Raw genomic sequence first — 57,671 nt, 5'->3', positions numbered from 1 at the left:
ATCGCAGAAGAAGCCCTAGCCCAAAGGAACCTGCGGGAAGGTCGTAGGGGAGCTGATGTAACAGAAGTTCAGGGTCGTTTGCGAGAACTTGGGTATTTCAATCGGCAACCAACTGGCTATTTTGGTTCAATTACTAAAAATGCTGTGATTCGGTTCCAACGAGACAAGGGGCTTCCTGCTGATGGGGAAGTCGGACCACGAACCAGAGCAACACTCTTTCCATCGCAAACCAGAGTAGCACCATCCCGTAGGAATCTTAATCAATCTGGACTCAGACGAGGGTCTCGTGGATCAGCTGTTACTAAACTTCAGCAACAGTTGGCAGATCTGGGGTATTTCAATGCCAACCCAACCGGCTACTTTGGTCTGGCCACAGAAAAATCAGTGATTCGATTTCAAAGATACTATGGTCTCAGGGCGGATGGGATTGTGGGATCACAAACTAGAACAGCACTATCTAATGCATTATTTACTCAACAAGAATCGTTTGGAGTCCTGCCTGATCAGATCCCTCTTTTTCCTCCTGCTGACTTTAGCTATCAAGAACCGATAGCATGTGGTACTCCGATTCGTAGCAATATACTACGACGAAAGAAACTACAACTAGGCGATCGCGGTCCAGAGGTTAGACGGCTTCAGGAAGCGTTGAGATTTGAAGGGTTGGAGCCCGGTCGGATTGATGATAGCTATGGCAGAAACACTGAGTCTGAGGTGCGTCGATTTCAGAGACGTAATAATCTACCTGATACCGGGGTAGCTGATTTAGAAACCCTGCAAGCATTGGGACTTATTGATCTAATTTCTGAAGCTGAAAAGAATCGCTATGTGGTTGTGATCCCCATTCCTAATGATAAAGTGCTAAATCAGATCGAGCGGACTCGTGGTATTATATTAGACGATGATATTATATCTGAGGACGATCGAGGCCGTTATTTTAATGCTGGAGCCTTTTCTAGCCGTGGTGAAGCGGAAAGTTGTTCCTATGAATTGCGATCGCAAGGATTTGATGCCCGGGTAGCCTATTTTTAAGTCAGCTCAAGTCCACTAACAAAGAAATAGATCGGGGTGCTCCCTCAGGTATTTAACCTCAGGTATTTATAAATTCAATAAATTTTCAATAACTAGAACTCTAGGACAAGGGATAGCTAGGGTGATAGCTAGGATAGGATTGGCAAGAAGCCCACACTTCCCTAATAGGTAAGTTAATAGGTAAGTGTGGGAATATGTCACCAAGGGATTAGCTCAAAGCTTCCAGATAATCCCGAACTCGGTTACGGCGCTTGGGTTGCCGCAACTTTTGTAAAGCCTTAGCTTCAATTTGGCGTACCCGCTCCCGAGATAAATCCAAAGCGCGACCAATCTCAGCTAGAGAGTAAGGTTGGTTATCTCCCAAGCCGAACCGCATCCGAATCACATCCCGTTCACGGTTGGTTAGATCCGCTAGGAGTTGCTGTAAATCCCGTTGTAAGGCTTCTCGCATCAACACTTCTTCTGGAGAGGTTTCCTCAGTTTCGAGTAAATCTCCCAGTTCGGTGTCTCGTTCCTTACCAACTTTAATTTCCAAAGAAACAGAGCGAGGTACTCGTAGTAATACTTCTCGTACCTGAGCCGGAGTCATCTCTAATTCCACAGCAATATCATCAATGGTTGCTGTGCGGCCACGTTCCTGGGAAATCTTCCGTTGGGCTTTTTTGATTTTATTGAGCTTTTCAGTAATGTGAACTGGCAGGCGAATAGTACGGCTTTGAGTAGCGATCGCTCTGGTGATTCCTTGACGGATCCACCAGTAAGCATAGGTGCTAAATCGGTAGCCTTTGGTCGGGTCAAATTTCTCAACCGCTCGCTCTAATCCCAGAGTTCCTTCCTGAATTAAGTCTAGAAGTTCCAAGCCACGGTTTTGATACTTTTTCGCTACTGACACTACCAGACGTAGGTTAGCTTTGATCATGTGTTCCTTAGCTTGGAGCCCTTCAGCTTGTACCTGCTCTAGCTCTTTGAATGTCAGTTCGGCTAACTCTGCCCAACGCAGTTTTCCAGCTGACATACTCGGCTTAAGTTGAGAAACGTCAATTCCTGCAGCCGTTGCCCACCGTTCCAAGGAAGGACGGTGACCTAACTGGGACGCTAGACGATCATGGGTTTCAATCAGGTGGACAAAGCGCTCCATGACTTTATCTTCGGATATAGCCGACTTATTGCGCAGCCGTAGTAGTTTCATGTAGCGCTGAACTTTTTGAGCTTCCGAGACTTCCTCATCTCGCCTCAGTAGACGAACCCGACCAATTTCCTGGAGATATAACCGAACTAGGTCGGTGGTGCGACGGGTGCTATTTTTAGTTAAGCTAGCCGCGTCTGCACCCTCAATCTCCACATCAACTAAGTCATCCACTGATCCTTCCCCATCGTCCCTTGGGCCATTAAGCTCAAAGCTATAGGCAGAAGTCTCGTGATCTAATTCTGTGTCGGCATAGAAAGGAGTGGCTGGCATAATGATCTCTCGATTACAACCAGTGACAACACGGAATTGTGTTTGTCACACTTAGTACTAGAATTCCCACCCATGATGACCGGAGAAACAGTTACTAAAATAAATTTTTTCCGGCAAGACTTACCGGTTATCCCTGGTAGCCCTTATTAGTATCCGTAGCTAACGGTTCACCCGATGTCTCCACCCAACCTTGCCCGTAAGGGCTGAAGGTTTATAGATGGCAAAAGGAACGGGATTTCCTGATTTAAGCTATTGATTTGAGCTATTTTAGAAGTAACTCTATAGGTAAATAGAGACCTTGGTCAAAAGCTGTATTAATCTACAGTGGGCATCATGGCGATTCCAGAAATATTCTCGCTAATTCAAGAAAAAATTTTATTTATGGGTATCAGGGACTAAGCAGTAGGCAAGCTACTTGCGGATATCCTCTGCTGGAATGGGTTTGAAGAAACAACGAACTTATGAATAAGTGCATACACATAGTTCAAAATTGCCAAATTATTGCCGAATTACCAGAGTTATGAAATATTATTGCCACCCAGCTATGTGGCCAGATTGGTAATGATATTACAAAACTTTATAAAACCTTACAAAAGATTACAATCTATTGATCCAGTCGCTTCAGCTCAAGCAGTGGCATGTCTCTAAAGATTCTATATTTTCAGGATGCCTAATAGACAACAGCAAAATGTCTCAATTTTTGTCTCAGTTTTTTGTCATAGACAACAGCAAAATGTCGCAGTTTTTTGTCTGAGTTTTCCTGTCTGAGTTTTAAAGCAGGCGAGCTTCCGGAGCAGGAGAGCTTTCGCAGTCAGGGAGCAAGGGTAATATCAAGTCAGGTTGAATACCCATAATTAGAGGGAGGGTGGGGAGATGGGGAGATGGGGAGATGGGGAGATGGGGAGATGGGGATATTTTTATTAAGGGTAATTATCCCGACATGATATAACAACTCAGTCAGGTTCCTTACTCTGGCTTAGTATCTCGTAGCATTAGAGCTTCAACAGCAGCTTGGGGGGTAATCTCCCCTTGGAGCAATCGATGGACTTGATAAGTAATGGGTACTGAAATTCTTTTGAGCTTAGCTCGTTCCATCACAACCTTTGTAGTGTTGACCCCTTCTGCTGTTCCCTCCAAGTTGGCGAGAATATCTGCAAGTTTCTGACCCTGAGCGAGCTGATAACCAACTTGATAATTGCGACTGAGGCTACTACTACAGGTTGCCAGTAAATCTCCTAGTCCCGACAAACCGTAAAATGTTTCTACCTTAGCACCCCAATCTTCACCAATACGGATCATTTCTGTAAGTCCACGGGTTAGTAAAGCTGCTTTGGCATTTGTTCCTAGTTGTAAACCATCACAGGTTCCAGATGCGATCGCCATCACATTTTTCAGGGTACCCCCTAGTTCTACACCGAGGGGGTCTCGATTGGTGTAAACTCTGAAATTTGGCGAAGAAAACGCCTGTTGTAGTATCTGAGTTGCTTTTACATCTGTGCTAGCTACTACTGTAGCGGCTGGGAGTCCTTGTTTAATTTCTTTGGAGAGATTAGGACCTGATAGCACGACTACAGGATTGTTGGGAAATTCAGCTTGCCAGATTTGGGAGGGAGTACGGGTGGTTTGCAAATCTAACCCCTTAGTCGCTGTGACCAATATCACCTCAGGAGATACTGATAACCCCTTTAGCTGTTGCGCTACAGAATTTACCCCCGACATGGAAACAGCAGAAAGGATAATACTGCTAGATTCTATGGCATCTGCTAATTTTGTCTGACTCCGACGGGACCACAAACAAACCTGATGACCGTTTTGAGAGGCTAGGCTATTGAGGGCTGTACCCCAAACACCAGCTCCGATTATAGTTATTTTGGTCATTTGTTATTTGTTATTGCAGTTCTCAATTAGGTGAGGTGCTTTCGCCCTGGGGAGTAGGGAGTAGGGAGTAGGGAGTAGGGGTAAGAACATTGAATTTACCTGATCAGTATAAGAAACGCTTTCTTGGTTAGTTGTTAGTTTCAATTGTTTTGCAACCATGAAAGCGTTCATCGGGGATACCGCTGCATTAATTCTCGAACTTGCTCGGCATGATAGGAACTGCGGGTGAGGGGAGAGGAAACAACTTGCAGGAAACCGAGGGATTCACCATACTCTTTCCAGGTATCAAATTGTTTAGGGGTTATGAATTCAGCAATTTTTAGGTGTTTTTGAGTGGGTTGAAGATACTGACCAATAGTTAAGATGTCGCAGTCTACTTGCCTTAAATCCGCCATGACTTGCCGGACTTCGGCATCAGTTTCTCCTAAACCTACCATTATACCAGATTTGCTGTAAACCGATGGAGCCAAGTTTCGCGTCCGCATCAGTAATTCGAGGGAACGCTGATAATCCCCTTGAGGCCGTACTTTCCGATAGAGTCGGGGTACTGTTTCTGTATTATGATTGAGGACTTCCGGTTTAGCTTGAAGAATTGTTTCGAGGGCATCCCAGTTCCCGCACAAGTCTGGGATTAAAACCTCAATAGTGGTATGAGGTGAGACCAGGCGAATGGCTTCAATGCACTGTACAAACTGGGAAGCTCCACCATCGGGTAAATCATCCCGGTTGACAGAGGTAATAACTACATGATTTAAACCCATGCGCTGCACGGCTTCTGCTAGCCGTGTGGGTTCAGTGGAGTCAAGGGCTTTGGGTTTTTTCTCAAAGTCAATATCGCAGTAGGGACAAGCACGGGTACAGGCTGGTCCCATAATTAAAAAGGTGGCAGTACCAGCATTGAAGCACTCTCCGATATTGGGACAAGAGGCTTCTTCACAGACAGTATTGAGATCCAAATCTCTTAAGGTTTCTTTAATATTGCCGACACGCTGCCATTGGGGCGCTTTGACTCGCAACCATTCTGGTTTAACTACCACTCTTGGTTATACTCCAACTATATATATATATAAATTTAAGTTACGTTACTTTAATCTTGATCCTAGCAAGCTAGGGGCCGATTGCCCCTAAGGCATGATAAAATAGACTAAATCTTAAATTATGACTTTATCGGGATGTAGCGCAGTTTGGTAGCGCACTTCGTTCGGGACGAAGGGGTCGCAGGTTCAAATCCTGTCATCCCGATTGTACTTGTGCAATAACTTTAAAAGTTAGCAGGTTAGAGGTTAGCAGGTTACAGGTTAGCAGGTTCTTCAACCTTGGCCTTTCGGCCACGCGATCGCGTTCAACCTTCAACCTCTTAAACCTTCAACCTCTTAAACCTTCAACCTCTTAAACCTTCAACCTCTTAAACCTTCAACCTCTTAAACCTCTGAATAAAGTTCCATCACCTTAGTGATAGGCATTCGCGATCGCACCCCCAAAGTTAAAGGGGAAGTATGTCCTTGATTTAAATGGTCAGTTGCGGCACAGCCAATCATTGCGCCATTATCGGTACAAAACTTCAGGGGAGGGAAAATAACTCGCAAATTATGCTCAGTTGCTGCAGCTTGCAACTGTTGTCTCAATCCACTATTGGCAGCCACCCCACCCCCAACCACAATCGTGTCGAGACCATAGTCGAGAGCACAAGCAATGGTACGCTTGGTAAGCGATCGCACTACGGTTTCCTGAAAGCTGGCAGCAATGTCGGTCACTGGAATTTCTGAGTGTTCCTGCTCGAATTTTTGCACCAACCTTAGCACCGCTGTCTTCAAGCCGCTAAAACTGGAGTCATAGGGATGATAACCACCAGTAGGAAGGGAAATCTTACCTTCTGGCAAGGGAAAGGCTTTGGGGTTGCCCTCTCGTGCTAACTTATCTATAGCTGGTCCTCCGGGATAGCCTAACTTTAATAATCGTGCTACCTTATCAAAGGCTTCACCGGCAGCATCATCACGGGTTGCACCCAGTATTTCATAGCTACCACAGGTTTTGACATAAATTAAGCTAGTGTGACCGCCAGACACCAAGAGACTCAAAAATGGTGGTTCTAGGTCTGGCTGACTGAGATAGGTGGCGTAAATATGACCTTCTAGATGATGGACACCTACAAAGGGCTTGTGGTGGACAATGGCCAGAGTTTTGGCAGCTGTGACCCCCACTAGTAGAGAGCCCACTAAGCCGGGAGCGCAGGTAGCAGCAATTCCATCAATTGCGCCCCAGTCCAGTTGAGCTGCTTCTAGGGCTTGCGCGATCGCATTATTGATGGTTTCTAGATGGCTACGGGATGCTACCTCTGGCACCACACCGCCATACTGCCGATGCATAGGAATTTGGGAAGTAACGATATTGCTACAACATTTACGATTTTTAACAATCGCCACAGCTGTTTCATCACAACTGGTTTCTATTGCTAAAACACAAGCCATTCACCAATGACCTTTATTGAAACACTACTTTTAGTTAATTAAACTTTACTAGATACACGGCTCAGAGTAAGATTGCCTGAGTGTACAAATAATTTGATCTTTTGGTTTGTACAAAAAACTTTTTGTTTCTTAACAAAAGGAGACACTTTCTATGCGACGATTGTTAGCTTTAATTTTTGCCGTCTGTGTGTGGTTTTGCGCCATCAGCCCAGCCTCTGCTTCTTTGGATCATCTCACCCCTTGTAGTGAGTCTGCTGCATTCCAAGCCCGGAAGGCTGAGTTCCTAAACACTACAGCTAACCCCAATTCCGGTGCGAACCGATTTGAGCGGTATTCTCAAGCACTTTGTGGTGATGAGGGATATCCTCACTTGATTGTGGATGGTCGTTTCTCCCATATGGGTGACTTCCTCATTCCTAGCTTACTCTTCCTCTATATCACTGGCTGGATTGGCTGGGCAGGTCGCAGCTATCTACAAGCGATTCAAAAGGGTAAGAACCCAGAAGACAAAGAAGTCATCATTGATGTCCCCTTGGCAGTTAGTAAGATGCTAATGGCTGCCTCATGGCCTTTGTTAGCATTCAAAGAAATCACCACTGGTGAAATGTTTGCTAAAGATGATGAGATTCCTGTCTCACCACGCTAGCAATCATACTTAGACTCGCTCGCGGGAACGCTTTTAGCACTGAAAAGTTAGCTAAAAACTACTGCCGTTCTCGCTAATCAAATTTTCGCGCTTTATAGACAGGGCATTATCTTGATGTGCCAAGATGTCTTGAAATAGTTATCGATTTTAGGAGAATGTTCCATGCAGGATTTAGTTAAGTATTTGTCCCTAGCACCAGTGTTATTGGCTCTTTGGATGACCGTTACGGCTGGAATTTTGATTGAATTTAACCGCTTTTTCCCTGATCTACTTTTCCATCCGTTGTAATTAGGAAGAATGGGTAAAAGATGGAAATAATTCATTCGGTATTGGTAGGTAAGCTAATTAAATATAAGTACCTACTTAGTTCGCTGAATTATTGAAATTTACCCTAAAAAACCTCTTGACAATTTAAAAAAAAATTCAGAGTGCAGAATCCAGAATCCAGAAGTAAGGTGGAATATTTCTGAACTATTTCTGAATTATTAAGTTGCTGAATCCTGAATTTAGCAACTAATAATTCTGCATTCTGAATTGATAATTCAGAATTCGGTTGACTTTTTGTAAAATTGTTTGAAATGGCAAATCTGGCACTGCTGAGTGTATCTGACAAAACTGGACTAATCGACTTTGCCCGTCAGCTAGTAGAAGAATTGGAATTTGATTTAATCAGCAGTGGCGGAACGGCTAAAGCCTTGCAATCAGAAGGTTTGCCGGTAACGAAAGTGTCTGATTACACTGGCTTTCCAGAAATTTTAGGTGGCAGGGTCAAAACCCTACATCCACGAATTCATGGCGGAATTTTGGGAAGGCGAGATTTGCCCGAAGATGTGGCAGAAATGGAGACAAACCAGATTCGTCCCATTGATTTGGTGGTGGTGAATCTCTATCCATTTGAAGAGACTGTTGCTAAACCGGACGTGAGTTTAGCAGAAGCAATTGAAACTATCGATATCGGTGGTCCAACACTGCTGAGGGCAGCTGCGAAAAACTATGCTCACCTGACAGTGCTGTGTAATCCCAGTCAGTATCAGGATTACTTAGAGGAGTTGCGCCAGAATGGAAATCAACCATCAATCGAATTCCGTCAGGCTTGCGCTATAGAGGTTTTTGGTCATACTGCTGCCTATGACCATGCGATCGCATCCTACCTGATCGGGTACGAAGATCCAGTGTCCCTACCAAAACGATTTACCTTATCTGGACAACAGCGCCAATCTCTACGCTATGGCGAGAATCCCCATCAACCGGCATCGTGGTATCAATCCGGAACAGTTGCCACTGGTTGGGCTGCAGCCACTAAACTTCAGGGTAAAGAACTCAGTTACAACAACCTAGTGGATTTAGAAGCTGCACGGCGGATCATTAATGAATTTACTGACACTCCAGCCGCAGCAATTCTCAAGCACACCAATCCTTGTGGGGTAGCCTTGGCAGAAACCCTATCGCAAGCCTATCAGAAGGCATTCAATGCTGACTCTATTTCTGCCTTCGGTGGAATCGTGGCATTAAATCAACCCATTGATGCTGCTACAGCTGTGGCGTTAAAGAAAACTTTCTTAGAATGTGTAGTCGCACCAGGGTGTGAACCAGAAGCTCAAGAAATTCTCAGTGCTAAGTCGAAGCTAAGGGTGTTGCTATTACCAGACTTACAGACCGGATCAAAGCAAACTGTGAAAGCTATTGCAGGGGGGTTTCTGGTACAAGCTGCGGATGATGCCATGGATAATCCTGAGAATTGGCAAGTGGTAAGCCAAAAGCAACCTACTCCTGACCAAATGGCAGAATTATTATTTGCTTGGAAGGTGTGTAAGCATGTTAAGTCTAATGCCATTGTCGTGACGCGCGATCGCACAACTTTAGGTGTGGGTGCCGGTCAAATGAATCGGGTAGGTGCAGTCAATATAGCTTTAGAACAGGCTGGGGAAAATAGCAAAAACGCTATCCTTGCTAGTGATGGATTCTTCCCCTTCGATGACTCAGTGCGGACAGCTGCTAAAGCGGGGATTGAGGCAATTGTGCAACCGGGTGGTAGTTTACGAGATCAAGACTCGATTCAGGCAGCAGATGAACTGGGATTAATCATGGTGATCACCGGTATGCGCCACTTTTTACATTAGTTATGAGTTTTAGTTATTTTCACATGAGTCATTAGTCATTAGTAAATCTGATCGAAAGCAGTTTCGATCAGATTTACTAATAGATAAAAGGGGGTTAGTAGGTCAGCCCTTAGGGTTTAACTGCAGGATTTTTGGTAAAGGCTAACTGACCATAGCGCTTCCGATATCGAGTAGAACACAAATCAACTTTAGGGGCGCACGGTGTGCGCCCTATTGCTTATGGTCGATTACATCAGACCTAGTTGTTGCAGAATTCCGTTACCAGTCAGCAACTCGGTAGCCAAGCCAATGGCGAAACCAAGCATTGCCAAACGGCCATTCCAGGTTTCAGCAAAGTTGGTGAAACCGAACTTAGATTCTTGCTCTTGAGTCATTTTTATAGATCTCCTAGGGTTTTGTTAGCTTCTGTAATATAAGTTAACCTATTTTGGGGATACTTGCAACATTTATTTATATTTTGCTAACCAAAATATGGTATATAATGATACGCTTTGCCTGAAGTACGGATAACTGGAGGCGATGGGGAGATAGGGTTGTTCGCGTAGCGTGGCTGAAAGGTCAAGGTTAACCGGTTGTTCGCTTGTGGCGTTCGGTGTAGGGTGGGTTGTTCCCGTAGCGTGGCCTTTTGGCCAAGGTTCTAAGCAGCAACCGGCAACACCTACTAAGCTGATGTGCATTTAAATTAGTTTTTCCCTGTTCCCTGTTCCCTTTGACCAATTTGGGTATCCCAATCTAAATGCTGAACAGCTTAGCAGATGACCTAGACTGACAAAACTCCTCAAACCCTTGATTTTACGTAGGTTGGGTTGAACATAGTGAAACCCAACCTACAAAGCAAGATTTGTCAGTCAACCAGGGGTTAAGGCTTTTGTAATAAGGCTCCACTCTCTAAGGTTTCGTCTCTTCGATGCCCTCTTTATTTGTATTTACCATTGTTTTTTTCTATGGTATAATAAGAGTATGTTGACAATTAACTACACATACAGGATTTACCCAAGTCAAAATCAAGAACAGATCATGAAAGAATGGCTTGAGACTTGTAGACGAGTCTATAACTATTCGCTAAGAGAGTTAAAAGACTGGATTGCAAGCCGTAAATGTCCTGTGGATAGGTGTTCTTTGCAAAGTGAGTACATTATTCCTGCCGATACACCGTTTCCTAGTTATCACCGTCAACAAAATAATCTACCATTAGCCAAGAAAACCAACCCATTTCTAGCTAAAGTGCATTCCCAGGTGTTACAGACAACCGTTAGAAGGTTGCATGATTCATGGGAAGCAATGCGTAAGCGCGGATTTGGTTTTCCAAGATTTAAGAAAAAGGGTCAATACAAGTCGTTTTTATTCCCGCAATTCAAGTCAAATCCAGTAGGAAACGAACATATCAAGCTTCCTAAAATTGGCCTAGTTCCTATTCGACTCCATCGAAAAATTCCTGTTGGATTCCAAGTCAAACAGGTTAGAGTTCTGGCTAAGGCTAGACAAACAGAATGGTATGTTGTGATATCAATTGCAATGGAAGTTGATATCCCAGATCATCCTGCCGTTGGCCGAGCAATAGGGATAGACCTTGGGTTAGAAAAGTTTCTGACAACTTCAGATGGTTTCACAGTTGAGCGTCCTAAGTTTTTCAAGCAACTGCAAGGTAAGCTGAAATTGCTACAACGTAGAGCAGCTAAAAAACAGAAGCGTTCTAACAACTGGGAAAAAGCACAACTGAAGGTGGCCAGATTGCATCACAAGATTGCCAACGCTCGTAAAGACTTCCATCTAAAAACAGCACATTTGCTCTGTGACCAGGCTGAGACAATCTTTGCTGAAGATCTAAACACAATAGGACTGAATCGAGGAATGCTAAGAAAAGACTGCATTGATGCATCTTTTGGTCAATTCTTAGATCTCCTCAAATGGGTAGCTTGGAAGCGTGGGTGTGCGCGACGTGAAAGCGTCAAGTTGAACCAAAGCCTGAAATGGCTTTCTGGAGAGTGCATCCTCCAGCCTGCCGAGATGAGGGGGGAAGAGTAATCGGAACCTGAGTGCAGATTCTCGATAAAGTCCTGTAGAAATACAGGAAGTAGCACCCAAGGTCGGAATCACACCGCCGCAAGTGCTAGCAGGAAGATACCCAATGGTTAACGAAAGTGAACATCTATAAAAGCTTCGTAACGCTTGAACAGTGAAACGTGATTGAAACACTGTAGCCAAAAGGGCACCGAGTTCGATAATAAGTGATTGGGGATTGTGTCCTTCTCAATCTGATGCAACGAAGAACTCCGGAGCAAAGGATGAACCTAAAGGGATATCGAAAACTTCACTTGATGAACACGGTAACCCCTGAAATTTCAACCGCCAATAAATGGCAAAGCGGATTGCAAAAGAAGCCCAGGGTTGACAGGGAGTAGGAGACCTGAAAAAGCAAATGATGTCACGACGAAAGTCAACGGGAAATCATAACCGGACATATAGATTCCTATGAATCATACCGAGAGGTAGCAGACGTCAGGTTGGTCTAATCAGAATGTTCCAAGAATTGAGGAATAGAGACTCACCCCGATGAAAAGTAGAACCAATACTGGTACTGGAGTCTGGGACTGGACTGAGATAGACTGGAAAGTCATCAATAAACAGGTTCTCAAACTTCAAAGAAGAATATTCAGGGCAACCAAAGAAGCTCAACTAAAAGGCAGCGGATGGGATAAGGTGAAAAATCTGATGAAACTAATTATAAATAGCAAGTCAGCATTAGCCTTAGCAATACAGACAGTTACGGTTAAAAACAAAGGAAGGAACACTCCAGGAATAGACGGTTATGTAGCCATCAAAACCAAAGAGAAAAACCGACTAATGAAAAACTGGAACTGGAATGAAGTAAGCCCCACCAAGAGAGTCTATATACCTAAATCAAATGGGAAGAAAAGACCCTTAGGAATACCAACCATAAAAGACCGAATAGGTCAAGCCATAATAAAAATGGCATATGAACCAGTATTCGAGGTAAGCTTTGAACCCAATAGTTACGGATTCAGACCTGGAAGAAGCTGTCACGACGCCATCCAAGAAGTGTTCACTGGCCTCAAAAAGGGTAGCTCACACCACTGGGTTCTTGATGCAGATATTAAAGGAGCATTTGACAATATATCTCATGGCTTCATCATGGATAAATTGGAAGGACTACCGAAAAGAAGTCTAATCAAGAAATGGCTAAAATGTGGATACGTGGATAACAGGATATTCCATCCAACCAACTCAGGAACACCCCAAGGCGGAATCATCAGCCCACAAAAGCGCAAATATAGCCCTCGATGGACTCCAAGAAGTCATATCCGAAAAATGTAAGATAGATTACACAACTCGAAGTAGAGGGAAAACCATAAATAAGAAAAAGGAGGTAGATAAATACAGATTTGCTAGATACGCAGATGACTTCGTAATCACCAGCCAAACAAAATAAAACCTGGAAGAAATAATCCCCAGAGTAGAAAAATGGCTAAGAAAAAGGGGGCTGGAACTCAACAGAGAAAAGACCAAAATCAGAAACATAATAGAAGAAGGTTTTTCCTTCCTGGGGTTCCAGATTCAACAAAGAAAGACAAAAACCCTGAGATTAGATAGCAAGAGGTACAAGAATAAAGCACGAAAAATGCTTAAAAATCTAAAACCAAATGCTATAAGAATCCCGACCCCAAACGCCAAAATCAGGGAGGAAATATGCTATTCATGTATAATAACACCTGACAAGGAAGAAGTTAAGAGATTCTTAAAGGAAATTCGTAGCATACTCAAGAATGAAGCTAGGGCACTAAATACAGAAGATGTAATCAAAAAGCTAAATCCGAAGATTAGAGGATGGCTAAACTATTACAGATTCGTATGCTCCAAGAAAACATTCAACAATGTAAGGTATAAAATTCTCAATTCCATATACAGGTATCTAAAGAGACAACATCCAAAGAAAGCCTGGAAGTGGATTAAGAGGAAATACTTCAAAACCATTGACAAAGATACCTTGAACTTCTTCACCATATCAAGTGGAAAAAGAAAGAAAGAGGAAATCCTAGTCAACGCAGCCAAAGATGTACCTATTATCAGATTTGAAAAGGTAAAAGGAAACTCATCCCCCTTTGACCCTGACCTAAAAGAATATTGGAAGAAAAGGAAGACTAAATGGGGGAAGTCCAAATTTACCAAAGGTAGCAAATACGAAAAGGTATATATTCACCAAAAAGGGATATGTCCTATTTGCAATCTACCTATCGAACTCGATGATAACTTCGAGGTACATCATACCATACCTATCAAGCGAGGCGGAAACAGTGAAACTAAGAATCTACAGATTCTACATAGTCACTGTCACAAAGCCAAACATAAGAAGCTTCACCAGGATACCTGATTAGGCTTGAGCCGGATGAGTATGAAAGTCTCAAGTCCGGTTCTTAGGGGAGGGAGAGATGGTAACATTTCTCACCTTACCCGACTACTTTAAACGAGTAGACCCCCGTGGAACTAGTCAGACTTGCCCTGAGTGTCAGGCCACAGTGAAGAAAGATTTGAGCGTTAGAGAGCATAAATGTCCTGAATGCGGCTACACAGCCCACAGAGATCATGCAGCTGCTCAGGTGATTAGATGGCGAGGATTGGAATTAGTACCCGTGGACAATTCGGGAAATGGAAACCGCCTGTCAAATAGTCGATCTGTCGGGGGAGAAATCCTAGATAAGTGGCTTTGGGCAGGAATACCCGTTTGTGAAGATGGGAAGCCTACACTATACGCGAAGCGTTAGTGTAGGAGGATGTCACGATCAATCCCAAATCACCCTTTGGTCCTGACCATGAATTTCCCACGTTTCCTGATCCTGCAACTGCTGATGACTACGGTAGTAGCCTGTGCTTCAACCAGCACCTCAACTCAAGCACCTGCTGCACCGATTTTACAAAAGTCCTCGTCTGAGGAATCTCCCCAAATTGCTCAGGCACCTACACAAACAAATGCTTTATTGACAAAAACCCTAATCGATACCAAACCTCTGACACCCCAACCGATTAAAATTACCCTGAAGGATTTACCCCAACCCTTTGCTACTACTAGCGCCTCTCGACCTCCAAATGTGGTAGCAGTGCCATCCAACCCAAGCCTAAAAGTACCAGCGGGTTTCCAAGTGAACGTATTTGCTGATGGATTAGACCGTCCCCGCTGGCTAGCACTTACTCCCACTGGGGATATCTTGGTCACAGAAACTCGGGCAAATCGTATTCGTTTATTGCGCGACAGCAATGGTGATGGAGTTGCTGATGTCAAAAAAACCTTTGCTAGTGCTAGTAATGGGTTAAATATTCCCTTTGGCATGGCCTTTGCTGATCAATACTTCTTCTTGGGCAACACTAATGCTGTACTCCGCTTTCCCTACACAAAAGGTCAAGAGCAACTTACTGGCAAAGGTCAAAAAATTGCTGACCTTCCTGGTGGTGGCTACAACCAGCATTGGACCCGCAATGTGGTAGTATCTCCCAACCTAAACAAAATCTACGTCTCGATTGGTTCACGGTCTAATGTCGATAGGGAACCCCTACCCCGAGCATCGGTACAGGTGATGAACCTGGACGGCTCAAACCAACAGACCTTTGCCTATGGCTTACGTAATCCTGTCGGCCTAGACTTTCACCCAATTACTGGTGAACTTTACACTACTGTCAATGAACGAGATCTGATCGGAGATGACCTAGTTCCTGATTACTTCACCCGTATTCGCCAAGGGGAATTCTATGGTTGGCCCTATGCCTATTTAGCCCCCCATCTGATCGATCCCCGTCAAACCACCAATGGTCAAAGCATTAAACCTGAACTGGTTGCCCAAACCCGAACTCCCGATGTTTTATTCCAATCGCACTCAGCAGCACTAGGATTACAATTTTATGATGGACAGACCTTTCCAGAAAAGTATCGTAACGGTGCCTTTGTAGCGTTTCGTGGCTCTTGGAATCGTAACCGAGGCACCGGTTACAAGGTTGTCTTTGTTCCCTTTAAAACTGATAGACGACCATTAGGCTACTATGAAGATTTTCTGACTGGTTTTCTAATCGATTCCTCAGGACCAACCACTTGGGGACGTCCAGTTGGGTTGCTGGTGCTAAAAGATGGCAGTCTGTTAGTTACAGAAGAAGCCAACAACCGCATTTACCGGATCCAATACCGCAATAGTAACCCGTGAAGTACCTTCGACTAAGCCGGAATATCTTATTGATTACAACTTGATTAGAACAAAAATTTTTTGCCTGGAAATTCATCCCCTACTAACCGGACTTAGTGTAGATTGGGGAATGTTTACCGAATCTTATTAAACCTGGCTTGGTACTAATAACTAATGACTAATGACAAGTCTTTGTAAAGATATTTAGGAAAACTTAATATCAAACAAAAAACAGTAATGTGCCATGCTAAGGTGTTGTTCGGGAAACCAACCTAATCCCTTTCACGTTTATGCAATCGCCAAATTCCCTACGTCGGACAAAGATTGTTGCCACAATTGGCCCTGCGAGCAATAGCCCAGATGTTCTCAAGGCACTAATTCAAGCTGGTGCCACCACTTTACGACTTAACTTTTCCCATGGCACCCACGAAGACCATCAGCGCAATATTCGCCTGATTCGCCAGACGGCCTTTGAACTCAATCAGCCTGTAGCGATCCTGCAAGACTTGCAAGGACCGAAAATTCGCTTGGGGCGGTTTGAAAACGGTTCCATTGTTGTCAACAATGGCGATCGCTTCACCTTAACCAGCAAATCCATGGTTGGTAAACAGGAAATCAGTTCAGTTACCTACGAACCCCTAGCGGACGAAGTGCCTGCGGGAGCCACCATCCTATTAGATGATGGCAAAGTTGAGATGCGGGTAGATGAGGTAGACCGAGAGCAACGAGCCTTGCACTGTACCGTTACCGTCGGTGGACCCCTCTCAAATAACAAGGGAGTTAACTTCCCTGGTGTCTACCTATCCATCAAAGCTCTAACCGATAAAGACCGACGAGATTTAATGTTTGGTTTGGATCAAGGTGTGGATTGGGTAGCACTCTCCTTTGTTCGTAATCCTCAGGACATATTAGAAATCAAAGAACTGATTAACAGTGCTGGCAAGCAGGTACCCGTCGTTGCCAAAATTGAAAAGCATGAAGCCATTGAGCAAATGGAGGCAATTATCTCCCTGTGCGATGGGGTGATGGTTGCTAGGGGTGACTTAGGGGTAGAACTGCCAGCAGAGGATGTACCAATCTTACAAAAGCGACTGATTGCCTCAGCCAATCGACGGGGAATCCCAGTCATCACTGCCACTCAAATGTTGGACAGTATGGTTCACTCACCCCGACCAACTCGTGCAGAGGTTTCTGACGTAGCTAATGCTATCCTTGATGGCACTGATGCAGTCATGCTCTCTAACGAAACAGCTGTTGGTAAATACCCAGTAGAAGCTGTAAAGACCATGGGCACGGTTGCGGTGCGCATTGAGCAAGAACAGATTATCGGTAATGCTCGTGACACCAGCCGTTCCATTCCCAATGCTATATCCCAGGCAGTTGGTCACATTGCGGAGCAGTTAGACGCAGCAGCCATCATGACTCTGACCAAAACTGGTGCTACAGCACGGAATGTTTCTAAATTCCGACCCCAGACTCCCATATTAGCAGTAACACCCCATGTAGATGTGGCTCGACAACTCCAGCTAGTTTGGGGGGTCAGACCTTTGTTAGTCCTGGATTTACCCTCAACTGGTCAGACCTTCCAAGCCGCAATCAGCGTGGCTCAGGAAAAACAGCTTCTAACAGAAAGAGATTTGGTGGTCATGACGGCGGGGACAATCCAAGGTGTGGCTGGGTCAACAGACTTAATTAAAGTAGAGTTAGTCAAAGCAGTTTTGGGTCAGGGAGTTGGTATTGGTCAGGGATCAGTAAGTGGTGTTGCTCGGGTGGCTGACACTGATGGTGATCTACCTAACTTCAACCACGGAGAAATCCTAGTCGCTCCTTCCACCAATGCCAAATTTGTGGAAGTTATTCGCAAGGCAGCAGGAATTATCACTGAGGAAGATAGTATAACTAGCCATGCAGCAGTGATTGGCTTACGCTTGGGTGTGCCAGTAATTGTGGGGGTAAAGAATGCGACCCAATTGATTCGGGATGGGGCAATTTTGACTCTGGACACACAGCGGGGTTTAGTTTATTCTGGTACCCTTGGGGCTAGCCCCACTGACGGGTTACTAATGACTTGAATAAATTATACCCATCACCTATACCCATCACCATTGTGTATTTTGTCTTGGCTATTGCCTGGTTTTTCTGTGTATGCTCAAGGGTCACTTAACTATCAAATGTGTTGTGGTACTATTCGGCTACTAAATTAACCTGGTAGAGTCAATAATTAGAAATTAGTAAGTGGTAAGATTAAGTCCGGTTAATCACTTATAAAATGGTTGATCCTATGCCCATGACTTGTTAATTGTTAATTGTTAATTGTTAATTGTTGATTGACCATTTTCAATTTTCAATTTTCAATTAACTAAAACCCCAGAATGATAAGTAGTCAACCGGACACGATATTACTCATGACCGTCACTGTCCTGCTTTAAGCTTGTAGAGTGATCAAAATTTATCATCAACACATCTTGGTTTTTACATCTTTAGTGCTTCAATTTCAGTGAGTAGGGATTGAGTTTCAAGATGCTTCTGTCTCAGTTTCCCTGCCAAGATACTTTTTTGCTGCTTTAGTTGTTGTTTTTCCATAGTCAGGCATTGATTTTCTGCCCTCTCCAATTCAAGTTGCTTTTCTAAGCATGCTTTATCCCATGCCAATTGTTTGTTTTGTCTTAGGAGTGATTTAACTTCCGTCTTGACTTGGTTTAGCTCCACAATTATTCCTTTGGTTTTCTGTACCATCAACTCCCAGGCTTGATAATCCCAATTTGAAGTTTCTACTCCCCCATCAAGCTCTTCAAGAAAAGCCTGCTTTTCCAGCTCCAGCTGTTCAACCCTCTCTTGGAGTGAGACATTTTTTTTATGCAACCTCCTTAAGGAGTTATTAACTACAATAAACTTATTGATTATCCCGATGATTTGCTGATGACTTTCTTTAAGTTCATAGTCCAGCCACTTGATTTTATCATTAGCCAAATTTAGATCTTGTTCAATGGCTTCATAGTTATTGAAAATAAAAAAAAACAATAAATTAATAAATTTTGGATTTGATGGCTATCTTTGATAGTATTGTTTTTGGTTGGATAATCATAAATTGCCAATAAAAACCAGCTGAATAACCAAAAAATAATACTTGAATTCATGAGACTTTCCTTGTTAAGTGATTACATCAATTTTAGGATCAACTTGACCTAGCACGACAACCGTGTAAATACATAATTGAGCTAACTGAGCTAACTCATTCCAAAACTGATCTTACGAGGAATTTCACCGAAGTCGTGTATTTTGAAAAGCTCATCTTGATCAAACAAAAATTTTTTACTGCTGCCCTTTTAGTAGGGATTGGTTAGTTAGCCCATCAACTAATATCAACTCTGCTTGAATACCCATAATTAAGGAGAGCGTTGGAAGGGTGGGGAGGGTGGGAACCCACCCCTAACCCCTCCCAGGAGGGGAAGATGGGGAGATGGGGAGATGGGAACCCACCCCTAACCCCTCCCAGGAGGGGAAGATGGGGAGATAGGGGAGATTTTTATTAAGGGTAATTATCCTGAAATGATATAGTACCAATTCTTCAAAGTAGGACTACAGATGCAGATGGTCAGATGGTCAGATAGTCAGATCCAATGAATGTGTAGTCGTGTGAGCACTAAGAATTGGTATAACTTAAGAATTGGTATAATTATGTATTCAGTATTCATACCGATACTGTCGGCGCGATGGCTGCGATCGCAACTCCGTCAAACCCAAAGGAAGGCTTGATAAATCAGCTTCCCGCTAATCACGGCTTTTTGTAAAGTTTTGTTTGATTAGCTTGACAAAAATACAAAAAAACTTCAAATTTACAAGATCGACCATCGTGAATTAACAGGGTTAGCTCGGATGCCAGAAACTCAAATTCCAAGGGACGATGTTGAAATTATGTCCATGAAGCTCTAAAGTTTGGCTGGGTCAAGTCTCGGAAGGCAACGGTCATGTGAGGAGAAAAGGAGCGGTTTTTTGAGGTTTGGTGTACAATTCCTAAGGATGTCTCTTGGGTTACCATCAAATGTTGTGGAAACTAAGCAGTTCTGGGGTCTTGAGCAAATTAATATAGATGACACGGGGGACAAAGGCACCAAAGCCGAGGATTAAGGGAAGTGGGGTCAGGCTCTGAAGCCTTATTACCTACCTACAAGATGAGACCTCTTTCGGATAAGATCAGAAAACCCATAAAATCAGTAAGTAGTACTTGAGAGGTTCTAGCTAAAAAGGCTGAGGAATATTTATATGAGCGACATTTTCGAGAAAGTTCAGGGAATCGTTTCAGAACAGTTGGACGTTGAGGCGAGCGAGGTTACCCCAGAAGCCAACTTTGCCAACGATCTGGGCGCTGACTCCCTAGACACAGTTGAACTGGTGATGGCGTTAGAAGAAGCTTTCGACATCGAAATCCCTGATGAAGCGGCGGAAAAGATCGACACTGTTCAAAAGGCTGTGGATTACATTGGGGAAAAAGCAGGAGCAGGAGCAGAAACTCCAGCTTAATCAGCCTGATTTATTACCGCAAGTTCTGCGTTCACGGTCGATAAGCCTAGTTTTAATGGCATGATGACAAACTTTGATAAAAAACGGGTCGTTGTTACAGGTCTCGGTGCAATTACGCCAATAGGCAACACGGTGGCTGAGTACTGGGGAGGGTTGTTAAACGGACGCAATGGTATTGGTTTAATTTCCTTATTTGATGCCTCCAAGCACGCTTGTCGTATTGCTGGTGAGGTTAAGGGCTTTGATCCCCATGACTACATGAAGAGTAAGGAAGCAAAGCGTATGGACCGCTTTGCTCAATTGGCGGTTTCTGCCAGTAAGCAAGCATTAGCTGATGCCCAGTTTGAGATCAATGACCTGAACGCAGAACAGGTCGGTGTAATGATTGGCACTGGTATCGGTGGTCTCAAGGTACTGGAAGACCAGGAAACAGTTCTTATTAAACGTGGACCTGACCGCTGTAGTCCTTTTATGATCCCGATGATGATTGCTAACATGGCAGCTGGTCAGACAGGAATTCATACGGGAGCGAAGGGACCCAATAGTTGCCCAGTTACTGCTTGTGCCGCAGGGTCTAATGCCGTAGGTGATGCGTTTCGCTTAATCCAGCGAGGCTATGCCCAAGCCATGATTTGTGGCGGTGCTGAAGCGGCGGTGACTCCCCTAGCAATGGCGGGTTTTGCATCAGCACGAGCTTTATCTACTCGTAACGATACTCCTGAGTCAGCTTGCTGTCCTTTTGATATCGCTCGCAATGGCTTCGTGATGGGAGAAGGTTCTGGGATTCTGATCCTAGAGGAACTAGAACACGCCCTCAGTCGTGGAGCAAAAATTTATGCCGAAATCGTTGGCTATGCCATGACCTGTGATGCCCATCACATCACATCCCCTGTACCAGGTGGCGAAGGAGCAGCCAGGGCTATAGCACTGACGATGAAGGATGCTGGTTTGACGGCCGAACAGGTTAGCTACATCAATGCCCACGGGACTAGTACAGTTGCCAATGATAAAACTGAAACAGCAGCGATTAAAAAAGCTTTAGGAGACCATGCCTATAAAGTAGCAATTAGCTCCACCAAATCCATGACAGGTCATTTGTTGGGAGGGTCTGGTGGCATTGAAGCAGTGGCTTCAGTGATGGCAATTGCCCATGACCAGATTCCACCAACGATAAATTTGAACAACCCAGACCCTGAATGTGATTTGGATTACGTACCCAATTATAGTCGCCAGCAGATGGTAGAAGTAGTGCTATCCAATTCCTTTGGGTTCGGCGGTCATAATGTAACCCTAGCCTTCAAAAAATACCGGGAAAGTGGGAATAAAGTTTGAACCGTTAACGGCTTACTCCGTAGGAGAACCAAAAGGGTAGCCTTGAGCTTATGGTGGGCATTGGGTGAAGGTAGGTCAAGGAAAAAACTACTAGTTCCAACTACTAGTTAATGATAGTTACTGAGTAACCCATATTCCCAGGCTTTATGGATTGTTTTCATCCTTGATGCTTCATCCTACCCTACAAGGGAAGCTATCCGGCGAACATCCTTCATGCTGAGCCAATCCCTATCTCTTGCTGATTGATCCCGGTAATGGGATTATGAGAAAGTACCTTTGGGTCAACCGAGAGCCACCCTTGTTTGAACTCAGACAAATTCTTGTTAGACCATAGTACACACATATCCATTAAACAGAAATTATGGCCGTTGCAACCCAGTCTCTCGAAGAACTTTGCATCAATTCCATCCGCTTCTTGGCGATTGATGCTGTAGAAAAGGCCAAGTCTGGTCATCCTGGGCTGCCCATGGGGGCGGCTCCTATGGCATTCGTGCTTTGGGACCGTTTTATGCGGTATAACCCCAAAAATCCCAATTGGTTCAACCGCGATCGCTTCGTCTTGTCGGCTGGTCATGGCTGTATGTTGCAATACGCCTTACTTTACCTAACTGGCTATGATGGTGTAACCATAGACGATCTTCAGCAGTTCCGCCAGTGGGAATCGGTCACACCTGGACACCCAGAAAACTTTGAAACCGATGGGGTTGAAGTAACTACTGGTCCATTGGGACAGGGAATTGCCAATGGTGTGGGTTTGGCAATGGCAGAAGCTCACTTAGCTGCTAGGTTCAACAAACCGGATGCTACGATTGTCGATCATTACACCTACGTCATCCTTGGTGATGGTTGCAACATGGAAGGGGTGTCTGGTGAAGCCTGTTCTTTAGCGGGTCACCTAGGACTTGGTAAACTCATCGCCCTCTACGATGACAACCATATTTCCATCGACGGCTCTACTGACTTAGCCTTTACTGAAGATGTGGGTAAGCGCTTTGAAGCCTATGGCTGGCACGTCAAACATGTAGAGAGTGGTAACACTGACCTCGAAGCTATCAATGATGCCATAGCAGCAGCCAAAGCCGTAACAGATAAGCCGTCTTTGATTAAGGTAACCACCACCATTGGCTATGGTTCTCCTAACAAAGCCAATTCACATGCTGTCCATGGTGCAGCTTTAGGTGGGGATGAAGTGGAGGCCACTCGCAAACACCTGGGATGGGAATATGAACCCTTTGTAGTTCCAGATGATGCTCTCAATCATTTCCGCAAAGCAGTGGAACGCGGTACGGAAGCGGAAGCTGCCTGGAATCAAACCCTAGAAGATTACAAAGCAAAGTATCCTGAACAAGCAGCAGAATTTGAGCAAATTACCAGTGGCCAACTCCCGGAAGGATGGGAAAAAGCCCTTCCCACCTACACGCCGGAAGACAAGGGAGTAGCAACCCGTAAACATTCTCAAGCCACTCTCAATGCACTTGCTCCCGTACTGCCTCAATTGATTGGTGGTTCCGCTGACCTCGCTCCCTCCAATCTCACTTTATTGAACATATCTGGGGATTTCCAGAAAGGGCAATATGAAAACCGGAACCTACGCTTTGGCGTCCGGGAACATGGTATGGGAGCGATTTGCAATGGCATTGCCCTTCACAACTCTGGCTTGATTCCCTATGGAGCCACCTTCCTGATTTTCACCGACTATATGCGGGCAGCAATTCGCCTGTCGGCTCTATCAGAAGCTGGGGTAATTTGGGTAATGACCCACGACTCGGTAGCCTTAGGTGAAGATGGTCCGACACACCAACCGGTTGAAACCATTGCTTCCCTAAGGACTATACCAAATCTGGTAGTCCTTCGACCTGCTGATGGCAACGAAACCTCTGGGGCTTATAAGGTAGCTATTGAGCGTCGTAATGCTCCAACTCTCCTCGCCTTTACCCGACAAGGTTTACCTAACCTAGCTGGTAGTTCCATTGAAGCCGCGACCAAAGGGGCTTACGTCCTCTCTGACAGCGATGGCACTCCTGACATTATCCTGATTGGTACTGGTAGCGAAGTGTCACTGTGTGTCCAAGGGGCTGAGCAGTTGCGAGAGGAAGGGAAGAAAGTCCGTGTTGTCTCCATGCCAAGCTGGGAACTTTTTGAAGCCCAGGATGAAGCCTATCGGGAATCCGTCTTGCCCAAAGCAGTTACCAAGCGCCTCGCGGTCGAAGCTGGTGTCAGCTTTGGTTGGTGCCGTTACTTGGGTAGCGAGGGTGATATGATTAGCATTGATCGCTTTGGTGTTTCTGCTCCCGGTGGCGTCGCTATGGCGAAGTTTGGTTACACGGTTGAGAATGTAGTCGCTAAAGCCAAAGCCTTGTTGGGATAATTAACCCAATATAATCCCTAATTCTACCTAACTCAGCTAGGGTAAACATTTCCCTGGTCATGGGAAGGCCAGAATAATGCTTGTTCTAGTGGCAGAGGGAAAAAGGGAGAGGAGAAACTCTCCCTTACCTCGACCACCACCAGGGCTGTTGGGTTTACCGTTCCCCCCCCAGATCAGCAATTCTAGGGCTTGATCAACTTGATCAAAAAAGTTGGCTTGGGTTACTCCCTCAGGCCTTAGCCAAGCAAGCAGGCTTTGACACTCCCCGGTCTTTAGACGCGGGGATTCTTAGTTCAACGAGCTGCCTTAAACCGCTATATCTTAATCATTGACGCCGCCAAAAATTAAGCAGTACCTGAACCAAAAACCCGTCAAGACTAAGAGTTCAGTTCAGTTTATAGCAGACCCAGCGGGCAATTCTCCCTAAGCGCTTGGCTACTTATTAGGAGTGCCTTAAGAAGTCCGTTTCCTCCCTTTTCGCCTGGTTTCGGTGTGCCGGAGACCAAACCTGATCAGAGGGTCGCCTTAATAAAAAAGTTTTAACCCTTTTATGCATAGCCTGTAACCCTTAAAGGCGACCCTCTGATTACGGTAACTTCTAACCCCACCGTACCGTGTTTTTTATCAAAATGTGCAATGCTCGGGTTCACACACCAACGGTTAATTGATGATTGGGTTTTTAAAGAGGACTTTCCCAGAGACGAAACCTTAGTAGAGGGTCGCCTTACTACAAAACCTTTTCCCTATGCTGCATAACCTGCCGACTATAAAGGCGACCCTCTACTTACGGTAACTTCAAGCCCTCCGGGCATTACTACTTTTAGGTCATGCAGTGACGGGTCTGGGACCCGGTTGCGTCAAGGCCAAAGGCCACGCGGGGCGCGTTCGGTTTTTCAGCCTGTACCCTATACTTTAATGGTACTATAGCGCTATACAACTGTCAACACTTTTAGGTTCGAGATTCTTTACGGGCGGCTTTAGCCGCTATTCGCTTTCATCCCGGAGACGAAACCTGATCAGAGGGTCGCCTTACTACAAAGTTTTAAACCTTTTCTGCATAGCCCACTCACCCATAAAGGCGACCCTCTGATTGGGGTAACTTCTGACCCGCTCGCTTTGTGACGGGGTTTTCAGCGTTTAGATGCTGATAAAATTTGTGGACTTGGTTTGTGTAGCCCAAGACTAAATGCCCCCTTAGGCCATTAGCCAAAAGGGGGAAAGCCTGACTTGACCTTTTTGGCAACGTCAGTCCTGATGACGGCAACCTTGTATATTGGAGTATCGCTAAGATATACTTAGATCTACTTGATCATTAGCCCGTAGACCATGACCTGTCAAAATCTCATAGCCAAACAGATAAACACAGACAGTGGTCAGAACTATTTGCGTCTATCTGTTTTTGGGACAACTCAAAATCTATTTAGACAATCTGGTACTCATTGCGCCAGGTTTCAAGACTCTTCCTACCCAAGCAGATGAATAGGCCATGGGTTATGCTCGAGGAGATTCACTTTGAGACCTTTGAGACCATCCCTTAACCTGGTTGACCTCGGATGCCGACTCAGTTGGCACACGAGTAGCCAAGGCATTTTTAATGGGATTAGCAAAGTACCTTGGAGAACTTTGAACACGCTGGGCTAGTGTTAACAGCACATAGATGGTGATTAAGTAGCCAGTAGCTAGCAGGGGGATCATTAACGACATATCAATGTATAACATAAGAGTGAACAAGAGACAGATAGATGCAACGTTCTATAGAAATCTGCTGCAAAGCCATCCTAAAACCCTATAGTTCTAGGATATGGTTGCGGATAAAAGGTATGGGATACAGGTGTTTAATTCAGTTGACCGTAACCACCCTCGCCTAGCTAACTCCTGATCTTAAGGTGAGAATCATCTCAACTCAGGCTCCCGATTAGGCAACTTTTGGTGGTTATGTCTGGTTGACAAGTTTACTCAGTATCTATACTGAGATATAGACGGGATAGAAAGGCTTGTCTTGCCTAAGCCAACTTCTGTGCTATGGTGGGATCACCGAATTTAACTCTCCCCTTACCACATTTGGAATTCAGTATGTTAAATCTTTCAAACCCTCAATTATCAGGATAGCACAAAAATCCTGGGTAGCCATGCCGAGATCGCTACAGACTTAACAAGTCTATACAATTCCTCAGATTTCCTTCCAGTTCTGCCATAAACTCAACAAAATTTTCCTATCGGGTACGGTTAGCTTAGAATTAAGAAAGAAATATGTAAACTTTCGTAACTAACTTCTGAGTCGGCTGATCCATGACCTCAGTGACCTCCCTTTTTGCTTCCGTAGAAGCAGATCTGTATCTATTGAGTGAAAACTTAAAAAACCTGATTGGTGCCAGTCACCCAATCTTATACGCTGCAGCTGAACACTTATTCGGAGCTGGGGGAAAGCGGTTACGACCAGCCATTGTATTGTTGGTCTCACGGGCAACGATAACCAACTGCAAGATTACCCCACGTCATCGACGTCTAGCAGAAATTACTGAGATGATTCACACCGCTTCTCTGGTCCATGATGACGTGATAGATGAGTCAGAGGTACGCCGCACCGTACCCACTGTTAATAGCTTGTTCAATAACCGAATCGCTGTGCTAGCTGGTGACTTTCTGTTTGGTCAATCGGCTTGGTATCTGGCTAATCTCGATAACTTAGAGGTAGTTAAGCTGCTCTCTGAAGTGATTAAAGATATGGCAGAGGGAGAAATCCAACAAGGACTGAGTCGATTTGACACCACGACAACTATAGAAGGCTACTTGGCAAAGACTTATAACAAAACAGCTTCACTGATGGCTAATAGTGCTAAAGCAGCAGGATGCCTAAGTGGTGTTTCAGATCAGGTAGCCGACAATTTATATCACTATGGACGTAATTTGGGGTTGGCGTTTCAGATTGTAGATGATATTCTAGACTTTACAGCTTCCACAGATGTGTTAGGTAAGCCCGCAGGGTCAGATTTAGTTAGTGGAAACCTCACAGCACCAGTTTTATTTGCCCTCGAAGAAAAACCCTACCTAGAGGTGCTCATAGAGCGAGAGTTTGCCCAGCCGGAGGATAAAGAACAAGCCTTGGCACTGGTCAGGGATAGTAAAGGAATTAAGCGATCGCGGGAAATGGCTGCCAAATATGCTAAGGCAGCAGTTAAGAATATATCAGTGTTGAAACCCTCAGAATCGAAGCAAGCTCTGATTGATCTGAGCGACTATGTCTTGAGTCGCTTATACTAGAACCTTGGGTATACTAGAACCTTGGGGATTGTACTCTAAGCATGGCTTGGCATAGGTAATCGGTAATGGATAATCGGTAATGGCTCAGGAGTAATGACAATTACCAATTATCTTTTTCCTGAATACTAATGCTGAAAATACTGATGCTGTGTAGGTACGCACTTTTAGTGCTGAAGTCCAGATAAACCTGATTTATGCAATCAGTAACAATCACTAAGATAGCGCACGATCGCACTGGTGTTCCCCCGATTACACTACCACTGGCTCCACCTTATAGGCAATACCGTCCCCCTGTGTAGCTTTTGCGAACGCGCCCCGCGTGGCCATTCGCGCAGCGTGGCCCAAAGGCCAAGGCCAATCCCATGGCATTACAGTTGCGAACGCGCCCCGCGTGGCCATTCGCGCAGCGTGGCCCAAAGGCCAAGGCCAATCCCATGATGGTTGATTGATAGTCAACTTAACCTTGACTTGATAACTCGGCACCATTACTGGATGCAAGATTGGCTTGTTTCACCTCATCTATCGCTTTTCGTCGTGCTTCGATAATTTGACCGATTTCACGGGCGAGACTTGGTGTGCTTTCTATCATCTGATTAACCAGATCTGAATAAAGCGCAATAGTTTGTAAATCTTCCACAACGGTAACGGATACGGAGCTTGGTTTGCCGCTAAACAGTGCCATTTCCCCAAAAAACTCACCACTTGACAGAGTCATCATCTCCTGTTGTTCACCATAACTATCTTTGACGGTGATTACAGCTTTCCCAGCAATAATAATGTACAAAGCATGACCAGGATCCCCTTGACGAATCACTGTTTCTCCCACACCGAAATGTTGTAGGACTGCTCCTTTCGAGAAATTCTCCAAGTTCTTTTGCTGTTTAGCTACAGGAACAAAGACAGGTATTGACTTCAGGCTCTCGGTAAACTTCGTCAAAGTGCTATCTGCCTGATTAGGTTCACTATCGAGTTTACGGAGTCTATAGATCGGAATGGTAGGTCCAAGATTGTTGCGTTGGGCTGCATACCAGATACGGGTCATCAACTGTTCACGGATTTTGGGGGCATCCTGATAGTCTTCGATACAAAACCTAACCTCATAGTTACCGCGATAGTCGTTATATTCCATGGTGCGGATCTCTGGGGAAGGATCACTCAATATCCCTTCTGTGGCCAGTGCTGTTTCTTTTAGTACTTGCTTAATTAGGTTGGGTGGATCATCACTGTCGAAGTCAATCCTAAAGGTTTCTACATGAATCCGTTTCGGTTTGCTGTAATTGAGGACTATTTCTCCCCCAAGTACCCGATGGGGAATAATAATCATGTCCCCTGTGCGGGTTAACAGGTGAACAGCTCGCCAATTCATATCAATGACCTGACCAACTTTGTCTCCCATCTGCAACCAATCACCGACTTCAAAGGGACGAGCGAACAGTAGGGTAATGCCAGAAAAGATGCTGCCCAGAGAGTCCTGAAGTGCCAAGCCGATAACAATAGAACCCACACCCAAGGCAGTAGCTAGACCAGCGAGGTCGGCTCCCCACACTCTCGATAGCACAATGGCACCACCAAGGGCTACCAAAAAAAATCTTGACAAATCTAGGAGTAGTTTTGGGATCCGTCCTCGCCATGTATTTTCCCCAGCGGCTTCAAACAAAACCGAATTGATTAGAGACAGAGAGGCGTCTATAACAAAGAACCACACCAGGGTCTCGACAAGCTTGACAAGATTGTTATCCAGGTCTAACTCAAGCACATTCTGGATAAATAGCAGGAATACTAAGACCGGTAGGACACGGTTACGAACTAGAAAGAGTGTAGCTGCTAGAGGCTGACCGCGTCTTTGTAAACGATGAGTAATTTCTGTGAGAATAATTACCAGGAACGGAAACCCTATCCCTAAGGCTATTGCCCAGATAAACCAATCGTTTTACCATATTACTTTGCTCATCAAAACAATCTCCTTGTCCCGTTCTTTTACGATCCCTTGAACAAGAGGGTTAACCCTCTGAAAAAGTTTTCATCCCCCACGGGATAATGCTCGCGTGGGGGTTCTTAATTTCGTGTATTATGGTAATCTGGAAATAATGTAATCAAGTATAGTTTTATCAATTACCAATTCCCCAGTACCAATTCCCGATTACCCTTGGATTTTTCACAATTGGGCAAAACTGGGCAAAGCCGATGTCTACACTGTTGAAGCTACTAATTCCTGTGCAGTTCTTAACAACCAAGCTTTCGGCTGATTTTTACCATTAGTTGTGATGTCCTCAGCCTGCTCAAAGTCGTAAATATCATGGAGACTGTTGTAGACATTTTGAGACACTAATATAGCTCCCCGTGGGCAGTAAAACATTAGCTTATTGGCAACATTTACTGTATCGCCCCAAACGTCGTATACCACTTTTTCTCGACCTACAATGCCAGCAACAATATCTCCGGAATGGATACCGATTTCAAGGTCTATATCAAATCCTCGCTCATGACTGAATCGGTGGGTCAATGCTAGTATTTCTAAGCCAAAATCTACTGCCCGTTTTTGATGGTCTAGATGTAAGATTGATAATCCACAGACTGCCATGTAATTGTCCCCAATGGTTTTAATCTTCTCTATTCCGTATTTGGCGGTGGCTTGATCGAACAGACTTACTATATCATTAAGAATGGCAATGATTTCATGGGTATCCATAGACCTAGAGAGCTTGCAGAATCCAGCAATGTCGCAGAACAAAACCGTAACATTGGAAACACTATCAGCAATGTTTGTCTCTCCCCGTTTGAGACGTTTGGCTACGGAGTCTGGAAATACACTTGTCAGTAACTTTTCATTTTCGCGATTTTTCTCCTCGACCAGTTTAGTTTGAGTGCGTAAGCTGCCAACCATTTGATTAAATGACTCAGCTAACTCCCCAAATTCGTCTTCCGAGTCTAGATTCACAACCGCATCAACTTGTCCATCCCTGACTTTTCGGGCGCTAGCAATTAAAGTTCTTACTGGTTGGACAAACACATGGGCGAGCCCCATAGCAACTAGGGTGATCAGCAGTATGAGCAAAGCAGCTGAAACCAAAACTCTCTTTTGAAAAGCGTAAACTGGGGCATAGGCTTCGGTAAGAGCCATCTGGGAGACGATCACCCACTCCAATCCGTCGATGTTTAAGGGAGCGTAGGAACTCAAAACTTCAATACCCCGATAATCATCCATAATCTGGGTGCCTTCTTGCCCAGCTAAGGCTGCTTTTACAGCTTCTGTCTTGACTGGCTGTTGAAGAATTGATGTACCGAACTGCTCGATTCGCTTCAGGATCTGTTCCTTTACACCATGTTCTCGCAAGTCTTTACTATATTTTGTCGGGTCTTGAATTAGGAAACGGGAAACTGATCGCATCAGATAATCTTCTCCGACTAGATAGATCTCTCCTGTATCCCCCAGACCATTACTCTTCCATTTACGGTAACCTGTCATGACATTGTTAATCTGATTAACCGGAAGCTGGAATGCCAAAACACCTATAAATTGGGAGCCGTCATAGATGGGAGCAGCAATAAATGCTACTGGGGCTCCAAAAGAAGGACGGTAGGAATCAAAATCAAAGATCTGCACATAATCCTTTCCCTTGGCTTTTCGGAGGTCGCCTAAGGCGAAAGCCAAGTTACTATCACTGTAAGGTCCAGTAGTGAGACTGGTGCCAAAGTCAGTTTCTTTAAAAACTGAGTAGACAATCTCACCGGTTTTAGGATCAATCAGCAACATATCCCGGTAACCAAACTTTTCAACAATATTGCGTAAAATCGGGTGGTAGCGGGCGTGAATACTACTGTACTCACTTTTGTCTTCTGGATCATCGAGGAGATGTTTCTCGCCAGCTGGGTTGGGGTTAGTAGCGATGTAATAGTACTGGAGGTAACGAGCCGCAGAGGTTTCTGGTAAGTAAGATTCTAATACAGGTTTGCCGTCACTAGTTTCCGCTAGTTTGGTCAAAAATTCCTTACGGTAGTATTTCTTGAGGGTGTCCTCTAAATTAGTTGGTGTATCATTTGGTGTCCTAGATTGCTGCAGTTGGTTGTAGGCTGTCTTAAATTCCTGCATCGCCTCGACCACCATTAAGTTTTCACTTAGGGTCTGGGTTTGATAACGAATATCTTCAAAGTATGATTCTATTTGATCTGCTTTGGAAGCTCGTAGACTGGTTAACTGGTTTGATACTGTTTTGCTCAGATGAGACTGACCACTCCGATAACCGATATAAGCAGTCACGAACAGCGAGCAAGTGCTCAGAGCCAGCAACATAAATATAAGTTTTGACCTGATACTGAAATTGTTGAGAAATCCCATGAACAGCCTTCCTAAACCCGAATTGTGAATGGTGATACGTGTTACCTTGTGTTATCGTCAATTGCCTCACTCCACACCTGAGAGGCTATGGAATTTGATCTACTTTCTTCCTGCTCAGGAGTAGGTAAAGACTTCGATAACAAAACCCTTAGAATGTACGCAGTTGGAATCTTGGGTTGATATTAAGCTATGAATCGATATTATCTATGGGGGGTTAAACCCCGTAAACTGGCGAGAATTGACCATAACTTGAATAGGACTTACGCAAAACTGGCCTCTAAACGCGCTTATGGTGTAGCGTTATTAACGCACCCTACAGGGATATAATGCTTTAGTTTATTTATACGTAATAACTTCAGTTGAAAAAAGTTCGCGGCAAGCACCAGCGAACTCTCGGTCAACTAAGTATTTTTACTCGGATTATATTAGAGAATTTGCGATCGCCTTTGGCGCGGCTTCGCCGATCGCACTCGATAGTTCTTTTGTGCTACAAAATGAAGTGCGGAAAGTGGGTTTATATCAGGATGAGCAATAGCTGACTATTGGACATGGACGATCAACTTGGTCAGCTCAATGCTTACTATGGAGTAATTTTCAAATGCAATTTTGGATCTTGTGCTGCCCAACCCCCAGGGGAATTCAAACGAACCTCAAAATGTAGATGGGGTTGGTTAATGTCAGGATTTCCTGTAGTACCCACTGTCCCTAATAACTGTCCAACATTAATCTGCTGACCTGGACTGACAGTAGTACGGTTTAAGTGAGCATAGCGGGTTTGGCGTCCTCCCTCATGATTAATCACCACCAAATTGCCATAAGTATCTTGTGATCCAGCATAGGCAACGATACCGCTATCACTGGCAAAAACCTGAGTACCTTCCTGTGCCAGTAAATCTACACCAGCGTGAAACTTCTTTTCATCCTCACCAGCATCTTGCCGCCAGCCGTAATCCAGTCCTATCCGTGCCACAGTTGGTAAGGGATAATTAGTCAATCCAGTGTAGTTATCTACAGTCTGAGTTTCCCCTGTTGTTGTGGGAATACTTCTGTTAAGGGAATTCAACCCTGGGATAAAGGCTTGCTTAGAGGGTTTTTGACAACCATTTAACTCAAATAAAACGGCAGCACGGACACCGTAGGCGTCTGCTAAGTCTTGCCAAGTGGCATTCAATGGCACATTCACCAAGATGCCATTGAATGGCGGAATCAGAATCTCTTGACCCACTGGCATTGACTGCCGGTTTAAGGCTGGATTGAATCGAAGTAGTGTAGCCTCCTCAAGGTTGTATTGGTTGGCAATACTCTCGACGGTTTCACCTGCAACCACTTGGTGGCGAGTTAAGCGGGAGAGCACTGGCGCTGGACAGATATCCTGTATTGTTGTGTTTTGAGTTACTGTGTTTTGTGACTGTTGTACTGTTTGTACTGTCAGGGTTGTTCGCGTAGCGTGGCCTTTTGGCCAAGGTTGCAGGTTGCCTGGTTGAAGTGTGGAATTTGTGAAATTTAACTGGCTTTGCGTTCGCTGAAAGCGGGACGAAGTCCATCGCCAACCATCATCTACAGATAAAGAACCAGGATAGGAATCAGTTGTTCCCAAGTTTGAAGTAGCAACAGTTGGGGTCACTAGCCAAAAAATTGTGGAAACAATTGGGAGCCAGCGCACTAGATTCATTGTTAATGATTGAGTCATAGATCAAGACTAGGGCAGAGGTAAACGGTTTCAACTTTTAGACTTCAACCAAACAACCTAGCTTTCGGGAATGGCTATGGTTTGAACTTTCCCGGAAGGACTTTCCTCAACCCTCTAAAAGATTAAACCTTCAACTATTAAACCTTCAACTATTAAACCTTCACAGCACTCTTAAAATGCTAGGAATACTATCAACTGCGTCTAGAGTCTGAATTTCATCTAGAGCCTGTCGGAAGTTCCCTTCACGCACATCATGAGTGACGACCACAATCTCTGCTAAGTTTCCTTGGAAACCAATTTGCACCACAGATTCTAAACTGACATGATGTTTGCCAAAACTGGTGCCTAAATGCCCAATTACACCAGGATGGTCTTGACTAAGGAACCGCGCATAAAAGCGGGTGACCAGGTCTGAAATAGGAGCAACAGTACAATAGTGCTGATGAGCACAACTAAGTAGAGGATGTAGTTGCTTGGCTTCCCGATCGCTTTTGAGGACAGCAGCAATGTTTAAGATATCCGACACTACCGCACTGGCTGTCGGACCAGAACCTGCACCAGGACCAGAGAAAATCACTTGTCCAATCGGTTCCCCTTCTACCACAATCCCGTTGTAAACATCATTAATACTGGCAAGGGGGTGAGTTTTGGCGACAAGGGTAGGATGTACCCTCAGCTGAATAGTTTCAGACTTTGGGTTATCCCCAGTTGCCATGGGGTCTCGCTTGGCTACAGCTAAGAGTTTAATTACAAACCCCAGTTTCTCAGCATAAACAATATCTGCTGCACTGACCTGACGAATCCCTTCACAGTGGACATCAGATAAATTAATCCGTCCTGCAAAAGCAATAGAAGCTAAAATCGCAATCTTGTCAGCGGCATCTAATCCATCCACATCAGCAGTGGGGTCAGCCTCAGCATATCCCAACCGTTGGGCATCAGCCAGAATATCGGCAAATTCTCCCCCTTCCCGTTGCATCCGGGTCAGGATGTAATTGGTAGTACCGTTAACAATGCCAGTAATACTATGAATACGGTTCACTCCCAATGCCTGTTTTAGGGGTTGAATTACTGGGATACCCCCCCCAACTGCTGCTTCTAACATGACGTAGACTCCTGCCTCTTCCGCCGCCGCAAAAATTTCATCTCCATAGCGGGAAATAACGGCTTTATTGGCAGTGACAATATGTTTACCTTGGGCAATCGCTTTGAGCATAAGCGATCGCGCTGGTTCTAATCCTCCCAGTAGCTCTACTACAATATCTATCTCTGGGTTGGTGACAATTTCTTCTAGGTCAGTTGTCATCAACTCCAGTGGTAGTTGCACTTCTCTGGGCTTATCAAGCGATCGCACTCCCACCTTGGCAATTTCTATCCCTTGCAGTAGTGGGTTACGTCCAGCTGTGTCGAGTAAAATCTTTGCTGTTCCTGTACCAACCGTCCCTAATCCTAATAAAGCAATCTTAAAAACCACAGTATTTATCCTGAATCTATTGCTTGCCAAACATGCGTTCGCTGAAAGCGGGACGCAGTCCATCGCTTAAAGCGTGCAGATCGCGAATCTTTTTATTTTCTAGCCTACTTTGCGGTTGAACGCGCACGCGTGGCCTTTTGGCCAAGGTTAATCCGTTGAAGGTTAAAGGTTGTTTCCTGCAACCTGCCAACCGGGTAACCTGACAACCGGCTAACCCAGGTATAATGGTTTCAGGGTATTTATTTATTTATTTTTATTCAAACTGGTGTTATTTATTTTTTTAGTGGATAAAGGTTTCATAATTTAGATGCATTTGCCCTACCTTTATAGGTCAACAAACTAGATTCAAATTCCTTTTGTTTGAGGATCACATCTTTGGTAAACTGTTGTGTATTAAAAATACATAACAGCTTAACTGCTTACCTCACCATTGCCATTGGCATCTTTGCCGATATCCCAGCAGATTAGGTTTTGTTGGGTGCATCTCAATGGATGAAATTAAGCAAAAATTCGCGCGAGAATTCCCACAATCCCCACAATCCCCACACTTCCCACACTTTCCACACTTCCCTTTTTTTTGGAAATATGAGATACACCCGGTTTTGTTGACCTCTTTAATCTCCTCTGTGCTTGAGGCTCAAGCTGATTTCTTGTCCCGTCTTACTTCCTAGAAGACGGGGATAGCCGCGTTCGGGTTATTATTTATTTTGGTTAACTCTTACTTTACTAAACACTTAATATAATAAATGACCTCAACTCCATCAATCAAAGATAATAATCGCGTCTCCCTGACCGATATAGACATGCCTCCGACGCTGTTACTCGGACCAGGGCCATCTAATGCCCATCCCTCCATATTAACAGCCTTGGGACTGCCCCCAGTTGGTCACCTGGATCCCCGTTTCATCGCACTGATGAACGAAGTGCAAACCTTACTCCGCTACGCTTGGCAAACTGATAACCCGATGACCATTCCCATGAGTGGGACAGGTAGTGCGGCCATGGAAGCTACTCTAGCCAATGCAGTAGAACCAGGTGATGTGGTTTTAGTTGGGGTTAAGGGTTACTTTGGACACCGACTCGTGGATATGGCTGGTCGTTATGGTGCTGATGTCCGTAAACTAATCAAGCCTTGGGGGCAAGTCTTTACCCTTGATGAACTCCGAGAAGGCTTGGAAACCCATCGTCCTGCTGTCTTGGCTTTGGTTCATGCTGAAACTTCAACCGGTGCCCGTCAGCCTCTGGAGGGTGTGGCTGAGTTGTGCCGAAATTTCAATTGCTTGCTGCTGGTTGACACAGTCACCAGTTTAGGTGGGGTGCCACTGTTTATTGATGAATGGGGCATTGATCTTGCCTATAGTTGCTCCCAAAAAGGGCTTAGCTGTCCACCAGGCATTTCCCCTTTCACCATGGGAGCTCGTGCCCTCGAAAAACTCCACCAGCGTCGTACCCAAGTTGCTAATTGGTATTTGGATATATCGATGTTGAGCAAATATTGGGGCGACGAGCGCACCTACCACCACACAGCTCCAATTAATATGAATTACGCCTTGCGCGAAGCTTTGCGATTGGTTGCTCAAGAGGGACTAACCGCTTGTTGGGAAAGGCATCAAGCTAATGCTGAATTGCTTTGGGAAGGTTTGGCTGATTTGGGTCTAGAATGTCACGTGGAGCAAGAATTTCGTTTGCCTACCTTGACCACGGTTCGGATACCAGAGGGGGTAGATGGCAAGGCAGTTACCCGCAAACTGCTGGATGATTACAACATGGAAATTGGTGGCGGCTTGGGTGAATTAGCAGGTAAAGTCTGGCGCATTGGTTTAATGGGTTATAACTCTCGGCGAGAGAATGTGGAGCAAGTGTTACATGCTTTAAAGGAGGTTTTAGGGGATTCTAAATAAAACTTAATGGCAAGGGATTGGTAAGGGATGTAATGGTGGTGGTGATCCTATTTGTGCAGAAATATGCTCTTTAGCTTATAACTGACTGCTGATAGCTGAATCATTACCCTTGCCAAGCCTAACAATGCCACAAAGGGTGAAATGTTAAAAATTTCATAAGAACCAGAGCGAGAGGATAAAACGTTGCTCGGATTATGGAGTTTAACGATTCATGAATTAAAAAATAGGTCAATAGTCAACAAAACTATACTTTTTGACTATTTACTCGTCAAATCATGCTGAAAAAGGATTCAGGATTTAATTCAGGATTTAAAATGCTATAATTTAAGATTAAATTTTTGATAGTGGCGAGTTCAAGCAACCCAAAATGATCTATGCTATACAGGTTATTCAGTAATAGTTAAAGGAGAATTGCTAATTGTCTCGTCGCTATTTATTTACGTCTGAATCGGTTACCGAAGGTCATCCTGACAAAGTCTGTGATCAGATTTCTGACACTATCCTAGATGCTATGCTCGCTCAAGATCACCAAAGCCGTGTTGCGGCTGAAGTGGTCGTTAACACCGGTTTGGTCTTGATTACTGGTGAAATTACCTCCCAAGCCCAGGTCAATTTGATTGATTTGGCGCGGAAGAAAATTGCTGAAATCGGTTACACTGATGCCGACAATGGTTTTTCTGCCAACAGTTGCTCTGTTTTAGTTGCTCTTGATGAGCAATCTCCTGATATTTCCCAAGGGGTGACTACTGCCCAGGAAAGCCGGCAGGAAATGAGTGACGATGAACTAGATGCCATTGGTGCAGGGGACCAAGGTCTGATGTTTGGCTTTGCCTGCAACGAAACTCCAGAACTGATGCCCATGCCCATCAGCCTGGCTCATCGGGTTTCTCGCCGTCTGGCAGCTGTACGTAAAACCGGTGATTTAGCTTACCTGCGTCCTGATGGCAAAACCCAGGTCAGTGTGGTTTATGAAGATGGCAAACCGGTTGGGATTGACACGATTCTGGTTTCTACCCAACATGATGCCACTATTGGTGATATTACCGATGAGGTAGCTGTCCAGGCAAAAATTAAAGATGACTTGTGGTCAGCAGTGGTGGAACCCTGTTTCCAAGATATCGAGATTAAGCCGGATCATAAAACACGCTTCCTGGTGAACCCAACAGGGAAATTTGTGGTTGGTGGTCCCCAAGGTGACGCCGGTTTAACTGGTCGCAAAATTATTGTAGACACCTATGGTGGTTACTCACGGCATGGTGGTGGTGCCTTCTCTGGCAAAGACCCCACTAAGGTAGACCGTTCCGCTGCCTATGCTTGTCGCTATGTAGCTAAGAACATTGTGGCAGCAGGTTTAGCAGAAAAATGCGAAGTCCAGCTGAGTTACGCGATTGGGGTGGCTAGACCCGTCAGTATCCTTGTAGAAACCTTTGGCACTGGTAAAGTGGACGAGGAGATTTTGCTGGAATTGGTCAACAAGCATTTTGAACTGCGTCCTGCTGGAATTATCCAAACTTTCAATCTGCGCCGATTACCCGCAGAACGGGGTGGTCGTTTCTATCAAGACACAGCAGCTTATGGTCATTTCGGGCGTAGCGATTTGATTTTGCCTTGGGAAGAAACTGATAAAGCAGAAATCCTTAAGGAAGCTGCTAGTAAATTTGGTGCTGTATCGATGGCATAAACTACGACTTGGTTAATTTACTTTTGAGGGTTAATTCAAGGTGTTAAGTGTTAGGCATTAGGCTTTAGGGATGAGTTAAAGCCTAATGCCTAGTGCTATTAAGCTATCAGCTATCAGCTGATAGCTGATAGCTGATAGCTTAATAGCGTCTTTACGGCTTTTGCTGATTATCTCCCTTCTTAGTTTCAGCAGCTTTACTGGGTTGAGACTGTTTTTTCAACTGAACAAAAAGTTTAAAGCGGGTACGATTGGGGTCGATTGTAGCAACCGTTAAGCCGATGGTATTAATTGCCTTTGCTAAGATTTCTTGCTGGCTTGATAGTTGGGCGAGATTGAGATTACTGCTGTTGAGGGTACGCTCAACATCAAGGAAAAATTGACCAGTGTTGGGATTAGGTTTGGTTGGTACGGTGTTTTGAAACAGAGGTGCTTGAAGTAGTGTCTTTTGGGGTTGAGGGACCAGTTCACTAGCAATGGGGGCTCCTAGGGTGAAGAAGACTACATTCCCTTCTAACCAGCCGTGGGTAGCATTCACCCCTCCTAAAGTAGCTGTCCAGGTCACCATTGGTTGACCGTTCACCTGAGTTTCTACCACCGGTAACTGATAACTATTAGTGATTAAGTCATCCAATTGCTGTAGGGTTGCTTGAGCACGAGAGCGATCGCTTACTTTTACCATCAATGCTATCCCAGCTCCTAAGGGAGCAGAGTAAGGGTTATCCTGAAGCGCCAGTTGTTCGGGAGACATTGGTATTAAGGCTAGGGCAAACTCCCCTTCCATCCAAGACAGTAAATCCTTTTCCCAATCCAACCCTAAGGTGGTTTTCAATCCAGCTTGGAAATTGTCTGGGGAAATGGGGATTAGAGAATTTAATGCTCCTTGTTCGGTATAGTATTGCCAAAATTGTCTGATGTTACCCCCAGATATAATGGCTAGGGTACTCGCTGGCATCCGTCTAGGCAAAAAAGAACCGCTATTTTGGTTACTGACCTTAACAGCGCTTCTGGGTTTGAGCCAGGAAATCCCTTCAAAACTTATCCCCTTTGGTGCTAGGGTTACTGTTGTGACTATGTCTTGCTTTAAGGGTTTAGCTGCTGTTGTTTCAGGCTGCTCCTGGGCATCAGAGGCTACTGCGGCTAAAAAAGCTGGTAGATTAATATACAACTGAGCAAAGGACTGATCAGTTTTAATCTGAGCGATCGCATCTTGGTAACCAGCTTTACTAGCTACCGAGATAGCTCCTTTGTAGGTGTCAATCACCTGATCAATAATTTTGGGGTTTTCACTCACCACTAGAAAACGCCCCAGCACTGCTACTGAGTACTTTTGGGAGTTACTCTTGTTCGTTTCGTAAACCTGAATACCTCTGTAGGTTCTCTCAACCCACTGTTTCCCTGATTGAGACTTGGCTTTTTTGAACAGCTCCATTGCTTGGGTTAGTTTGTCAATGGGTAGTACAATCAAACTGGGAAAAACTGATTGATCGTTTGATAAGACTGCTGGTGATAACTCTCTAGGGCTAAAGTATGCTAAGGTAACGTCTTGACCCAACCAAGGTTTGATATCTTCCTGATAGTTGTAGCCGTTAGCAGTTAGTAAATTTTCCTGCAACTGAGCAAGCTGTTTTTCCAAAACTTGTCGAGATTCAGTTGTGCCATAGTTTAGCAACTGCTGCCATTGTTTGGAATCTGTAGAAATTGATGCAGTAAAGAAGGCATTTTGCGGAACTAACTGGGTACTTACCTGAATATTTGGTTGGAAAATCTGCCGCCGCACTAGCAACCAGTAAGCGGTTACTCCACCGCCTACTACCAAGACGGCTGCTGCAAAAATTAGCAGTAGAGAAGATTTCTTTTTTTTTGTCATGGATTTGATTGCTAGGGACATCAATATAAGGGCTTATATCTCTGTGTGACCGTTGAATCTGATTAAAATTGGTTGTTCGTAAATTAATAATTAATAATTAATAATTATCAATTACCAATTATTAATTAACAGGTATGGTATCAACCAGATTAGAAGTGATTAACTGGACTTGATCTTAGCTGTAGATCGTATCTCGTTGCTGATAGGGACGCCCAAGGGATTGAATGGCTGCTTGTAATGTTTCTACTTCCATACAGGTACCCCCCATAGCTCCGGCCATGGTGGTGATATGCTCCTCCATTAATGTGCCACCAATATCATTACAACCCCATTTAAGGGCATCTGTCGCCCCAGCAAGACCGAGTTTTACCCAACTGGGTTGGTGATTTTGAATCCAGTTTCCTAGGAAAATCCGAGCTACAGCTGTGAGTAACAGAGCATCTTTCAAGACTGGTTGATCCCGTCCAACACGATGACGTAATGGTTTGGGAGCTTCCTGTCCGACAAAGGGCAGTAAGATAAATTCAGTGATTAAGCCAGGGTATCCCTGGTTACGGGCTGTTTGTTGAAGCGATCGCAATTTTTCCAAGTGTGCCATTTGTTGTTGGGGTGTCTCAATATGACCCGAGAGCATGGTACTGGTTGTGGGCATTCCCAGTCGATGAGCTGTTGACACAATCTCTAGCCAAGTGGCGGTATTGGTCTTTTCTGGACAGAGAATACGTCGGACATCATCATCTAAAATCTCGGCTGCTGTTCCTGGCATTGAACCAACACCAGCCTCTTGTAGTTGAGCAATTACCTGAGCATAGCTAAGTCCATCTTGCTCAGCAATAAATTGCACTTCCTGGGGAGAGAAAGCATGGAGATGCAGCTGAGGAAAGTCTTGCTTAATGGTTTTTACCAACCCTAGGTAATAGGGCAAGGTTGACCCATTCATCTTTGCCTTGGGGTTGAGTCCGCCCTGCATGCAAATTTCTGTAGCATTCCGCCGCACCGCATCCGCTGCCTTTTCATGAATTTGCTGCCAATCGAGCCAATAAGCACCCTCGTCAGAGGCATCCCGCCGAAAAGCACAGAAACTACAGTGCTGGGTACAGATATTTGTAAAGTTGATATTACGGTTGATAACATAGGTAACGGTATCCCCGACTTGTCTATAGCGCAACCGATCCGCAGTTTCTTGAATTGACGCTACGGCCTGAGGTTCAGTTTGCTTCAAAAGCACAACCCCTTCATCGGGTGATATATCAATACCCCCTAAGGCACGGTTGAGAATAGTATCAACACTAGTGGTAATCACAGGCATATTCAGTAAACCTACACTCAGTAAATCTACAATGATCGCAGTGATCGCAGTTGAACATCTCCATGGTGTAGCCGGAAGGTGAAAATAACTTAGGGGCTAAAACCCCCTGATTCGATATATTTTGTCTGTCATCTATATGAAGCTCCACCACCTGGCAAGCCGTTCGCGTAGCGTCGGGCTTCGCCCGAGGTGGTGGTGTCCTATGCTAACTTAGGATTACCGCTAACCCACAAGTCACACAGGCAGACCCAGCTTCTAGGTGGTCGTCCAGATCTTTTGCTGGAACGACCCTCGTTGTCATTTCTGCAAACGAGCTTAAACACACCTCTAGCACCGATATTGTAAGCGCCATTTAAATCTGCATTAAAGCGTTTACCTGAGGTGAAGGTTGCTAAAGAGTATTTTTTTGAATTCCTCTTGACCACGCCGGAACCATCATAGGCCAACTTTGAAGTATAAGCTGCCACAACTTCTACAACTCTTCCGCCTAATTCCGCCCATTTCATTTCGGTGAAATCTCGGATTTTAGATTTGAGCCATCCATGGAATTTTTGCCGCAGGTTCGATCGCTTTTTGCCACCCTTTGGCCTCCAGCCTTTAAGATTCTCAAACACTATAGCTGAAGAATTGAACTTTTTGGCAATCTCGACAATCCGCTTTGAAACAATATGGCCGATCTGATGATTGATTCTTCGGCATTTATCGTAGGTTTTAGAGCAGAAACCTTTATGGAGTTTCCCGCCTTTACCCATGGTCAATGATGCCCGTGTAGATACGGACTTTAGTCTTTTATCTCGGCGGTCTATGTCTCTTCCAGGATGAACGAATTCAGCATGGATTACAGTTCCGCTGTGAGTTACGACTGCTATTGTGGCTGTTGTGTTGATTCCTAGATCGACTGCTGTAACATTTGCCTCTGGTTTTCTTTTTTCTGGCTTACAGGTAAATGGAACTGACAGGTAATACCCCCGATTGTTTATTACTATAGAAGGAGACATCATCTTGTTAGATGCTACCAAGTGACGCTCTCTTAAACCGGTGATATGAACATCAGTCCAGATCCAATCAGAGCCATTAAAGACCTTAACTTCTACTGTATTGAAACCATGTAGTTTATAGCACTGCCCTTTGTAGAGGGATGGATAACAACCGGTACTTGCATTCAGTCTTGGAGGCTTGGCGTCCTTTCTTTTTCTACTTCCTGATTGCCAATCCCGATAACGAGTAACAAAACTACTAACCTGACCAGCGGAAAATGCGATTGCAGCCCGACGTAAGTAACTAGGGAATTTATAGAAGGTTTTATTGAATTGGGGATATTTGATATTAGGACGCTTAGCAGTCTTGTGCATCAATTTCTCAACGGCAGGGGTCAATTGATCTGCCGTTAAATCCCCAAGTTCCCCCCAGTGAGTATAGATGATGCCAACCAAGTACCGACAAGCACGACGGTAGACCTCGACCGTCTCACTAAGCAGTACACGCTGCTCGGTGGTCGGGTTGAGTCTCCATTTATCGGTGCGGATAACTTTGGCTGGCGTTTTCATCTGTTTCTTTGCTACTCTATTTTTAGTAAATACGGCTATTCTAGATAGGTCAAGCACAAGGCAAAAGAAAACTCAAAAAAGGATGAGAGGAATCCCGGTTTATTATGATGAACTAAAAAAAAACACACCATAATGCTGACCGATACGGCATGGAATAGATTGCGAGCTTCTGCCAAAGAAACAAATATCAGCGTTGGAGAACTAATAGAGCGCTGGGCTAGAGATAACTGATTACTCCTTAACCCCCACCTGGCAAGCCGTTCGCGTAGCGTGGCCATAGGCCAGGTGGGGGAATGCGTCGTATCATTGTTCAATTCCATTGGCAAGTGTGCTCCTTTGCTGATTGAGGTTACTATTTTTGAAAACTTTCCTGAGAAGTCTCTGGTTTCAGCCCCTGTTGCTATTATTTTGGATTACTATTGGCAGTGTTTTACGCTTCACTAACCTCACCCTGAAGTCCCCCTGGACCGATGAATTTGCCACAATCGTGTTCAGCTTGGGCAATAGTTATCAAACCTTACCCCTAGACCAAGCCATTTCCCTATCTACCCTGTTACAACCACTGGCATTTAATCCAGAATCGGGAGCATCAGCAGTTATTCATCATTTATTTACTGAGGATCACCACCCTCCCCTATATTTTGTCCTGGCGAACTGGTGGATGAGGCTATTTTCCTTCGGTGTACAGGCGTTCGATGGAACATCGTTACAGCATAGCGACTTAGTAATTTGGGGGATGCGATCGCTTCCCGCCCTGTTCGGTATAGTATCAATTCCAGTAATCTATGGACTGAGCTGGGTAGGGTTTCGTTCCCGGTTAGTGGCTCAACTAGCAGCAGCAATTATGGCTGTGTCTCCCTACGGTGTCTTTCTAGCCCAGGAAGCCCGTCATTACACCTTAGCTATTTTGTGGGTAATGGCATCCCTGTGCTGCTTAGTTATTGCTGTACAACATCTTCAACGCCAGACTGTTCTACCGATTTGGATATCCCTGTCTTGGGTAGTGGTTAATTGTTTAGGTATAGCAACCCACTATTTTTTTCTCCTGACCCTGTGTGCTGAGGCCATGGTTTTATTAGGACTTTGGGGATTAGCCAAAATTTCTCCTTCTCGACCCTATCCAATCCGGCGCATTGGTGCAGTTGCTGTAGGTAGTGCTATGGGAGGATTAGTTTGGTTACCGGTGTGGCTATCGAGTTACGATGCTCAGATGACTGAATGGATTATCAGTAGCACTGAAGGGAGTTGGGCTTGGAGCAAGCCAATTTTTCAAGCTTTCGCTGCTTGGATCACCATGTTATCGCTATTGCCGGTAGAGTCATCTTCCCTGATCGTGGTCATTGCTTCGGGTTTGGTGATGTTAGTGTTTCTAATCTGGTTGCTCCCGATTCTCTATCGCTATCTAAAAATACAACTAAATCACCCTCAGACTGGTTTGGTCACAGGGGTTTTAGGGAGTTTCTTGATTAGTGCGATCGCATTATTTTTTGGTATTACTTACTGCCTTGGTACTGACCTCACCCGTGGTGCTCGGTATAGTTTCGTTTACTTCCCTGCTGTGATTGTCTTAGTAGCAGCCGCCCTAGCCGTGAGTAACCCTCGCGCCTCAACCACAAATTCCACTGACAATAGTAGCCCTAGTAGACCAAAAACCATAGCGCTAGTTTTGATAATGGGGTTTTTGAGTAGTATTACCGTAGTCAGCAATCTAGGCTATCAAAAATACTATCGTCCAGATTTATTGGTACCCATAATTGAACAACAGTCATCAGTACCGATACTAATTGCTACTACTCACAACACCTTGGTACAGACTGGTGAAATGATGGGGCTGGCTTGGGAATTCCAACAGAAGGCTGATCAAAAACTATCCTCAGTTAATCCCCAATTTATATTGGCACATCAAGACCAAATTCAGTGCCAGCAGAGCAATTGTCCGGCTGCTCTCACTCTTAAACAAACTGTCGCTGATTTGTCAAGTACCATAGATTTATGGTTGGTGAATTTTAACGCAACAGTTGAAGAGTTACCTAATTGTTCTGCTGAGAATTCTGTTAATAATTTAATAACCGTGGATGGTTACCAAGCTCAGGTTTATCACTGTCTTAGTCCTAAGGATTCAGCTGTCAGCTATCAGCCGTTAGCCGTCAGCCGTCAGCCGTGAGCTAAAAGCTCACGCTACGCGAACAGCTTATTTTATTCAATAGCTGATAGCTGATAGCTGATAGCTGATAGCTGATAGCTTACACAAAATATGCGATAGTATCTTTTGTAACAAACTTTAATTAAACCCACCCCCATGAGTATCGCCCCCCTAAGCTGGCAAGAACTAGAAGCTCTGACGGATTTTAAAATAGATACCGTTAATGGAGCTACTAACGCTCAATCTTGTTTGCGCCTATTTGGTTTTAGTGAATCTGATATTCGGGTTACCCTATACCGGGATAACCACGCTTGGTGCCCTTACTGCCAGAAAATTTGGCTATGGTTGGAAGAAAAACAAATTCCTTATCGTATCCAAAAAATTACCATGTTTTGTTATGGTAAGAAAGAACGTTGGTACAAGCAGAAAGTGCCATCCGGAATGCTACCAGCCCTAGAGCTAGATGGTAACTTTATCACCGAAAGTGATGACATTTTAATCGGATTAGAGCGGGTTTTTAAACCCTTAGAGCAAAGCATGAAAGACCCGGCTGTCATAAAGCTAAGGCAGTTGGAGAGACTTCTGTTTAGAGCTTGGTGTACTTGGCTGTGCTATCCTACACGTTCATCTAAAGAAGAGCAACATCACCAAGACCAATTTATTCAAGTGGTGGAGATGGTGGAAAATGCCCTAAGCTCCACTCCAGGTCCTTACTTTCTGGATCAGTTCGGTACTGTTGATGTGATTTTCATGCCTTATGTCGAACGCATGAATGCCAGTCTTTATTACTACAAAGGCTATTCTATAAGGGAAGAAAATCCTCGATTGGCAGCTTGGTTTGAAGCCATGGAAACCCGACCTACCTATCGTGGCACACAGAGCGACTTCCACACCCATGTCCATGATTTGCCTCCCCAGATGGGGGGTTGCTGGCCAAACGATAAACCCCAGACGTTAGTCAATCAGGCACGGGTGGACAATGGTCCTTGGGAAGGGCTACCGGATGTAACTTACCCAGAACCGGAGACTTCCCGTACTGAAGCTCTCCAACGAGTGCTTAAACACCGCACTAATATCATTCGAGTTAACCCCGCCGACGAGACCTTGTTTGATCCAGCCCTCCGTTGTGCCTTGACACACATGATTACCGGGGAAACCTTTATGCCACCGTTGGGTTCAGATCCTGCTCTGCGATATTTGCGCGACAGAATTAGTGTTCCTCGGGATATGTCTATATATGCTGCTAAGAGGCTCAGAGAGTCTCTGGAAAAAACTGCCTCTTTAGTAGGAAATGCTCAAGGTTCTCCTATTCCCATCCGTCACCGACGTGACCAAGATCCAGCTAATTTTGCCAAGGCGATCTAGAGTTGCGATTAGCCCGAAGGGCTACGCTACGCGAACGCACCAACTTTATCCAGCACATTAATCGTAGGGTGGGCAGTGCCTAGCAATCCTATGACCAGCTTGGTGAATCTGCCTGATCCACTGCCCACCGTAGATCTCAGGAGTTAGAAGCTTGGAGTCATAATAAATTATAGCCATTGGCCAAGGGCTATCAATAAGACCTAATTAAATTAATAAATTAACAATGACTAACAACGGCTCGAACAGATTAGATCGAATTGAAGTAACATTAGAACAGATGCTAGCTGTTCAACGTGAACTACAAGAAACACAATTAAAGTTTCAAGAAACACAATTAAAGTTTCAAGAGAACCAACAACGACAAGAGACAATATTAGAACAGATGCTAGCTGTTCAAGCTGAACTACAAGCTGGTCAACTTGAACTACAAGCTGGTCAACTTGAACTACAAGAAAGACAATTAAGGTCTCAAGACAACCAACAACGACAAGAAAGGATATTAGAACAATTGATTGGATATAGCATCACCCAAGAATCTGATAAATTAGATTTAGAGGAAAGAATGAATGCCTTAGAGCAACGAGTTAGAGGATTAGAAAATCGGTGAATTCCCTCTTAGCTCAATTAATGCTTGGTTTTAGGCAAAGGGCAAATCCTAAAGTGGGCAGTGCCTAGCAAACCGATGGCTAGCTTGGTGAATCTGCCTGATCCACTGCCCACCCTACATCAAGCTCAATACAAATACAGGGTTGTATAGCAATGAAAACTAAATCTATGAATGGGGATAAGTCCCAACGGGCGAGCAAAAAGAAGCATCTACTAGCAGCAGATAGTAAAAAGAAAGATAATAAAAAATTAAATAAGGAAAAATTAAATAAGAAAAAACTCAAGAAACAAAAGAAGGCCAATCTCCCCAATTCAGAACGAAGAGTGTTCTACCACATTTCTGAGGCAGAAGGCAGCTCTAAACTTCCCAGGAAAATTTATGAAAAGGAGCTTGCCCGTCTGCAATTGGAACTGGTGAAAATGCAATACTGGACTAAGCATACTGGGACCCGGATTGTGATTGTGTTTGAAGGACGTGATGCAGCGGGTAAGGGAGGGACTATTAAACGGATTACCGAACCCCTAAATCCACGTGGCTGCCGAATTGTGGCATTGGGTACACCCAGTGATCGGGAAAAGACCCAATGGTATTTCCAGCGCTATGTAGCTCATCTGCCCGCAGCCGGTGAAATTGTCTGTTTTGACCGCAGTTGGTACAATCGAGCTGGGGTGGAGCATGTGATGGGTTTTTGTACCGATGCACAGTATCAGGAATTCATGCAAACCTGCCCAGAATTTGAGCAGATGTTGGTCAGATCCGGCATAATTTTGCTGAAGTATTGGTTTTCAGTAAGCGATGAGGAGCAAGAGCGACGGTTCCAATCTCGCACCACCGATCCCGCTCGTCGCTGGAAGCTCAGCCCGATGGATCTAGAATCTCGCGATCGCTGGGTGGAATATTCTCAAGCAAAAGACAACATGTTGGCTCACACCAATATTCCAGAAGCCCCCTGGTTCACGGTGGAAGCTGATGACAAAAAGCGTGCTCGGCTTAATTGCATCAGTCATATTCTCAGCAAGATTCCCTACGTTGATATGACACCGGAACCTCTAGAATTACCCCCACGCAAGAAGGCTCCCAATAATTATGTGCGCCCACCTCTGTATGAGCAATTCTTTGTGCCCCAGTTGTATTGAAATTTGGGAACGTCCTAAAATTCAGGACTTAGGGGTTTATTCCTGTATATTATTTCATTATCCTTTGGCTGATCAAAGAACTGATAACCATTCCGATAAGCTGCTCTAGGGTCAAGTAAATACTGAATCTTTTGTGATGTTTCTTCAATAGCATGTATAATCCTGCCAAGGATATCAGTTTGCTTAGCTTTAACTAGCAACAAACACTGATTAGGATAAAAAACAACAATCAGCAAAGTATCTCTAGATTCAATGAATATTTTTTCGTTGTTTACCAGACTAGGTAAGCGGTTAATAGATTTGTGAAACTCGATTATTTTATCTGCTATTTTTAGAGTTTCAGTTTTATTTAATTCACCTATATATTCAGTAATAGGTAACTGTTTATAGAGGATAACTGCACCTACAATGTCATCATTATCAGCTACTAACTCCCTAACAATTAGATCGTAATATTGTGGTTGTTTTGACATCATCTTGATTCTGGTCATGGGATTATTTTTGATTAAACTACTCTAGAACAGGGAACAGGTAATATCATGTCCGGTTGAGTACTTATACTAAGCGCCTTCTGCCTTCTGCCTTCTGCCTTACTTTAGCCAAAGTGTAAGTATTCAACTGGACATGATATTAATTATGTCTTTGCTGATCTCTCAGCGATGATTGCTTGACATCTGCCTTAAGCAAAAAGCCACTGTAGGCAGTCATACGGTGTTCGTGGAAATCTAGACCTTCAATTTCTGCTTTTTCTGTAACTCTCAGACTTGAGGAAAGTATGCTTTTAACAAATAACCAAGCCAGCCAGCTCATGACAACCGTTGACAGACCTACTGCAACAATGCCGAGTAGTTGAATAAAAAGCTGCCGGATACTATCTATCCCGCCACCACAGAATAGTCCGGCTACTGGACCGTTACCAATACTATACAAATCACCAGGTCCTTCACTGAAAAGAGCTAAAGCCAGTGTTCCCCAGACTCCACTGACAAGATGGACAGAAATAGCACCTACTGGATCATCAATTTTCATCCTGTCCCAGAAGTCCACTGAAAAGACCACAATTATTCCTGCCAGCAGACCTATAGCAATAGCTTTACCAATCGTAACGAATGCACAGGATGCAGTAATAGCTACTAAACCCGACAGTACTCCGTTAATAATCATAGTGGGGTCAGGCTTACTGTCAGGATCCCTTGGGTCAAACCAGGTAGTTATAGCTGCGGCAATACCCCCTGCACAAGCTGCTATATTCGTCGTGAGGACAATATGGCTAATGGAGTTGGGATCTAAATTCGTTGTTCCGGGATTAAAAATGCTTGAGCCGGGATTAAAACCAAACCAGCCCAGCCATAAAATCGAGCAACCTAGAATCGCCAGGCTGAGATTGTGTCCGGGCAGCCCATAGGAGACGCCATCTATATATTTGCCCTTGCGTGGTCCGAGAAGGTAAGCACCTACTAAGGCAGAGCCACCGCCTACGCAGTGAACTACGGTTGAACCAGCAAAGTCCCAAAATTTCAGCCATTCTAGCCAGCCTCCTCCTAGCCAGCCTCCTCCCCAAATCCAGTGACCCGTGATTGGGTAAATTATGCCCACAAGTAGAACGCTGAACAGACAAAACGCCGAAAATTTGATGCGCTCGGCCACTGCTCCAGAGACAATAGTGGCAGCAGTTCCAGCAAAAACCAGTTGAAAAAAGAACTTGGCGTTGAGGGGTATACCAATATCTTTTAGTGAATAGAAGACACCGTTGTAGGCTTCTCCTATGGCTGGACTATTATCTAATCCTGAAAGGAAAAAGCCATTGAAACCTAAAACAGGGTTTCCATCACCAAACATCACAGCAAAGCCAACTGCCCAGTAAGCTACTGTAGACAGGGCAAACACAATCAGGTTTTTAGTCAAAATGTTGGCGGCGTTCTTTTGGCGGCAAAGACCAACTTCCAACATCCCAAAGCCCGCGTTCATGAAGAATACTAAACAACCAGTGAATATCACCCAGATAGTATCCACGGCAATTTGGAGAGATTCAAGGGTAGTCTTAAAAGGTGGATTCTGGGCTACTGCTACCTCGGCACACAACAGGATGATTATTGCGATCGCGGGCAAGCAAACTTTCCAGCTTTGCAGCCTCCAACCGCTGGTACACCTTGACCTTTTGCGGTTTTGTTTAGACATTAGTAATCAAAGGTTTAGTGCTTAGAATAAAAATCAATACTTGTAAGCATTCAGCCGTCAGCTTTCAGCCGTCAGCTTTCAGCTTTCAGCGTAGACCCCTGAATTAATTAATTTTTTTTGGCCTTAGGCTACTAGTGAAAACTCTTTTAGCGTAGATAAAATTTTGGCGTAGATAACACCCTAATCTTAAATCAGCCTAAGTCATGAGTGACCATTGACTTGGCTTATCCTTACACTAGTTCCCTTGATTCTATGAGTAACTGAATCTATTTGTTACCTGGGCACTTGACAGTGTTGTTCCAGGAAGCAGTTAAGCTCTATCTTACTCTTATAGTAGAGGATATTGTCAATGTTGTATGCTAACCTTAGCCTTTTTCTTTTTTTATTCGTCGAAATATATTCCTGTTTTTTTACTATCGTAAAATTTAATTATTCAGCAGTCAGCAGTCAGCAGTCAGCGGTCAGCCGTGAGCTAAAAGCTCACGCTACTTGAGGTGCCGTCAGCCGTCAGCTAGCGTGCCCATCGCCCATAAGCTGATAACTGTTCGCGTAGCGTGCCCGTAGTGCATAAGCTGAATGCTTACTGAGATGTAGCCAGCGAGGATTGATGATCGTGATTTTTTTTTGCATCATGGAAGTAACTCCTTTTTAGGAGGGAGGAAAGCCGCGCTGGTCGTGGTTAACAGTTGTAACCAGCGCGGCTATTAGTATCGGTCGTCACTTTCTATAGTATACATAACTCCTCGAAAAAATGCAAGGGGTATTTTTTTTTTTACATTTATTTACAAATAAAAGTTTTAGGGATTTGTCTACTCACTTATGTTGAATTTGTACAGTATTTTTCATTGGCTTATATTTTGATATACCACGGAATATGGAACAGGTAACAGGGAACAGTGAATATATAAAAAATCGGTTTAGATGATAGAATAGCTAAGCTTTTTTACCTTGAAATTTGATACTACTCAGTTATCACAAAAAACTCAAACCCTATCTCCCTGCGACTGCATCAAGACACAGGTAAATATTAATAAACTTGGTGGAATATCTGAGTTGAGGCCAAGGGCAAAATGCCCCCCGTTATTAAGGGTTCAGTTGAATACCCATAATCAAGACGATTGATCGGGAGATGCCTTTGCCCTGGAAGTGGAGCAACTGACTAAGATTCAGGACTTTCCGGTTTGTTCCTGTATCTTTTTTCATTATTATTTTGCCTAACACTGGGCTGATCACCATTGCCAGAAGCTGGATTAGGGTCAACTAAAGACTGAATCTTTTCTGAGGTATTTTTAATAGTCTTTCTAAGGCTCCCAAGTCTATTAGTTTTTTTAGCTTTAACTAGCAATAAATAATCCTTAGCGTTAAAAACAACAATTAGATCAAAATCTTGATATTCAAACCAAATTCGGTTGGGTCGTTTAATACTAGCAACATTGATTATTGCCTCTGCTATTTCGATAATTTCATCTTCAGATAATTCGCCTATATAATCAGTTTCTGGTAGCCCTTCGTCGGAGATAATAACTGCACCTATAATGTCATCATGAGCATCTACTAACTCCCTAATGATTTTGTCGTAATTTTGTTTATCGTTTAGAATTTATATTATTTCTTGATTATTGATATTTTGAAGGCGATTTGATAAAAAAACGTCTTTGATTTGTTCAAGTTTTTTTGGAGAATTAACTCTAATTTTTCGATATTTATTAAATTCTTCCCTAAATGTTTCTTCAATAAAATCCTTGACTTCCTGGTTACTCTCAGAACCACCAAAATGCCTTTTAGATAATTTATCACAAACGGACGTATACGTGAGTCCCATAATTACTATATAGGTAGCAGCTACTCCTCCCGCAGCTGCCTCTGCTGCCAGAAAACTAGGAGGAAACAAGCCGACCAAAAAAGTTGCTGAGATGTTTAAAGTCCCAACTGCTGCAATAGTAAGTACTGTCGTGCCTGTTTGACCAGTAATTGGGTCTATTATTTTGATAATCTTATCGGAATTATATAATTTCGCTATTTCTTTTAGAAGATTAACTTGAGAGGAAATCATGGCTATGACCGCTGAAAGCGGAATAGGAACAAGCCCAGATACAAAGCAAGTTGTAGCAGCAGCAGCAATGTATTTCCAGGCTACCTTCTTTTTGTCTCCAATCTTGACTATTTGGTTGGCAATAATGGCATCTGAATATATAGTTGGTAATAACTCAATGGTTTTATCTACCAGTTCTTTAAGTCCAAAAGATTCAATTTTTTTATTATTACTATTTAAAGGTTTAGCAGCTACCTCAAGAATGTGATAAGCTTTCTCAAAATTACATTTCTTAATCACATTTGTAAGCTTATTAATATCTTCATTGCTGACAATATCGCACTGAGACAAGACTATGATCACAGGAATTTTTAATCGATTTATTTCGTTAATGATATCCGCATCGAAGTCTTCAAATCTTTTTGAAGCCGCATTTATAACATACCAAATCAAGTGTATTTGTGATGGTAATCCTTCAGATTGTTTGGTATTTAGAAAATTAAACAGATTTTCTTTAAATTCCTGTTCTTTATTCGCTTCATAACCGGCTGAATCGTATAAATTCATGGGTTTACGTGTATCGACAGAACTATGTTCTGGAGTGTAAAAATTGAAGGATTTAGTTACAGGCCATCCCGCATTTGTTTCGGCTTTTTCTATACCAAATACCTTATTGATAAGAGTACTTTTTCCCGTACCAGTCTTACCAATTATGGCTATATTGGGAGCTTTCATTTCTTCAAGGATGTTCTTCAGCTCATCGTTAATTTTTTCAACGGTTTTATTGAGATTATCGTCCATAATCGCCATGATTACTCTCCTAACTCTTTAGTTTGCTAATTCTTTAGTTTGTTAATTCTTTCTTGGGGGATCCTTGAGCGCTGATTCCTTGACATCTGCCTTAAACAAAAAGCCACTGTAGGCGCTCATACGGTGTTCGTGGAAATCTAGACCCTCACGTTCTGCTTTTTCTGTAACCCTCAGACTTGAGGAAAGTATGCTTTTAACGAATAACCAAGCCAGCAAGCTCAGGACAACCGTTGACAGACCTACTGCAACAATGCCAAGTAGTTGAATAGAAAGCTGCCGGATACTATCTATCCCGCCACCACGGAATAGTCCTGCTACTGGACCATCACTATACAAAGCACCAGCTCCTTCACTTCCTTCACTGAAAAGGCCTAAAGCCAGGGTTCCCCAGACTCCACCGACAAGATGGACAGAAATAGCACCTACTGGATCATCAATTTCCATCCTGTCCCAAAATTCCACTGAGAAGACCACAATTATTCCTGCCAGCAGACCTATAGCGATAGCGCTATCAATGGTAACGAATCGACAGGATGCGGTAATGGCTACCAAACCCGACAGTACTCCGTTAATAATCATAGTGGGGTCAGGCTTACTGTTAAGATCCCATGGGTTCAACCAGGTAGCTATAGCTGCGGCAATACCCCCTGCACATGCTGCTGTATTCGTCGTCAGGACAATATGGCTAATTGCCTTGGGATCTAATTCCATCGTTGAGCCCGGGTTAAAACCAAACCAGCCTAGCCATAAAATAAAGCAACCTAGAATCGCGAGGCTGAGATTGTGTCCGGACAGCCCATAGGACACGCCATCTATATATTTACCCTTGCGTGGTCCGAGAAGGTAAACACCCACTAAGGCAGAGCCACCGCCTACGGAGTGAACTACGGTTGAACCAGCAAAGTCCCAAAATTTCAGCCATTCTAGCCAGCCTCCTCCTAGCCAGCCTCCTCCCCAAATCCAGTGACCCGTGATGGGGTAAATGATTGCCACCAGGAGAAGGCTGAACAGACAAAACGCCGCAAATTTGATGCGTTCAGCCACTGCTCCAGAGACAATAGTGGCAGCAGTTCCAGCCAAAACCAGTTGAAAAAAGAACTTGGCGTTGAGGGGTATACCAATATCTTTTAGTGAATCGAAGACATCGTTACTTTTAAGGTAAAAGCCACTCAAACCTATAAAAGGGTTCCCATTGCCAAACATGAAAGCAAAGCCAACTGCCCAGTAAGCGGCTGTAGACAGGGCAAACACAATCAGGTTTTTAGTCAAAATGTTGGCGGCGTTCTTTTGGCGGCAAAGACCAGCCTCCAACATCCCAAAGCCCGCGTTCATAAAGAACACTAAACAACCAGTGAATATCACCCAGATAGTATCCAGGGCGATTTCGAGAAATTTAACCTGGTTTTGGAGAGATTTAAGCTGGTTTTGGAGAGATGTAAGCTCAGAAGGTGGATTCTGGGCTACTGCTACCTCGGCACACAACAAAATGATGATTGCGATCGCGGGCAAGCAAACTTTCCAGCTTTGCAGCCTCCAACCGCTGCTGCACCTTGACCTTTTGCGCTTTTGTCGAGACATTAGTAATAATTAGAATAAGAATAAATACTTTCCCACTAGCAGCTGTGGCAATCCACAGTGGTATGGGAATCATGGCCAAGGAATTGATTCCAAGACCTGTCGATGGATACCTACAATCTCGGTTATCTGTGCTCATTAGGAATTAGCACAAAAAACCTAGCAGGTTCATAAATTAATTAAATTTTTTGGCCTTGGGCTAAGAGTTAATAGGCCTTTCGGCATCAGGGTAAGCGCAAGAATCAATAAGTTGTGGCTCATTGATAAAAAGACGGCACAATTATCAATAACTTAACTCTATTGCGAGTACAGTTCTACGAGATGATAGGGGTTTTGAGCCACGAGCAACCGATATCCAGCCAATGCACATTATGAGCCATTTTTTCTTGCGCTTACCCTGCTTTCGACGTAGATTAAGCCCTGAGCTTAAATGAGTCTAACCCCTATGTGAAATTGACCTGGCTTATCGTTACACTAACTCCCTTGAGCCTATCAGGAAGTGGAGCTATTCGCTCTCTTGCCACTTAGCCGTATTTTTCCAGGAATTAGTTAACCATTATTTTACTCTTATACTAGACCATCTTGTCAAGATTGTGTGCTAACCTTAGCCTTTGTATTTTTTTTGTATTCGAATAAATAAAATTTACAAATAGCTCGTGAACTATAAGGCTGATTTAGAATAACCCCAAAAAATCATTGTATTTCTTTTATAATAGTGCTTGTTGTCTATTTTAGATTCCCTTGTTTCCTCAATCCTCTGTTTACATCTCAAATGGAAAAGCTATATCTCAGGGGAATTTAATATTTTTTTGTATAAAATGTACTTGACAAATATTCAGGTAAGTTATATATTAGTTTGGTCACTGTTGAGGCTACCTCCCAGCAGCCCAACGGGTTAACCTGAAGATCAGCAAAAGTTTTTATTTCGCGATCGCTGATCATGTCAAAGGGCTTATGGCTTGCTTGTGCTGACATCTCAGCAGCTAGAGCCCCGTGTGGAAAGAACCCAGCGTCACAAGGGTCTCGATTGAACCAATTTGGGCAGCTTAAAACAGACTCTCGCCGCCTACAAAGCTCGAAAGTGTCAGGGTGCATCTCATTAAAGCTGTTTGACCCGGTGGGTGGAATGGGCATCTTGCCCGTTATCCCTCTTCTGTCACTCTCCGAAATCTTTTGTCTTTTCTAAATTCTAGAACTTTTGTAGTTCAAGGGATTACCAGATTTTTTTCTAGCAACAAATACAGTATCCAATTTTTTCTAATAGAATAGCTTGTATTGATTGACTGATAATACTTCTGAAGATTGGTGTCCCGGAGACTGACAAAAGAGGGATAGCTAGTCTAACCCGTCCCAATTTTATTAAAGCTCTTCCTCAATTAGCTCCTTTAATCATCAAGTTTGGGGGTATTGAAGCCCTAAGAGAAACGGTGGCAGCGGTTGATGATGTTAGTCGATGGTGGAGGTAGGGAAAAGGGAGTAGGGAGTAGGGAGTAGGGAGTAGGGAAGAGTTAATCAAGGATAGAGGAATTATGATTAGCTTTACTGGGTGTGAAGTGAACCAGTGTTAGGATTCAGTTGATGCCTGTGCCATGGGGAAGAATTGCGCTAAGCTAATGTTAGCTTAATCATGGGCAAGTTTCGTTTTGCTAACTCACCTAGACTATAGGTAAGCTCAATCAATAATAATCAACACTCTCATCCAAACAATACTATCCATGGAAAACGTCAATCAAATCACTTTAAGTTTACCCACAGATTTGCTGAAAACTACAGAAGAACTAATTCAGACAGGACTAGTAAAGAATCTTGAGGAATTAGTTGTATTAGCCTTGCATCATGAAATTGTAAAAATTAAACAGTTACAGCAAAACAATCAACAGCTACAAGAAAATAGCAATAGTGTAGATGATCCCATTTGGGGACTTGGAGACAATCCAGTTGTGGGTGGAGTCAGTTTAGAATGAAGAATGAAGAATGAAGAATGAAGAATGAAGAATGAAGAATTTAGAATTCGGTAGCAAGTATTGGGACAGTCTGTCCCGTAAAGCCAAATGACTGAGGATGAATTCAAACTTGAAATTGCGCTGATGCTGTATAATCAAGAAAAAATCAGCAGTGGCAAAGTCGGTTTTTGTAATCTTTAATTAAACGGTTATTTTTGAATAATTTAATAAAGGTAACTCTTGACCTCTAGCTTGGTAATCTTCTACCAAAAGCTCTAACACTTCTTTAGCATTTTTGAGAGCCTCTTCGTAGCTGCTGCCATGGGTATGAGCATAAGGACCAAATTCTGGTAAACTAGCAATGTAGGTTTGGTCTTGCTCTGACCATTGAATTAAGATACTATAGTGGTTTTTCATCTGTATTTATTTCTGTAAATTATCTAAGTCTCTACTCCCCTCTGATTCCCGATTCCCGATTCCCGATTCCCGATTCCCGATTCCCGATTCCCTAATTAAAAACCACTATAATTAATTAACCGTTTCAATTCATAATCCCGACTAAAATTTCCAGCAACTCGGTTAGCTCTTCTGGGACGATGTAGCGCTTGGGGTCTTGTTGTATAGAACGTTCTTGGCGATTAAAAGTACCGAAACGCCAGTCTTCTCCGGTGGTAACAATGCCGTACAAAATTCTCTGGTCAGACTGGAGCCACTGATCAAGGGCAACCAACTCCACCGCCAGTTGAGTGAAGCCCCTTACCAGATCAGATTGTTTGGCTTCGATCACAATCACGTTATGGTTGGCAATGT

General features: G+C 44.0%; 47 protein-coding genes, 1 tRNA gene and 2 pseudogenes (1 of these 50 running past the window's edge). 23 read left to right on the top strand and 27 right to left on the bottom strand.

All coding sequences use genetic code 11. From position 1 onward, the window contains the following. Positions 1-1,029, top strand: partial view of a peptidoglycan-binding protein gene (locus tag F6K51_RS00250; protein WP_293017276.1) — the 3' portion only. It extends 174 nt beyond the left edge of the window; the window shows 1,029 of its 1,203 coding nt (coding positions 175-1,203); its start codon lies beyond the left edge, outside the window; it ends in the stop codon at positions 1,027-1,029. A 208-nt stretch (positions 1,030-1,237) separates the two neighbouring features. Here F6K51_RS00250 and sigC read toward each other — a convergent pair whose 3' ends face one another. The 4 genes from sigC to lipA form a co-directional block, all read right to left on the bottom strand. Next, a complete protein-coding gene (sigC, locus tag F6K51_RS00245) occupies positions 1,238-2,488 on the bottom strand; it encodes an RNA polymerase sigma factor SigC (protein ID WP_293017275.1) in 1,251 nt (416 codons plus the stop codon). 966 nt (positions 2,489-3,454) lie between these two features. Continuing rightward, positions 3,455-4,366 (bottom strand): NAD(P)H-dependent glycerol-3-phosphate dehydrogenase, encoded by a 912-nt coding sequence (locus tag F6K51_RS00240; protein ID WP_293017274.1) that lies wholly within the window; start codon positions 4,364-4,366, stop codon positions 3,455-3,457. Positions 4,367-4,369: 3 nt separating this feature from the next. Further along, entirely contained in the window at positions 4,370-4,525 is a 156-nt protein-coding gene (locus F6K51_RS00235) for a hypothetical protein (RefSeq protein ID WP_158069695.1), read from the bottom strand. Between the two features lie 8 nt (positions 4,526-4,533). Continuing rightward, a complete protein-coding gene (lipA, locus tag F6K51_RS00230; protein ID WP_293017273.1) occupies positions 4,534-5,403 on the bottom strand; it encodes a lipoyl synthase in 870 nt (289 codons plus the stop codon). Positions 5,404-5,534: 131 nt separating this feature from the next. On the opposite strand from lipA, the gene F6K51_RS00225 reads away from it, so the two are divergent. After that, positions 5,535-5,608: transfer RNA gene (locus F6K51_RS00225), tRNA-Pro, on the top strand. Positions 5,609-5,787: 179 nt separating this feature from the next. Here the strand turns inward: F6K51_RS00225 and tsaD are convergent. After that, the gene (gene tsaD / locus F6K51_RS00220; RefSeq protein WP_293017272.1) at positions 5,788-6,834 is read right to left on the bottom strand and encodes a tRNA (adenosine(37)-N6)-threonylcarbamoyltransferase complex transferase subunit TsaD; all 1,047 of its coding nucleotides are present in this window, start codon (positions 6,832-6,834) and stop codon (positions 5,788-5,790) included. Positions 6,835-6,985: 151 nt separating this feature from the next. Between tsaD and F6K51_RS00215 the strand changes: the two genes are divergently transcribed. The 3 genes from F6K51_RS00215 (at position 6,986) to purH (ending at position 9,600) form a co-directional block, all read left to right on the top strand. Further along, the gene (locus F6K51_RS00215; protein WP_293017271.1) at positions 6,986-7,480 is read left to right on the top strand and encodes a Photosystem I reaction center subunit III; all 495 of its coding nucleotides are present in this window, start codon (positions 6,986-6,988) and stop codon (positions 7,478-7,480) included. A 162-nt stretch (positions 7,481-7,642) separates the two neighbouring features. Further along, positions 7,643-7,768, top strand: coding sequence for a photosystem I reaction center subunit IX (gene psaJ / locus F6K51_RS00210; RefSeq protein WP_071105376.1), 126 nt, complete (start codon positions 7,643-7,645; stop codon positions 7,766-7,768). Between the two features lie 290 nt (positions 7,769-8,058). Then, on the top strand, positions 8,059-9,600 hold the full coding sequence (gene purH, locus F6K51_RS00205) for a bifunctional phosphoribosylaminoimidazolecarboxamide formyltransferase/IMP cyclohydrolase (protein WP_293017269.1): 1,542 nt from the start codon (positions 8,059-8,061) through the stop codon (positions 9,598-9,600). Between the two features lie 227 nt (positions 9,601-9,827). On the opposite strand, the gene F6K51_RS00200 is transcribed toward purH, so the two are convergent. Continuing rightward, positions 9,828-9,974: a chlorophyll a/b-binding protein gene (locus F6K51_RS00200; RefSeq protein WP_070394076.1), complete on the bottom strand. Its 147-nt coding sequence runs from the start codon at positions 9,972-9,974 to the stop codon at positions 9,828-9,830. 72 nt (positions 9,975-10,046) lie between these two features. Next, positions 10,047-10,277 carry a hypothetical protein gene (locus tag F6K51_RS00195; protein WP_293017268.1) on the bottom strand — a complete coding sequence of 77 codons (231 nt, stop codon included), beginning with the start codon at positions 10,275-10,277 and terminating at the stop codon, positions 10,047-10,049. A gap of 283 nt (positions 10,278-10,560) precedes the next feature. On the opposite strand from F6K51_RS00195, the gene F6K51_RS00190 reads away from it, so the two are divergent. The 6 genes and pseudogenes from F6K51_RS00190 (at position 10,561) to pyk (ending at position 17,857) form a co-directional block, all read left to right on the top strand. Then, complete coding sequence (locus tag F6K51_RS00190) at positions 10,561-11,625, top strand: transposase (protein ID WP_293017267.1); 1,065 nt, start codon at positions 10,561-10,563, stop codon at positions 11,623-11,625. A 528-nt stretch (positions 11,626-12,153) separates the two neighbouring features. Continuing rightward, positions 12,154-12,936 carry a reverse transcriptase domain-containing protein gene (locus tag F6K51_RS00185; protein WP_293017266.1) on the top strand — a complete coding sequence of 261 codons (783 nt, stop codon included), beginning with the start codon at positions 12,154-12,156 and terminating at the stop codon, positions 12,934-12,936. A 304-nt stretch (positions 12,937-13,240) separates the two neighbouring features. Continuing rightward, entirely contained in the window at positions 13,241-13,990 is a 750-nt protein-coding gene (locus F6K51_RS00180) for a group II intron maturase-specific domain-containing protein (RefSeq protein ID WP_293017265.1), read from the top strand. Positions 13,991-14,075: 85 nt separating this feature from the next. Further along, positions 14,076-14,381 (top strand): annotated as a pseudogene (locus tag F6K51_RS00175) (zinc ribbon domain-containing protein); the annotation flags it as partial. Between the two features lie 48 nt (positions 14,382-14,429). Then, entirely contained in the window at positions 14,430-15,806 is a 1,377-nt protein-coding gene (locus F6K51_RS00170; protein WP_293017264.1) for a sorbosone dehydrogenase family protein, read from the top strand. 269 nt (positions 15,807-16,075) lie between these two features. Beyond that, positions 16,076-17,857: a pyruvate kinase gene (gene pyk, locus F6K51_RS00165; protein WP_293017263.1), complete on the top strand. Its 1,782-nt coding sequence runs from the start codon at positions 16,076-16,078 to the stop codon at positions 17,855-17,857. 400 nt (positions 17,858-18,257) lie between these two features. On the opposite strand, the gene F6K51_RS00160 is transcribed toward pyk, so the two are convergent. Next, positions 18,258-18,806 carry a hypothetical protein gene (locus F6K51_RS00160; protein WP_293017262.1) on the bottom strand — a complete coding sequence of 183 codons (549 nt, stop codon included), beginning with the start codon at positions 18,804-18,806 and terminating at the stop codon, positions 18,258-18,260. A 377-nt stretch (positions 18,807-19,183) separates the two neighbouring features. Between F6K51_RS00160 and F6K51_RS00155 the strand changes: the two genes are divergently transcribed. The 4 genes from F6K51_RS00155 to tkt all read left to right on the top strand — a co-directional run bounded on the left by F6K51_RS00155 (position 19,184) and on the right by tkt (position 24,006). Beyond that, on the top strand, positions 19,184-19,318 hold the full coding sequence (locus F6K51_RS00155) for a hypothetical protein (protein WP_293017261.1): 135 nt from the start codon (positions 19,184-19,186) through the stop codon (positions 19,316-19,318). A gap of 730 nt (positions 19,319-20,048) precedes the next feature. Continuing rightward, the gene (acpP, locus tag F6K51_RS00150; protein ID WP_293017260.1) at positions 20,049-20,306 is read left to right on the top strand and encodes an acyl carrier protein; all 258 of its coding nucleotides are present in this window, start codon (positions 20,049-20,051) and stop codon (positions 20,304-20,306) included. Positions 20,307-20,369: 63 nt separating this feature from the next. Next, positions 20,370-21,638, top strand: a complete 1,269-nt coding sequence (gene fabF / locus F6K51_RS00145; RefSeq protein WP_293017357.1) for a beta-ketoacyl-ACP synthase II — start codon at positions 20,370-20,372, stop codon at positions 21,636-21,638. A 361-nt stretch (positions 21,639-21,999) separates the two neighbouring features. Further along, complete coding sequence (tkt, locus tag F6K51_RS00140; RefSeq protein WP_293017259.1) at positions 22,000-24,006, top strand: transketolase; 2,007 nt, start codon at positions 22,000-22,002, stop codon at positions 24,004-24,006. A gap of 1,491 nt (positions 24,007-25,497) precedes the next feature. On the opposite strand, the gene F6K51_RS00135 is transcribed toward tkt, so the two are convergent. Next, positions 25,498-25,725 (bottom strand): hypothetical protein, encoded by a 228-nt coding sequence (locus F6K51_RS00135; protein ID WP_293017258.1) that lies wholly within the window; start codon positions 25,723-25,725, stop codon positions 25,498-25,500. 570 nt (positions 25,726-26,295) lie between these two features. On the opposite strand from F6K51_RS00135, the gene sds reads away from it, so the two are divergent. Continuing rightward, positions 26,296-27,267 carry a solanesyl diphosphate synthase gene (gene sds, locus F6K51_RS00130; protein WP_293017256.1) on the top strand — a complete coding sequence of 324 codons (972 nt, stop codon included), beginning with the start codon at positions 26,296-26,298 and terminating at the stop codon, positions 27,265-27,267. 271 nt (positions 27,268-27,538) lie between these two features. On the opposite strand, the gene F6K51_RS00125 is transcribed toward sds, so the two are convergent. The 5 genes from F6K51_RS00125 to F6K51_RS00105 all read right to left on the bottom strand — a co-directional run bounded on the left by F6K51_RS00125 (position 27,539) and on the right by F6K51_RS00105 (position 34,767). Further along, positions 27,539-27,703 (bottom strand): hypothetical protein, encoded by a 165-nt coding sequence (locus F6K51_RS00125; protein WP_293017255.1) that lies wholly within the window; start codon positions 27,701-27,703, stop codon positions 27,539-27,541. 21 nt (positions 27,704-27,724) lie between these two features. Next, positions 27,725-29,023, bottom strand: a complete 1,299-nt coding sequence (locus F6K51_RS00120) for a mechanosensitive ion channel family protein (protein ID WP_293017254.1) — start codon at positions 29,021-29,023, stop codon at positions 27,725-27,727. Between the two features lie 432 nt (positions 29,024-29,455). After that, positions 29,456-31,525 (bottom strand): adenylate/guanylate cyclase domain-containing protein, encoded by a 2,070-nt coding sequence (locus F6K51_RS00115; protein ID WP_293017253.1) that lies wholly within the window; start codon positions 31,523-31,525, stop codon positions 29,456-29,458. A gap of 658 nt (positions 31,526-32,183) precedes the next feature. Continuing rightward, positions 32,184-33,275: a M23 family metallopeptidase gene (locus tag F6K51_RS00110; protein WP_293017252.1), complete on the bottom strand. Its 1,092-nt coding sequence runs from the start codon at positions 33,273-33,275 to the stop codon at positions 32,184-32,186. Between the two features lie 178 nt (positions 33,276-33,453). Next, a complete protein-coding gene (locus F6K51_RS00105) occupies positions 33,454-34,767 on the bottom strand; it encodes a homoserine dehydrogenase (protein WP_293017251.1) in 1,314 nt (437 codons plus the stop codon). Between the two features lie 746 nt (positions 34,768-35,513). On the opposite strand from F6K51_RS00105, the gene F6K51_RS00100 reads away from it, so the two are divergent. Further along, positions 35,514-36,668 (top strand): alanine--glyoxylate aminotransferase family protein, encoded by a 1,155-nt coding sequence (locus tag F6K51_RS00100; protein ID WP_293017250.1) that lies wholly within the window; start codon positions 35,514-35,516, stop codon positions 36,666-36,668. A 418-nt stretch (positions 36,669-37,086) separates the two neighbouring features. Further along, positions 37,087-38,349: a methionine adenosyltransferase gene (gene metK / locus F6K51_RS00095; protein WP_293017249.1), complete on the top strand. Its 1,263-nt coding sequence runs from the start codon at positions 37,087-37,089 to the stop codon at positions 38,347-38,349. Positions 38,350-38,500: 151 nt separating this feature from the next. On the opposite strand, the gene F6K51_RS00090 is transcribed toward metK, so the two are convergent. From F6K51_RS00090 to F6K51_RS00075, 4 genes are all read right to left on the bottom strand, one after another. Next, entirely contained in the window at positions 38,501-40,216 is a 1,716-nt protein-coding gene (locus tag F6K51_RS00090; RefSeq protein WP_293017248.1) for a DUF3352 domain-containing protein, read from the bottom strand. Between the two features lie 175 nt (positions 40,217-40,391). Continuing rightward, entirely contained in the window at positions 40,392-41,525 is a 1,134-nt protein-coding gene (gene cofH / locus F6K51_RS00085; RefSeq protein WP_293017247.1) for a 7,8-didemethyl-8-hydroxy-5-deazariboflavin synthase subunit CofH, read from the bottom strand. 200 nt (positions 41,526-41,725) lie between these two features. Continuing rightward, a complete protein-coding gene (locus F6K51_RS00080) occupies positions 41,726-43,072 on the bottom strand; it encodes a transposase (protein WP_293017246.1) in 1,347 nt (448 codons plus the stop codon). Positions 43,073-43,107: 35 nt separating this feature from the next. Beyond that, the gene (locus tag F6K51_RS00075) at positions 43,108-43,392 is read right to left on the bottom strand and encodes a hypothetical protein (protein WP_293017245.1); all 285 of its coding nucleotides are present in this window, start codon (positions 43,390-43,392) and stop codon (positions 43,108-43,110) included. Positions 43,393-43,430: 38 nt separating this feature from the next. On the opposite strand from F6K51_RS00075, the gene F6K51_RS00070 reads away from it, so the two are divergent. The 4 genes from F6K51_RS00070 to ppk2 all read left to right on the top strand — a co-directional run bounded on the left by F6K51_RS00070 (position 43,431) and on the right by ppk2 (position 48,323). Then, positions 43,431-45,236, top strand: a complete 1,806-nt coding sequence (locus F6K51_RS00070; protein ID WP_293017244.1) for a phospholipid carrier-dependent glycosyltransferase — start codon at positions 43,431-43,433, stop codon at positions 45,234-45,236. 135 nt (positions 45,237-45,371) lie between these two features. Further along, positions 45,372-46,580, top strand: a complete 1,209-nt coding sequence (locus F6K51_RS00065) for a glutathione S-transferase family protein (RefSeq protein WP_293017243.1) — start codon at positions 45,372-45,374, stop codon at positions 46,578-46,580. Between the two features lie 223 nt (positions 46,581-46,803). Next, complete coding sequence (locus tag F6K51_RS00060) at positions 46,804-47,187, top strand: hypothetical protein (RefSeq protein ID WP_293017242.1); 384 nt, start codon at positions 46,804-46,806, stop codon at positions 47,185-47,187. Between the two features lie 152 nt (positions 47,188-47,339). Next, positions 47,340-48,323: a polyphosphate kinase 2 gene (gene ppk2, locus F6K51_RS00055; protein ID WP_293017241.1), complete on the top strand. Its 984-nt coding sequence runs from the start codon at positions 47,340-47,342 to the stop codon at positions 48,321-48,323. Between the two features lie 14 nt (positions 48,324-48,337). On the opposite strand, the gene F6K51_RS00050 is transcribed toward ppk2, so the two are convergent. From F6K51_RS00050 to F6K51_RS00020, 7 genes are all read right to left on the bottom strand, one after another. Continuing rightward, the gene (locus tag F6K51_RS00050) at positions 48,338-48,814 is read right to left on the bottom strand and encodes a hypothetical protein (RefSeq protein ID WP_293017240.1); all 477 of its coding nucleotides are present in this window, start codon (positions 48,812-48,814) and stop codon (positions 48,338-48,340) included. A gap of 139 nt (positions 48,815-48,953) precedes the next feature. Beyond that, positions 48,954-50,501, bottom strand: a complete 1,548-nt coding sequence (locus F6K51_RS00045) for an ammonium transporter (protein ID WP_293017239.1) — start codon at positions 50,499-50,501, stop codon at positions 48,954-48,956. A 507-nt stretch (positions 50,502-51,008) separates the two neighbouring features. Then, positions 51,009-51,134, bottom strand: a complete 126-nt coding sequence (locus F6K51_RS00040; protein ID WP_293017238.1) for a hypothetical protein — start codon at positions 51,132-51,134, stop codon at positions 51,009-51,011. 967 nt (positions 51,135-52,101) lie between these two features. Beyond that, on the bottom strand, positions 52,102-53,343 hold the full coding sequence (locus F6K51_RS00035) for a GTPase (protein ID WP_293017237.1): 1,242 nt from the start codon (positions 53,341-53,343) through the stop codon (positions 52,102-52,104). Positions 53,344-53,385: 42 nt separating this feature from the next. Beyond that, positions 53,386-54,828 carry an ammonium transporter gene (locus F6K51_RS00030; protein ID WP_293017236.1) on the bottom strand — a complete coding sequence of 481 codons (1,443 nt, stop codon included), beginning with the start codon at positions 54,826-54,828 and terminating at the stop codon, positions 53,386-53,388. Then, positions 54,785-55,057 carry a hypothetical protein gene (locus tag F6K51_RS00025; RefSeq protein ID WP_293017235.1) on the bottom strand — a complete coding sequence of 91 codons (273 nt, stop codon included), beginning with the start codon at positions 55,055-55,057 and terminating at the stop codon, positions 54,785-54,787. The genes F6K51_RS00030 and F6K51_RS00025 overlap by 44 nt, the downstream gene beginning before the upstream one ends. Positions 55,058-56,290: 1,233 nt before the next feature. Further along, positions 56,291-56,434: a hypothetical protein gene (locus tag F6K51_RS00020; protein WP_293017234.1), complete on the bottom strand. Its 144-nt coding sequence runs from the start codon at positions 56,432-56,434 to the stop codon at positions 56,291-56,293. Between the two features lie 199 nt (positions 56,435-56,633). Between F6K51_RS00020 and F6K51_RS00015 the strand changes: the two genes are divergently transcribed. Continuing rightward, on the top strand, positions 56,634-56,882 hold the full coding sequence (locus F6K51_RS00015; RefSeq protein WP_293017233.1) for a hypothetical protein: 249 nt from the start codon (positions 56,634-56,636) through the stop codon (positions 56,880-56,882). Positions 56,883-57,062: 180 nt separating this feature from the next. Here the strand turns inward: F6K51_RS00015 and F6K51_RS00010 are convergent, their stop codons facing one another. Both F6K51_RS00010 and F6K51_RS00005 read right to left on the bottom strand, forming a co-directional pair. Next, on the bottom strand, positions 57,063-57,278 hold the full coding sequence (locus F6K51_RS00010) for a type II toxin-antitoxin system HicB family antitoxin (protein ID WP_293017232.1): 216 nt from the start codon (positions 57,276-57,278) through the stop codon (positions 57,063-57,065). 124 nt (positions 57,279-57,402) lie between these two features. Next, positions 57,403-57,671: pseudogene (locus F6K51_RS00005) on the bottom strand (hypothetical protein); the annotation flags it as partial.

The sequence above is a fragment of the Moorena sp. SIO3I8 genome, assembly GCF_010692325.1.
Lineage (GTDB): Bacteria > Cyanobacteriota > Cyanobacteriia > Cyanobacteriales > Coleofasciculaceae > Moorena.
Note: the sequence above shows the minus strand (reverse complement) of the source record. Positions and strands in the feature narration are given on the sequence as shown.

Excerpts from the sequence above, each read along its gene's own strand:
- sigC (WP_293017275.1), bottom strand. The coding sequence starts at position 2,488 with ATGCCAGCCACTCCTTTCTATGCCGACACAGAATTAGATCACGAGACT.
- F6K51_RS00240 (WP_293017274.1), bottom strand. The coding sequence starts at position 4,366 with ATGACCAAAATAACTATAATCGGAGCTGGTGTTTGGGGTACAGCCCTC.
- F6K51_RS00235 (WP_158069695.1), bottom strand. The coding sequence starts at position 4,525 with ATGGTTGCAAAACAATTGAAACTAACAACTAACCAAGAAAGCGTTTCT.
- tsaD (WP_293017272.1), bottom strand. The coding sequence starts at position 6,834 with ATGGCTTGTGTTTTAGCAATAGAAACCAGTTGTGATGAAACAGCTGTG.
- F6K51_RS00215 (WP_293017271.1), top strand. The coding sequence starts at position 6,986 with ATGCGACGATTGTTAGCTTTAATTTTTGCCGTCTGTGTGTGGTTTTGC.
- psaJ (WP_071105376.1), top strand. The coding sequence starts at position 7,643 with ATGCAGGATTTAGTTAAGTATTTGTCCCTAGCACCAGTGTTATTGGCT.
- purH (WP_293017269.1), top strand. The coding sequence starts at position 8,059 with ATGGCAAATCTGGCACTGCTGAGTGTATCTGACAAAACTGGACTAATC.
- F6K51_RS00200 (WP_070394076.1), bottom strand. The coding sequence starts at position 9,974 with ATGACTCAAGAGCAAGAATCTAAGTTCGGTTTCACCAACTTTGCTGAA.
- F6K51_RS00195 (WP_293017268.1), bottom strand. The coding sequence starts at position 10,277 with ATGCACATCAGCTTAGTAGGTGTTGCCGGTTGCTGCTTAGAACCTTGG.
- F6K51_RS00190 (WP_293017267.1), top strand. The coding sequence starts at position 10,561 with ATGTTGACAATTAACTACACATACAGGATTTACCCAAGTCAAAATCAA.
- F6K51_RS00185 (WP_293017266.1), top strand. The coding sequence starts at position 12,154 with ATGAAAAGTAGAACCAATACTGGTACTGGAGTCTGGGACTGGACTGAG.
- F6K51_RS00180 (WP_293017265.1), top strand. The coding sequence starts at position 13,241 with ATGCTTAAAAATCTAAAACCAAATGCTATAAGAATCCCGACCCCAAAC.
- F6K51_RS00170 (WP_293017264.1), top strand. The coding sequence starts at position 14,430 with ATGAATTTCCCACGTTTCCTGATCCTGCAACTGCTGATGACTACGGTA.
- pyk (WP_293017263.1), top strand. The coding sequence starts at position 16,076 with ATGCAATCGCCAAATTCCCTACGTCGGACAAAGATTGTTGCCACAATT.
- acpP (WP_293017260.1), top strand. The coding sequence starts at position 20,049 with ATGAGCGACATTTTCGAGAAAGTTCAGGGAATCGTTTCAGAACAGTTG.
- fabF (WP_293017357.1), top strand. The coding sequence starts at position 20,370 with ATGACAAACTTTGATAAAAAACGGGTCGTTGTTACAGGTCTCGGTGCA.
- tkt (WP_293017259.1), top strand. The coding sequence starts at position 22,000 with ATGGCCGTTGCAACCCAGTCTCTCGAAGAACTTTGCATCAATTCCATC.
- F6K51_RS00135 (WP_293017258.1), bottom strand. The coding sequence starts at position 25,725 with ATGTTATACATTGATATGTCGTTAATGATCCCCCTGCTAGCTACTGGC.
- sds (WP_293017256.1), top strand. The coding sequence starts at position 26,296 with ATGACCTCAGTGACCTCCCTTTTTGCTTCCGTAGAAGCAGATCTGTAT.
- F6K51_RS00125 (WP_293017255.1), bottom strand. The coding sequence starts at position 27,703 with ATGGGATTGGCCTTGGCCTTTGGGCCACGCTGCGCGAATGGCCACGCG.
- F6K51_RS00110 (WP_293017252.1), bottom strand. The coding sequence starts at position 33,275 with ATGAATCTAGTGCGCTGGCTCCCAATTGTTTCCACAATTTTTTGGCTA.
- F6K51_RS00100 (WP_293017250.1), top strand. The coding sequence starts at position 35,514 with ATGACCTCAACTCCATCAATCAAAGATAATAATCGCGTCTCCCTGACC.
- F6K51_RS00090 (WP_293017248.1), bottom strand. The coding sequence starts at position 40,216 with ATGACAAAAAAAAAGAAATCTTCTCTACTGCTAATTTTTGCAGCAGCC.
- cofH (WP_293017247.1), bottom strand. The coding sequence starts at position 41,525 with ATGCCTGTGATTACCACTAGTGTTGATACTATTCTCAACCGTGCCTTA.
- F6K51_RS00080 (WP_293017246.1), bottom strand. The coding sequence starts at position 43,072 with ATGAAAACGCCAGCCAAAGTTATCCGCACCGATAAATGGAGACTCAAC.
- F6K51_RS00075 (WP_293017245.1), bottom strand. The coding sequence starts at position 43,392 with ATGGAATTGAACAATGATACGACGCATTCCCCCACCTGGCCTATGGCC.
- F6K51_RS00065 (WP_293017243.1), top strand. The coding sequence starts at position 45,372 with ATGAGTATCGCCCCCCTAAGCTGGCAAGAACTAGAAGCTCTGACGGAT.
- F6K51_RS00060 (WP_293017242.1), top strand. The coding sequence starts at position 46,804 with ATGACTAACAACGGCTCGAACAGATTAGATCGAATTGAAGTAACATTA.
- ppk2 (WP_293017241.1), top strand. The coding sequence starts at position 47,340 with ATGAAAACTAAATCTATGAATGGGGATAAGTCCCAACGGGCGAGCAAA.
- F6K51_RS00050 (WP_293017240.1), bottom strand. The coding sequence starts at position 48,814 with ATGACCAGAATCAAGATGATGTCAAAACAACCACAATATTACGATCTA.
- F6K51_RS00045 (WP_293017239.1), bottom strand. The coding sequence starts at position 50,501 with ATGTCTAAACAAAACCGCAAAAGGTCAAGGTGTACCAGCGGTTGGAGG.
- F6K51_RS00040 (WP_293017238.1), bottom strand. The coding sequence starts at position 51,134 with ATGATGCAAAAAAAAATCACGATCATCAATCCTCGCTGGCTACATCTC.
- F6K51_RS00035 (WP_293017237.1), bottom strand. The coding sequence starts at position 53,343 with ATGGCGATTATGGACGATAATCTCAATAAAACCGTTGAAAAAATTAAC.
- F6K51_RS00025 (WP_293017235.1), bottom strand. The coding sequence starts at position 55,057 with ATGAGCACAGATAACCGAGATTGTAGGTATCCATCGACAGGTCTTGGA.
- F6K51_RS00015 (WP_293017233.1), top strand. The coding sequence starts at position 56,634 with ATGGAAAACGTCAATCAAATCACTTTAAGTTTACCCACAGATTTGCTG.
- F6K51_RS00010 (WP_293017232.1), bottom strand. The coding sequence starts at position 57,278 with ATGAAAAACCACTATAGTATCTTAATTCAATGGTCAGAGCAAGACCAA.